The sequence below is a fragment of the Amycolatopsis pretoriensis genome (assembly GCF_900107925.1).
In the GTDB taxonomy this organism is placed as follows: Bacteria; Actinomycetota; Actinomycetes; order Mycobacteriales; family Pseudonocardiaceae; genus Amycolatopsis; species Amycolatopsis pretoriensis.
This window is the reverse complement of sequence record NZ_FNUJ01000003.1, coordinates 1,017,267-1,074,937: the sequence shown is the minus strand read 5'-3', so window position 1 is coordinate 1,074,937 and position 57,671 is coordinate 1,017,267. Positions and strand designations below refer to the sequence as shown.

The following is a 57,671-nucleotide window of genomic DNA, read 5'->3' as shown; positions in this document are numbered from 1 at the left end:
GCGCGAGCCCGAGGAGGAGATCAATGGTGGACAGCTACCGCGGCCTGCGCTTGGAGGTCCTCGGGCCGATACGTGCCTGGAAGGGCAACAATGAACTTGATCTGGGTTCTGTTCATCGGCGTACAGTCGTAGCTGTGCTCGGTATATCCGCCGGTCACACCGTTTCGCGTCAGGTGCTGTCCGACGCCCTGTGGGGCGATGAGCCACCATCGAGCGCGAGCGGCAGCATCTACTCCTACATCTCCGCACTCCGCAAGGTGCTCGAACCTGAGCGCCGTCCACGGTCCGGTGACGGGCTGCTGGCGTCGGTGGGTGCCGGATACTCGCTCCGCATCGGCGAGGACTGTGTCGACGTCAATCGGTTCCACTCCCTCCGTGGGTCGGCGGCGAAACATCGTAGGGCGGGCCGAGATGAGGACGCGCTGCAGGACCTGGATCAGGCGCTCGGCCTGTGGCGAGGCGAGGCGCTGGCCGGCCTGCCAGGCCGGTTCGCCGACATGCAGCGCGCCAAGCTTGGCGAGCTCCGGCTGGCGACTGTGGAGAGCCGCGCAGAGATCTTACTCGGTCTCGGTGATGTGGACGACCTGATCTACGAGCTGACCGCGTTGCGCCGGGAACACGGCCTCCGGGAGCCGGTGGCCGGCCTCCTGATGCAGGCGCTCGCGAAGAACAATCGGGTGGCCGAGGCGATCGCGGTGTTCGAAGATTTGCAAACTCAGCTGCTCGACGCATCGGGGATTGAGCCCGGCCGCCAGTTGCACGAGCTGCACCGCCAACTGCTCGCGGGCAGGACGGCTGCGAGGACGGAGCGGCCGCCGGCCACTGCGGCGGAGACCGCCGAGCGTCCCGGCCGACCGGAGACCTTTGTAGGCCGGGAAGACGAGCTGAAGTCCCTGCGAACGTCGGTATCCGCTCTCCAGGCCGGACGTGGTTGCGTCGTTTGGCTGGAAGGCGAGCCCGGTATTGGCAAGACGGCGTTGCTGGCCGAAGCCTTTTACGGTCCGCCGGGTTCCGAAGCGGTCCTCCGCTGGGTCACCGCGCAGGAGCTGGACAGCGCGACTCCGGCCCAGTTCGTGCGAGACTGTCTCGCCGTCATGGGCGAAGCACCCGCCTCCAGCCTGCTCCGGGACGATGTGGCCCAGGACCTCGACCGGTTGATCGAGGCCCTGGCCGGGCTGGCCGCAAACGGCCCGCTGATCTTCGTCGCCGACGACTTCCAATGGGTGGACGACGCAAGCGCAGGGGCCTGGTGGCGTCTCGCCCGGTTGTGCGACCGGTTACCCCTGCTGCTCATCGCTGTGAGCAGGCCGCGACCCCGCAGCGTGACGGCCGAGCGGGTCAGGGCGCGCGTGGTCAGCTCTGGCCAGGTCATCTCGCTGACGCCGCTGAGCGAGACGGAGATTCTCCACCTTGCCGAGCGACAGGCCGACACGCGAATGAGCGGCGGACTGCGCGCCGCGCTGGACGGCGGGGGTGGGAACCCGCGCTACCTGTTGGAGATCATCGGGAGTTATCTAGCCGCACCGCGACGGATCGCCATCCGCGGTGACGCCCCGGATGTGCCATCGCAGCTAGCCGCTCGGATCGGCAATCACCTGTCCTTCCTGACCGCTCAGACTCGCTCGATGCTGCAGTGGGCCAGCTTGCTCGGTAGGGAGTTCGGCCTTACGCATCTCGCTGCGACCGGTGAGCAGAACTCGGCGGAGCTGACCAGTTCGGTGGAAGAGGCTCTGGCGTCGGGCATTCTCGCAAATGACCGTGAACTGCTGCGATTCCCGCACGAAGTCGTTCGGCAGGCGCTGTACCACCAAGTGCCTGGCTCGGTCCGGTCGTGGCTGCACCGTAACTTCGCCCAAGCTCTGGTGAGCGCCGGGGCGTCGCCGGGATACGTCGCCGAGCAGTTGGCGGCGACGTCGATCGCGATGGACTCCTGGGCCCGGGGTTGGCTGGCAGCTCATATTGGGGACATCGCGGCCGAGAAACCCGGTCTCGCGGTGAAATTGCTCCGCAGGGCCATCGGCTCGGCGCCCAGGGAACAGCACCAGAGCGAGAAGCACTCTGCTGTGCTCGTGCGTCTGCTTTTTTGGATGGGCCGAGACGCGGATGTCGAGGCCCGGTCGATCCTGGCCAGGACCGCGAACCCGGAGCTCGTCGGCGAGATGCGATGGATCCTCGCGTATCTGCAGTTCCGCCGGGGGCAGCTTGACGGGGCGGACCTCGAGTCGAGGCGAACGCTGGCGGATCCACGGGTGGGCTCGCCTTGGCGGGAGCGTCACGAGCGACTGCTGGACGCCCTGGCGGGAGAGCAATCGCGGGGGAACGAGCCGTCACGGGACGTGAACGATCTGACGCTGCTGGACGACGCCAGTCGGGCTGCCGTAGCCGCGGGAACCGCGTCCTGGCAGCTGGCGGTCCGACAGGCGCTGCCCGCGGGGATCCTCGTAGCGCAGGCCGTGGAGCGGTACTGGACCGTGGACGGCGACAACGCCCAGCGGGAACTGGACGCGCTCACCGATGTCGAACCACGGCTTGCCTCCTATGTCCAGCGTCGGCTGGGTGTGCTGATCCACAGCGTGGCCGCGTTGCTCGCGGCGGAGCGGGACGACCAGAAGACAGCCGAGCTGAGGCTGTGCGCGGCTACCGAGTGCGCCGGTGAGGCAGGTGGCGGCGTGCCCGGTTACGAATTCCTGCTCGTGGCGAAGTCGGAATTGGCCGAGTTGCGCGGCAGGCCGGCCGAAGCGATGGAAGCTCTGCTCCGGCTCGCGGAGTCGGGTGTTCCGTTGTCGGCCCGGCGACTGTGGCTGCCTCGCCTGGCGCGGTTCGCCCTGCGGCTGGGGGATGCGCGGCGTCTCGAACAAGTGCAGCGCGCGGCGGAAGCCGAACCGGCGGAACCGCACGGCGAACGGTATCTGCGGCGGTACTGCGAGATCTTCGTCAGCGGTGATGCCGACGCCATGCTCGAATTGGCGCAGCTGATGGCTGACAACGATGTCGTCACTCAGCTCGCTCTCCGCGCGTTCGAGGACGCAGCTTGGCTGTTCGCCCGCGCGAGACGAACAGCCGAGGCGCTCGACGCGTCGCGGGCGGCGATGCAGCGGTACCACCAGGCTGGATCCGTATGGGGGATCCGACGGGTCGACGAGGTGACCCGGTTCCTCAGTCAGTCGCCCCGGCACTTCGTCAACGCGCTTTAAGGACAGGACGGAATGACCGACAGCGGAACTGGGCTGCGGATCCAGGTACTGGGCCCGCTCCGGGTATGGCGTGGAGAGACCGAGCTCAAAGCCGGGCCCACGCGGCAACGGACTGTGCTGGCCGTGCTCGCGTCCCGCGCCGGGCATCCGGTGACGCGGACGGAACTGGTGTCCGCGCTATGGGGCGGGCAGCCCCCGGTAACTGCCGACGGCAGCATCCACACCTACGTCTCGGGCTTGCGCCGGGCTCTCGAACCCGGGCGGGGGAGAGGGGAAGCTAGCGGCGTGCTGAGCAGTGGGCCCGTCGGGTACACACTGCTCGTCGAGCCGACGGCGATCGACGCGCTGACCTTTGAACGGCTGATCGCCCGCGCGCAGAAAGAGCAACCGGATACTGCGATGGCCTCTCTCGACGAGGCGCTCGCCCAATGGCGGGGGGAGCCGTTATCCGGCCTTCCGGGTCCGTTCGCGGAGGACGAACGGACCCGGTTGGACAGGCTGCGGCTCACCGCTCTCGAGCGGCGTGCAGAAGCCATGCTGGCAATGGGCGAGCACACCGAGGTGATCGCGGAGCTGGCGACGCTCACTGCGGAATTCCCACTGCACGAGGGGTTCCGGGAGATGCAAATGATCGCCCTCCACCGCAGCGGCCAGCACCACGAGGCGCTCGCGGTGTTCCGGGAAGTGCGGGCCACGCTGGTCGCGGAGCTCGGCGTCGAACCGGGAGCCGCGCTCCAGCAGCTCCACGCCCGGCTTCTGGCCCGTGACCCCGGGCTCGACTACCGGCCTACCGGGCCCCAGCCGGCTTTGCTCTCGGTGCTGCCCACCCAGTTCGCCCGGCGGTTCGAGACTGGTGCGCACCCCGCCTTCGTCGGCCGGACGGCGGAGCTCGAACGGCTGCGCGAGTTGATCGACCAGGTCTGCGACGGACGTGGGGGCAGTGCGTGGCTCGAAGGGGTCCCAGGCATCGGGAAGACCGAGCTGCTGGCCCGAGCCCTGGCCGATGTAGCCGACCGGGGTTGCCAGATCGGCTGGGCGACTGCGGCGGAACTGTCCAGCCGGATTCCTCTGGAAGTCGTGTTCACCTGCGTCGGGATGGGCGGGAACCCGGGCGGATCCTGGCCTGCCGACCGGTCCGACAACGAGGCACGAACGAGCATCTGGGGCGATCGCGACCCCGCCGCTGCCTCGGTATCCCGCCTGCTGGAACTGGTGGACGAACTGTGCGGGAGAGCTCCTCTGATCTTGGTCATCGATGACGTCCAATGGGCCGACGAAGCCAGCGTGCTGCTGTGGCAACGCCTCACTGCGGCGACGAGGCAGTCGCCGCTGCTGCTCATCGCGGCCGCGCGGCCGGTCCCCAGGCCCCCCCACCTCGCCAGGCTGCGGCGGGCCATCGAGGACCGGAACGGGGAAATCATCAACGTGGGCCTGCTTTCGACCGCCGAAGCCGTCGAACTGCAGGAGAATCTCGTCGGCGCCAAGGTCGGCCCGCGGCTGCGGGAACTGGTGGCCCACGCTGCCGGAAACCCGCTGTACCTCGCTGAGCTCACCGGGACGATGTTGCGTGAGCACGCGGTGACCACCATAGACGGAGTGGCCGACCTGGAGGAGTCGGTGGCCTACAATGCGCCGTACTCCCTGATGGACATGATCGGCAGGCACCTCGGTGCGCTGTCCGCCGAGACGAGTGAAACCCTGCGCTGGGCTTCGGTTCTCGGCACGGAATTCACCGCGACTGACGTGGCGGCCGTGACCGGACGAAGTCCGCGAGATCTGCTCGCGATCTTCGAAGAAGGGTTGGCTGCGAGCCAGATCGTCGATGCGGGCACCCACCTCGCCTTCCAGCACCCGCTGTTCCGCCAGGCCTTCTACGACAGCATCCCGCCGGAGGCCCGGGCGGCTCGTCACCGGTGGGCTGCCGAAGCGATCGCCGGTGCCGGGGCGCCGGTGAGCCGGATCGCCGAGCAGATGGCTGCGACTGACGTCGCCGGCCCGTGGGTCATGGGGTGGCTCGCTGAGAATCACGATGCGCTTTCGAACCGGGCTCCCCTGATCGCGGTGGATCTGCTGCTCCGTGCGTTCGACGTGTGCCCGGCCGAGGATCCACGCCGTGAGGACATCGCTGCCGCCCTGGTCAAGGTCCAGTTCCGACTGGGGCAGCGGCCCGAAGAGCTGGCCCGGCTTCTGTCATCGACGGCAGTCGATCCTGCTCGGGCTGCGGAGATGCGGCAGCTGCTGGCGGCGATGCGCTATCGCCGGGGCGATCTCGCCGGAGCCGTCGAGGCGCTCAGTGCCGCGGTCGACGATCCCCGAGTGCCCGAACTCTGGCGCCGTAGGCACCGGCATCTGCTGGCGAACTTCCGCCGCGGTGACCTCGCCGACCTCGACCACGTCGAAGCCGCCGGTCAGAAGGCCGTGGCCGACGCGGACGGCGACGAGTACCTCACCGCGCACGCGTTGCAGACCCTGTGGCTGACTTCGTCGGTGAAGCGGGATCACGAAGTGGCGCTCGATCACGTCGACAACGCCATCACGGTGCTGAGCGACGTCGATTCACTGGTCGACCTCAAGTTGGATCTGCTCGACAACCGGGTGTTCACGCTGCAGAATCTCGACCGGCTCGCCGAGGCTGGGGGTTCCCTGAACACGGCCCGCCGGATCGCCGATGTCCACGGTCTAACCAATCATCTGCAGGTGTCGGCGGCGGTGCACGGTTACTGGATGGGCAAGTGGGACGACGCGCTTGTCGAAGTGGACCTGGTGGCCGAGGACGGCCCCGCCATCACCTTCTTCGGCCTGCGCGAACCCCCTGCCGCCGCCCTGCTGCTGCACGGAGTCGCCGCTCTGATCTGCGGTCAGCGTGGGGACACCATCCGCGCCGCGGCCGAACTCGAAGCCATCGACGACTACCCGTCGACGACGCAGGCCGAACGCGAGGCCGTCGACTTCCTGCTTTTCGCCCAATCGCTCAGTTTCTTGCAGCACGGAGACACCGGAAGGGCGCTGGAAGTACTCGATCCCATCCTGAACCCCGAGTTTTCCCCGATGATGCTTCGGCACCAGTGGCTGCCGTCGATCGTGCAGCTGGCACTGGAGGCTGGCGACAGCGATCGGGCGATGCGCGCGGTACGAATCTGCGACGAGGAAGCCGCGAAAGAGCGCGTCGCGGCCCGCGCCGCGATGGCGGCCGACTGGTGTCACGGACTGGTCGAGCGTGACCCCGGGCCAGTGCTCTCCGCTGCCACCCATTACCGGCGGGTCGGCCGGCTCGTCGAACTGGGTAAGGCACTCGAAGACGCTTCGATGCTCCTGGCCGGCCTGGACCGCGACGAAGAGGCACGCACGGCATTCGAAGAGATGATCGCCGTGTATACGGAGCTGTCCGCCGACTGGAATTTGCGTCGCGCGGAGGCTCGCTTCTTGGGGTGTGGCGCGACTGAGAGGCTTTCGGCCGATCTGGTAACGCCGAAGAGCAACGGGAAGACGCTGTCCACATTGGAGGTCAAAATCGCACGACTGGTCGCCGAGGGCCACTCGAACGCGACGATCGCGGATCGTGTCGGCCTCTCTCGCCGGCTCGTCCAGGCACACGTCACCCGGGTCCTGGACAAGCTCGGCGCCGTCTCTCGGGACGGCATCCCGAAGGAGCTACAACGACCGTCGTGGTAACAGCTGGTCTATAGCCTGTCGGGCAGTTGCAGTAGCGCGCGCACCTGAGCCAGGCGGGGGTGAGCGCCGTGGTGGCGGGCAAGAGGAAGTCCGCCGAAATCACCCAAAGACGAGAAGGCCCAGATCGACGCGGACCAGGCTGTTTTCCCGCCCGCGCAGTCACTGACGGCTAGTGCCAGTACGACCGCGGTGACGCCGAGTGCGATGCGCGCTGCGTGGATACGAGAGTGGTTCATCGGGCTATCTCCCCGAGTGCGATGCGCGCTGCGTGGATACGAGAGTGGTTCATCATCGGGCTATCTCCCCGGGTGTTTCGTCGCTGCTCGGTGTCAGGCCGCCAGCGCGCCGGTCCTGATCGCGTAGGAGATTGCGTGTGGCCGGTTCACCAGGCCCAACCGCTTGATCGCCCCGTACAGCGTGGTCCGGATGGTTCCTTCGGAGAACTGGAGCTTCGAGGCGATCTCGTCCGTGCGGAAGCCCTCTGCCAGGAGCCGGATGACGTCGAGTTCGCGCATCAGCAGGCCGGAGAGGGTAAGGCCGTGCGGGTGGAGCACTTCATCGCGCAGGGCAGCCGTCTGCCTCAGAAACGCCGCTTGCAGCGGCCGGGGCAGCCTGGCTGAGCCGGCGGCCGCTCCGAGCACCGTCGACAGGAGCTCCGCTCCCGCCGCGTACTTCTTGGGCAACACGCTCACTACACCGCACTGGACAGCGAACATCAGATCGTTTTCGTTGAACCGGCCGGTGACGAGGACGGCCTTGGTCCGGTGCTTCCCGGCCGTGCCCGCACGCAACTGGCGAACCTGATCGAGCTGGGCACCCGCAACGACGTCTTCGGCCAGCACGACGACGTCGGCCTGCGTCCACTCGGCGTCGGCGAGGACCGTCACGTCTCGCGAGGCGGTCAGTAGCGCCGAGACCCCGGCGCGCGTGATCGGATCGGAGCCGCTGACCAAGACCTTGACCGGCTGCACGGCGTTCTCCTCTCGAACGGGAGTGACTTGACCTGATCAAGCTTGCCGCGGCGGTCTTCACGCCGTCTCCATGGCGTGTCCACAGCAGGAGCCGACCCGCGGAGAAGCAGGAGACGTGTTCGTGAGGGATATCCAGAGTCCTATCCCGGAAGCCGCCTGGCCTCGCCTGGCAACGACGCCGATAGGCGAACCTGAGGGGCGCCGAGAGAAGGGCAGGACCATTGTCTTTGCTGGACAGGTGGCGCACTCGTACATCGGCCGCGTCCGAGGTGGCGATCAGCGAGTGCGGGCCGACGCTGGTGTGCCATGCACCGGCCGGAATGACCGCCGAAGCCAGGTTGCTGGCAACGTCTGTGGCGCCCGACGCGGACCACGACCTGGTCGTGGTGGACCTGCCCGAAGGTTCGCCGAGCTCGGCTTGGGCGGCCTTCGCGGCGAAGGTGCCCGATAGCGCGAGAGCCATCCGGCTGGTAGTGACCGGGCCGTTCCGGCAGGCCGGCTGGTCTATCGGCGAGTGGCTATCGGGGCACCTCGGCCGGACGGTGGTCGCTTCCGAAGGGCTCGTCCTGGCCGCAGCCAACGGCGGCCTGTTCGTGCAAGCGCTCCGAAGTGGCGGATGGAGCAGGTTTGCGCCAGGGCGGCCCCCGGTGCGAGAGGGCAGCCGTCATCCGCGCCCGGGCTGGGAGTCACAGGCTGTCGCGCAGGTTGTCCCGATCGGACCGGCCAGCGGCGCCGAGCCGCTGCCTGCCGGGGTCTGGTTGCGGGCCGACGGTGACCCGCGCTGGCTGGCGGTGAGCCGAGCGCGACTGACCCGCACCCTGCCGTATCGCCCGGACGCGCTGACCGTGGTGCTCAACGGGCAGCACATGCCGGAGCTGGACCCCGAAGCGATTCGCCGCTTTTGGACACGGCTGCCTGCGGACGTCCGGGCCCGGGCGTGCTTCGTGCACTACGGTCCGGTACGGCTGTCCGGCGAGACGCCACTTGGCCGCGTGCTGGCCGACCTGCTCGGCGAGCAGGTTCGGCTCTACGCTGGCATGCCCGCCGGACCCTTGGACGCTCATCAAGTCTTCACGATTCGGCCGGACGGATCGCACGGATGGAACACGTTCATCCAGCTCTTCGGCTACCGGCCGGGCCTGTCCGGAGCACCGGACCGGCTCGCTCACCGCGCCCCCATACCCGAGTTGCCGGAGATAGCCCCTGGAATTTACCGGTACGGCCCGGATGTCGTTCTCGAAGTGGTGCCGGCGGGGCTTTGGCTTCGCCCCGCCGAGACGCTCGAAGATCCGGAAGGCATCCGTGGCGTCCGAGCGGACCCGAGGGAGCCGTACCTGTTCTACAGCGCCGGTGGTCCGGCAGTCACGAACGCGAACCGGATGCTTGGCCTGGCCCAGGAGGTACGCGAGCGTCTCGATCACCAGACCCGGCTCGCAATTGAGCTCCGCCCGGCCGGCGAACCGACCGGGCCCAAGGGACTCCCGCAGGATGCCGGCGCGTCACCTGAGCCGGAAGTCGCCGATTACGAATCCGAGGTGACAACGCGGCTTTCCGTGCCGTCGCTGCCGGCTCTAAGCCGCCTGCTCGGCACCGAGGGCTTTGTTTTCCCGGCAAAAGCGATCACACAGGCAGCCGTGCGCGCCGGGATCGCTGAGCCGGCTCCCGTGGACTGGCCGGACGAGCGACCCCAGCCGGTGCCGACCGAGGGGAAGGCCGCCATTCCGGGCACCGATCTGAGTGCCGATCGAGCCTGGTTGCGAGAGGCGTGGCGATCCTCGTTCGACACCGAAGCCGGGCCGGTAGCAGACATCCTGGCCCGGCATCCCCGGCTCGCCGGGAGGTCGCCGGCCGAGGACGCGCTGGCCGATCTGGTGGCGGCACGCCTCTACCTCGCCGGGCGCACCGGGGACCTCGACCGGGCTCTCCGTACCGGTCCAGCCGATGCGGATGTGCGGCTAGGCCGGTGCGTGGCCGCAGGTCTCGGCCGGCTGCCATCGCATCATGGGAGCACCGCGACCACGCTCACTCCGACGATCTGGCAGTGGGACTTCTGCCGAGAACATCCCGTACTCGCCGAATGGGGCTTTTTCAACGTCCTTACCGAGCTTGCCGCAGGCGAGGGCGACACCGATCTGCTCATCTGGTCGGCGACCGGGCGGATAACCGAAGTGCTGGAACCCCGGCAGGGGTCCAGTCGGGTTGTCTTCCTGCCGGGAACCCGGTTCAAGGTCCTTGCCGTCGCCGAGCCCTCGACCGATGCTCGAGGCCGGATCTTCCTGCGAGAGCTGTCAGCGCGGGAGATCGACGCCGAGGGGCGAGCAGTCGCCAACCGGATTTCGGTTGACCGGCTTGCGGAGACCAAGCTCCGGCAGGCAGCGGCCAAAGCCGGCAAGGCGGGTGACCTCGACCAAGGGATCCCGGCCGTCCTGGCCGCCAAACTGGACCTGCTGCCGGGTATGGTGAGGCTCTGATGACCGCGCCGTCAGTGCCGCCGGAGCCCGCTGAGCCAGAGCCGTCTGCTGAAGGGCACGTCCTGCTCTTGCTCGATTCCGCCTGGAATAACACCGAAGACGCGCAGGAAGCGCCGATCGAAGTCGTTCTCGGTGCCCTGGTGATGACCGGCAACAGCGAACCGGAACGGTTCGTCCCGAATCCGGACTACCGGCCGAGCTCGCCGGATTCCCCGCTGGACCCGCTGGACGGGGTGCTGCGGCTGCTGAGGCGGGGAGAAGGCGAGCCCGAGCACCTCGCCGACGCTCTCCGGTACTCCACCCTCAGAATCGCGGTGGACGAGCAGGGGGTCGTGCTCGTCGAACCCGCACCTGACGGGGTGTTCGTCGTACTGGTGGCCAGCTCGCCCGGCCACGAGAGCCACGCGAAGGCCGCCGGCTGGCGCGAGGTGACCTTGGCAGACTTAGCCGCCGCGCTGCCCGCCACCGGGGTGGACGTGCTGGTCAATCCCGCTTCGCCGGTGTCCATGCGGTTCTACGCCGACGCCATCCGGGACTTTGCGAGGCCCAGAGGACAGTGAGCAGATCAGGCCCACCGGCTCAGCTCACCGTTGAGCACGGCCGTGGCCAGCTCGATCCGGGAGCGGTGCCCAGAGCGGGTGAACAGCCGGCTCAGCCGACCTTCGATGCTCTTCTCGCTGACCCTCAAGGCCGTCGCAAGCTGCTTGTTGGTCAGCCCGTCGGCTGCCAGCAGAGCCAGCAGCCGCTCGTTCTCGATGACCGTGTTCGTCCGGCCGCGCACCGCCACGGAATGTTCACGCATGAGATTCCGCAGCCACGCTCGCGCCAGCAGAGCGTCGAGGCCGCCCAGCAGCTCGTACGCCTCGGTCAGTGATTCCGGTTCCGCGGCACCGTGCCGGACGAGCCGTTCCAGCACCACGGCCAGTTCGAGCGGCTGGGCCCGTCGGCGGGCCAGCTCCAGGCACTCCAAGGCGGCGTCTTGGTCTCGGTCGACCGTCGCCCGCACCAGCGACGCGTGGAGCACGACGCGGGCGGTGGGCATGGTGGCAGCGAGTTCGGTGAGAGCGTCGCGCGCCGACCACGCGGCTGTGTAATCCCCCCTTTCTAGTGCGAGGTCCGCCAGCTCCGCCCAGCACAATTCCGCCCCGGCGACCAGGCCGCGCTCAACGATGGCCTGCACCGTCCCCGTCAACCTGGCGACAGCTCGACCGTTGTCGCCGAGCGCCCGGTCGAGCCGGGTCTCGGCGATGTCGACGAGCTGGGTGAAGACGCAGGGCCGTGCTCGGGCCAGGCGAAGCAGCTCGCGGGCGCTGGCCAGCCTGCCCTGCAGGACCAGGAGCGTGATCGTCGCGTGCACCATGCCGGCGTGACCTGGATCATGGCGATGCTGCTCGACCGCCAGGCTGCGCCGGGTCAGGTCGACGGCCTGCCCAGGTCGGCCACGAAGTGCCGCCAGCGCAGATTGGGCGTGCAAGGGCAGGTCGTCCGTGGTGAGATGCTCGGCGGAGAGCAGTTCCTCGGCCCGGTCCGGATCCCCGATGACGAGCAAGGCAGTCACGTGCGAACGAACCTGGTCCAGCCGGTGGCGCGAGGTGCCGCGCAAAAGCCATAGCGCACGCGACGCCAGACTCGCCTCGAAACGGTCGAGGCGGCCGCCCCAGAGATCGGCCAGTGCCGCGAGCAGCTCACCGTGCATAGCCGACGTAGGGTTGCCCGACCGCCATTGCCCGGACCCCGCGGCGAGCAGATCCCGCGCCGTCGCCCATTGATCGAGCAGTGCGGCGGCGGCCGCTCTGGCAACGACGTGGTCCTCGCTGCGGCCGGCCCAGCTCTGCTGAGCCCCGGCCAGCGCGTGCAGGGCGGCCACGTCACCGAGGCAGAACATCGCCTGCGTGGCGATGAGCTGGACTTCCTGGGCAGCGTCCGGGCCGAGATGATCGGCATACTCGTCGAGCAGAGCGCGAGCGCCGCGGAGGCTGCTTTCGTGATCGCCGTACTGGTGACAGCTCGCGGTGTGCAGCAACAGGACCATCGCACGCCGGGAGCGGTCGGTGGAGAGCTCGCTGGCCGCGGCCAGCCAGCGCAGGACCAGCCCGAGGCGCTCCGGCCGTGCCGCAGCGGCCCGGGTGAGCAACTCGCCCAGGGCACGTTCCCGGTCCACCAGTGCGCCGGCGTTCGCGATCTGGTTGGCGAGGTGGTCGTCGTCCGCGCAGCGGGCCGCGCCCGACCACACCGCAGAGACCGCGGCCGCCGCGAGCGATCGGCGTTCCAGCGGGCCGAGGCTCGCCTCGAGCGCGGCGGCCACGAGCGGAATGGAGAACCGCCACGAAGCACCCCGTCGGCCGCGGTGGAGGACGCCGGACGCACTAAGCGAGTCGAGTGCTTCGAGAACGTCCCGGGGTGGCAGGTCAAGAGCCTTCTCCACCAGCCAGGGAACCGCGGAGCCCAGCGGGGCGAACACCGCGACGGCCTTGGCCACCGAATACGTGGTCGGCCCCAGTTCGCGAATCCGGAGCACGAGCCGACCTGCTTCAGGCCCCTCGGTCGGGTGCCCGCCGAGGGTCAGGTACGCCCGCCGGTCGACGACCTGTGCGCGTCCCTCGCGCCGGAGCATTCCGATGGTATCCCGGACCGCAGCAGGCACTCCGCGGCTGACCGAGAACACCTGCTCGATGAGTGCGGACTCGGGCGAAGCCCGGAGCACCGCGGCTACTTCACGGGCTACCTTCTGGCGTGGCCAAGGCGACAGCCGGAACGTCTGGGCGAGGCCTTCCGCCCGGAGGGCCCGCAAGGTTGCGGGGAATTCGGCCGCTGCGGTGCGTGTGGGAATCCGGGCTGTGCAGACGCACCTTGTCCGGGTCCCGGCCAGTCGCCGGACCAAGGCGGCCAGTACTGCCAGCGAATCCAGGTCGATCCACTGGACGTCATCAACGAGGAGAACGGTCTCGCCGCCGCTGCGCAGGAGCGGGGCGGCAACCGCGGCGGCTGCCCGCCGGGCGACGTGGGGATCGTGACCGGCTCCGTCAACTGGGCGGATGGGCGTCCACGGCCACGGCGAACCGTCAGAACCGGGCAGTGCCAGCACCTGGGGCCGCCCGGCGGGAACTACCTGGTCCGTGGTGCCTGAACCGGCAGTGTCGCCAGGGTAGGTCGCAGTCCCGAACTGGGCAGGCACTGGCTCACCACCGGTGGTAAACCGCATGCCCCACACTGTTGCCCCGCGGCGGGCAAAAATATCAGCGAGATCGGTGAGCAGCGCCGTCCGCCCGGTGCCGGCGAAGCCGGTGACCAGAACGAGCGGGGTGGTGGCCGCTCCGATCGCCTCGAGCACAAAACCCCCTCGCGGTAGCGACGTCCGGCCGGGCGCCAGCGAAAACATGAACTGGCCTCCGGTGCATACGTACGAGAACTTCTCCCCCCAGGGCCGAAAAGAACCGTGTGACGAACCGCCATCGGCGAGCCGCTGAGCACGACCGGCCGGAGAGGCGGCCGGCCGGATCGCCGATGCCGACGGCCCGGCCGGTCACCCCGGCGCCGCTCCGGCACTCACAGGAGGGGGGACTCGAGTGACGGAACTTGGTTGACGTTAAGGATTCACACGGCTTCTACCGGTCGGGGCGCCCGTCGAGGAGTCGTTCTTCAGACGGATCTGCCCCAAGAGTCCTCCCATCCGGTGGGGGCAGATACCACACCGGGCGCGTCCGGTCTATCCGGTGTCGGAGTATTTCGTGCACGGTCTGCTGCTGGTTCGTCTTCCGATGCCGCCTTGGCTCGATCCGGTCGTAACGTCGGTACGAAGTGATGGAATCGGGGTGGAGGGAAGTCCGCATGGGACGGCAGCGTGCTGACCTGGCCAGCCGGCGTGCTGTGGTCGACGCCTTGCGATGGAACGGGAAGCGTGCCGAACTCGTCGTCTTGCGCGCCGAGCGCGGTGGGGGCAAGTCCACACTGGCTGCGAAGGTGGCCGGAGAACTGACGCAGGCCGGATTCGGGGTGCTTGAAATCTCCGGTACCGGTCCACGTGAGGGATGGGATCTCTTCGGTGTCCACTCGGTACTGACTGCGGTCCGCAAAAGCTTCGAGCTGATGGACGCCGACCCCCGGCTGGCCGAGGCCATCGAGCTGGTGAGCCGGTTGTGCACGCCCGAAAGCTACGCTTCGCCGGCGCGGAAGACCAGTTTGCTTACGGCGCTGACCACTTTGTTCGGCCGGCTCGGTTCCGGACGGCCGCTCGGGGTGCTGATCGACGACGCCGATCGTATCCCGCGATCGGTCCCCCTGCTCGCGGCCGTCCGACGCGCCGGTCACCACGTCGTCGCGACCGCCACCGGCGACTCCGACGGCAGCGAGAAATGGCGACTCTGCGATTTCGCCGATCGCGTGATCGACCTGTCACCCCTTCCTGCCGAGGAAAGCGAACAGCTGCTCAGACAAATCGGTGCCGTACCTTTGGACGGACGCACCCGCGAGGCGCTGCGGGACGCGCTGCAAAGCTGGTACGGCAATCCGGGAACCTTGGTGACGACAGTGGCCGAACTGCTGCGGCGAGACCGCTTGGCGATCGCGGGCGGCCGGTGGTGCCTACGTGACCCCGGTCGTGCCATCGCCCTGCCTCCCGGCCACGTCCTGACCGCCGCGGTGGCGCGGCACGGCGAGTCCGGGACGAAAATCGTCCTCCTGGCCGCTAGCGAAGCGGGCCTCACAGCCGGAGACGTCCCGGTGCTCGCCGAGGCGATGGGCGGCACGGCAGCGGAATACGGGACGGTGGCGGACCGGCTCGTCGCCGACGGAGTTCTCCGGTACAGCGGGACCGGACGTCTGACCTGCTGCTGTCCCGCGTTGGCAACCTTCGTGGCCGAGCGGGCCGGTTCGGCCGCGGCCGAGAGGATGCACGCGGCGATCGCCGGCCGGAGCGCGGCCACGGACATCAGTGCGGCCGCTCACATCGCAGCGGCCGGGCGGTTCATGCCGGTCCGGCCAGAGCTGGCTGGACCGGTGCGGGAGGCCGCGCTCCGAGTAGCACCGGAGGACCGCAGACGGACGGTCGCCTACCGCTATGCGGCCTGGTGGCACGGCGGCGACGGCGTGGACGGCAGCCGCCTGCGGTCAGAGATGGTCAGCGCGCTCGTCCACACGGGAGACTACGAGCGGCTCGGCGGGTTTGTGGCCGAAGCCGTGCACCGGGCGAACGGTCTCGTGGCCGCCGACGAGCGCGCCGGCCTGGCCGTGGCTGCCGCCCTAGCCGCCGTGCACACCGGCCGGCCGGTCGAGGAGCCGGTGCGGAAGGCCGTGGCGTACGGCGATGCCGCCATCAGCCCGCTCACCCTCGCCGATCGATGGCTCGTTGGAGCGCCGGTCAGCCCGGAGGAGATTGCGGCGGCGTTCGCACCGCGTGCCAGCAACGGTGCCGTGGGCCGGGTACGCCGGGAGCGGCGATCGGGGGCGAATGCGGCGGAAGCGCTTGCGTACCGGGATCCGGTGCCGGCCCTTCGGGCGGCTCTCGGGCCGGAATACCGCGCGCCAACGTCCGGCTTCCTGGCGCACCAGCACCGGGTGGTCGAAGGGTACGCCAGTGGAGACTGGTGCGGTGCGCTCAGCGCTGCCCGCGAATTGGAGTTCACGTACGGCGCCGGCGAGCACGCGCTGGCGTGCTCGCGTCTGCTCGCGGCCGAGATGTGCGGCCGACGAGGGGAAAGCCGCCAGGCGAAGGCCTGGCTCGACGCGGCGGCGCCATCAGTGCTCCCGGCGACGCGTGCGTGGGTCGCGACTGGGCTGCGCTATCTCGACGGCGATGCCGAAAGCGCACTCGCAGAAGGCTGGCGCTGGTACACCTTGCACCCGCAAACCATCGACGAGCCTGGCCTGGCCAGGCTGCTGGTCCGGCTGGCTTCGATCGCGGTGGAAAGCGACCGTCGTCGGTCGGCCGGCCGCGCCTTGGCCGAGATCAACCACCACGCGACCACGCAGCCGGGCCGATTCAGCGAAGCGGCGTTGTTGGTGCGGGGATTGATCAACGACGACGCGACCGCGCTGCGGGCGGCGGAACGACTTGTCCGGAGCAGGGGAGACCGACCCGACCTCGTGGCATTGCGTCGGCACCTGAGCAGGATTGAAGGGCAGCCGTGTCCGGCGACGTTCAGGCGATCCATCACCGAAGTAGAGCGGCCGGACGATGCCACCGGCAGCGAGGCACCACCGAGCGCACACTTCGCCAGGCTGTCGCCGGTCGAGCGCCGGATCCTCGACCTGATCAGGGACGACAAGACGAACCGCCAGATCGCCCTCCACCTCCGGGTCAGTGCCAAGACCGTGGAGAAGCACCTGACGAGGTTGTTCGCGAAGGCGGGCTGCCGGACCCGGCATGGCCTGGCCATGTCCGGACTGGGTGCGGGGCCAGAGTCGATCGGCGCATGAGCGGGTGGTGCGCTGGCGCGGGAATCACCGACGCACCGACACAAGTCGGCTGGGAGGCCAGGAACGTGACTGACAACGTGGTGCTGGTGTCCCAGTCACCCGGCAACCGGTACCGCACCATCGGGCAGGCGCTCGCAGACGCGGCCGAGGGGGTGACGATTCTCGTGGCGCCCGGTCGGTACGCCGAAAACCTGACCCTGACCAGAGCGGTCACGATCGCCGCGGAGAACGGTCCCGGCACGGTTCAAGTCGTGGCCGAGACTGGTGCCGCCGTCGTGTCCAAAGCCGGATCGGCGGCACTGTCAGGCTTGACAGTGCGCACGGCCGACGCCGACAGCCCGGCGGTGCTCGTCGTGCACGGTCAGTTGGAACTCACTGAATGCGACCTGAGCGCCACGAGCTGGGTCACCGTGTTTGTCCGCGACCAAGGCAACGTGCTGATGCGCGAGTGCGAAATCCGCAATGCTGTCGGCGCGGGCGTCGTGACCACCTCCCCGGCCGGCGGAGTGCTGGACGCCTGCCGGCTGACCGAACTCGGCACCTCCGGCATCGTTGTCGCCGACGACGGGGCTCTGCTGGTCCGGTTCTGCACCGTCAGCGACGTGGGTGGTAACGGGATCTGCCTCAACGGCCGCGGCCGGCTTACGGTCGAAGACACCGTCGTCTCCGGTGCGGAAAAGCCGGCGGTGGCGGTGGAACAGCAGGCAACGATGGTTGCTTCGCGGCTGCGTGTCGGCGACGCCGGTGCCATCGGGTTCTACCTCGCGACGACCGAACACGTGGTGCTCGAAGGCTGCTCGGTGGTGAAGGCGGGCGCCGAAGGTGTTTTCGTCGCCGAGGGTTGTGCCCCGGGACTTCGCGACTGCTCCGTGAGCGGCGCGCGATCGAGCGGGTTGCACCTGGCCGGCCGGGCCGGGGGAACAGTATCCGGGTGCACGGTGTCCGATGTGGATGGTGTTGGGGTGGCTGTGACCGATCGCGCTGTCACCGAGTTCGATGGGCTCACGGTGTCCGGGTGCACCACCGGGGTGCGGGTCGACGCGAACGCCGATCCGCTTTTCCGGCGGCTCCGGGTCCTCGGCTCCGACGGGGCAGCCATTGAGATCGACGGTGGTGCGCGCAGTACAGCCGAAAACGTCGAGATTGACGGTGCGGGCGGCCTGGGACTGGCCGTCACTGGTGAAGCACGACCCTCGTTCACCGGGTTGAGCGTGAGCCGGACCGCGGCGGCGGGAGTCAGCGTCGTGGGGGCGGCCCTGATCCTGACCGACGGCGCCATCGATCGGGCCGGGGCGGCCGGAGTGCACGCCGGTGCCGGGGCGGACGTTTCGCTGACGCGGTGCCGGGTGCAGCGCAGCAAGAGCGCAGGGTGTCAATTCGACGAAGGGGCGTCGGGCTCGGTGACCGAGTCCGAGTTCTCCGGCGGGGCCGCCGACGGGATCCGCCTGGACACGGGGGAATCTGTCAAGATCGCGAATTGCACGGTGCGCGACAACCACGGCAGCGGCGTGCGGCAGACCAAGCCGGAGGCTGATATCGTCGTACTCGATCTGATCTCGAATAACAACCTCGTGCCCGATGCTTTCGGGACCGCCGCGAGCGCGCCGTCTCCCGAACCTGCGCCGCCGCAGCCACGGCCATTGCAGGCCTCTGACCCGTTGGTCGAGCTGCAGGGTCTGGTCGGGTTGGCTGGGGTGAAGGGCGAGGTCACTTCGCTGGTCAATCTGAACAAGATGGCCAAGCGGCGGCAGGATGCCGGCTTGTCGGCTCCGCCGATGGCACGGCACCTGGTTTTCGCTGGCGCTCCCGGCACGGGCAAGACCACCGTCGCGCGCCTCTACGGTCAGATCCTGGCGCAGTTGGGCGTACTGCGGAAAGGGCACCTGATCGAGGTGGCCAGGGCGGATCTGGTCGCGCAGATCATCGGCGGCACGGCCATCAAGACCACCGAGGCCTTCACCACCGCGCTTGGCGGGGTGCTGTTCATCGACGAGGCGTACACGCTCAGCAGCGGCGGTGGGGGCAGTGGGCCCGACTTCGGACGGGAAGCGATCGACACGCTGGTCAAGCTGATGGAGGATCATCGCGACGACGTCGTCGTGATCGCCGCAGGTTATTCCGCTGAGATGAGCCGGTTCCTCGAGGCCAACCCCGGAATGGAGTCCCGCTTCAGCCGCACCATCGAGTTCGCCAACTATACGGCGGAGGAACTGGTGACGATCGTGCGCACGCAGTGCGCGCGTCATGACTACCGCCTCGACGAGGACCTGGGTGAGGCGCTGCAGGACTACTTCGAGCGGATCCCGAAGGACGGCACCTTCGGAAACGGGCGGACGGCCCGCCGGGTGTTCGAGAGCATGACGGACTGTCAAGCGTCGAGACTCGCGACGGCTACGACGGTCAGCGCGGCCGACTTGACTCTGCTCACGGTCAACGATCTGCAGCTTAAGGCGTGACGAGCGGGAGCATCGGCGAGCGCGGACGGCAGGAGTGAAGATGAGTGGGGACGCGACAGCGCCGGTCGGTACGTCGCTGGTCGCCGAGCAGGTCGGCGCGCACGTGCTGATCCATGCCCGCGATGAGCCGCAGGAAGGGGACAGTTTCTTGGCGACACTGTCCGATGGCGGCTCGGGTGAGCTGTTCGTGCTGCTCTCCCGAGCTGCCCGCGAGAGCGGCTCGGTCGTAGAGGCGCTGCCCGATTTGCTGCGTCGTTACAGTGACGCTGGTTCGTTCTGGATCGGCCTGCCCGGGCTCGCCGCGGCGCCCGCGCGGGCAGCCTGGCTGGCCGGGATGCTCAGCCGGAACGTGTACGCCCCGGACGGCGGGTTCTCGACCAGGCCGGGAGCGGCCGCGTTTGCCGGGCACGGCATGGGCGGCACCGGCTGGTGGCGGTTCTCTCCGGACGCCCCAGCGATGCTCGCCGGGGTCCGGTTCCCGGTCCTGAGGTGGGAGCACCTCTGTCCCGCTCGACCGATCTCGGCCGGACCGGTGGTGGTCGAGCCGATTCCGGCCGGAGTCCTCGTGCGGCGGGTGGCGGATGCACCAGCGAGCACCGGGCACCCCGCGTCAGCCGTGCCAGCCGACGCGCGGTTTCCCCAGATCGTCGTCGGACCGGGCGAGGCGGCGCCGCCGGACGCCGTGGCCGAGATCCTGAACCGGATGCGGGACGCACGCCCGTCGCTCGTCGTGATGGCTCCGGATGCCGCTGCCCATACCTGGCTAGCCGAGCTGGCCTTGCGCTCACGGCAGGAGTTCAGGTTCCGCCCGGCCGGCCGCTATCAGCCGTTCCAGGCCCTGCTCAGCCAAACCGCCGGTGGTGGGGACCAGCACGTGCTCGAAATCTCCGCGCCACCACCCGGGTGGGTAACAGCGGGGCCGCGCAGCTACCGGCACGGCCACGGAACCGAGGCCGTCTTCGCCGACGTGGTGCCGTCAGGGCTAGTGCTCCGCCGGGAGGACGGCAAGCTCGCGGCCGAGATCGGACCGTTCGACCCGGCGGCCTGGAGCTTGGTCCTCGGAAGCCCCGGAGAAGTTGTCGGCATCCCCTTGCTCGTCGCCGCCGACCACCTCCTCAGCGGGCTCGACCCCCACCGCCGGGCGACGGTGCGAGTTCGGGTGGCTGGTGCACTCGACCCGGAGGCCGCCACGGCACTCGAGCGGCTGGCCACGCAGCGCCCGTCGGCAGCTCGTCGGCCAGTGCGAACCACACCCGCACCGAGCCGTCCGGCGGGGACCGCGGGAAATCCGGTCCGTCCCGCGGCGCCGGCGGCGACGAGTGAGCCCGAGGCGACGGTGAGTGCGTCGCTCGCTCCTCGGGTCGCTGTCGCGGCGACGGATCCATCTTCCTCGTCGGCAAGGCCGACGACCGCCTGGTCCGGAGCACCCGTCGTCACGGTCGCCGAACCCCGGCGGCGACCGGCGGTAGAGGTCTCCGCCGAGCCGCCTGCGGCCGAGCCGGAGTCACTCCGTGAGCCCGCCGCCCCCCCGACGGTTCGGCAGCCTGCGCAACCACAGGAACCGGCCGTGCACGAGCTCGAACCGGCAGTAGCTGGACCGGCTGAGGACGAAGGGCCGGTCGCGCCCGTGGTCTTGAAGGACCGCGCCAGCACGACCGCCGAGCAGAACCGCTTCACTTCCGGGGCGGGTGAAGCGTTCAACCAGGCGCTCGCGACCGTGAACGCCGCGCTGGCCGCGTGGCCGTCGATGCGTCAGCAGGGCGGTACGTCCGGGGCTAAGGCCGACTACGTCGCGGTGTGCCTCTACCTAGGGACAGGAGAGACCGGCGGAGCTGAGCTGAACGATGCTGTCCGAGCCGGGCGGAAGAGCGGGGTGGACGGCCAGATCCCCTGTCTTGTCTCGGGTCTGCGTCGGCTGCCGACCCATCGCCGTGCCGTGCTCAGACAGGGCCGGGTCGACGACTCTCTCGAGTACGGCGCGGCCCCGGGGTCACTGCTGGTCGAACCCGGATTCCTCAGCGCCAGCACGGAACTCGACGTGACTCTGCCGGGTGCCGACCTCGACGTGCTGATCTGGCCCGCCACCGCTCGGCGCACCTCCGAGCTAGTCGTCGGCCGCCCGATCAGCGAAACGGTCTTCGCGGCCGGAGCGCGGTTCAAGGCGCTTGCCGTACGCACCGATGAGGCAGACAGTGAAGACGAAGAGGTGGACCGCGTGATCGCACCCAGGACCGCGGCGTTGTTCCGCGAACTGGCTCCAGACGAGGACGTGACAGCTGAGCTGACCGAACGCGACCTCCACGTGCTCGAGAAGCTTGACCGGGTGCTCGCCCGCCGGCGGAAAGCAGAGCTGCGTGTGGTGGATGACCCCGGGATCGTCTCCCGGCTCACCGGCTCGATGCTGAAGTTCCGGGCCGAGACGGGACAGTCCGCCATGGCGGTGTCCCGATGAAGAGTGCGCGGCGGTCCGGGACGGCGGGCGCCGTGCTGCTGACCGTGCTGCTTGGCGCCCCGCCGGCCTGGGCCCAAGGACCGGTGGCGTCATTGCCGGGCGATCAGACCTCCTGCCTGGGACCACCGCAAGGTACCGAGCCCGGGACCCCCTGGGCGCAGCAGCAGCTCGCACCGGAGCGCGCTTGGCCACTGACCAAGGGCCGCGGGATCACGGTGGCCGTGGTCGATACCGGGGTGGACGGGCACATTCCCCAGCTGGCCGGACGGGTGCAGCCAGGACTCGACATCACGACGAATTTCCGTAGCCGCGCCGACGATGACTGTTATGGGCACGGCACTTTCCTCGCCGGAATCATTGCGGCCTCGAGTGCGCCTGGTACCGGTTTTGCCGGAGTGGCACCGGAGGTGTCGATCCTTCCGATTCGCTGTGCGACCGGCACCGCGAGAGAAGGGGTCGGCGCCCTCACTCCCGCGGCCATGGCACTGGGAATCCGCGAGGCCGTCGATTCCGGAGCACAGGTGATCAACATGTCGGCGAGCACCACGACGGCCGACGCAGCTCTCGCCGCCGCCGTCCAGTACGCGGCCGAGCACGACGTCGTCGTCGTGGCGTCAGCGGCGAACAGCGCCCAGCAGGGCGATCCAGTGACCTTCCCCGCGTCCTACCCGTCGGTCATCGCGGTGGGCGCGGTGGATCAGGCCGGCGTGCGGGCGGACTTCTCCCAGACCGGGCCGTTCCTTTCGTTGGTCGCACCCGGCGTCAACGTGACAAGCGTCGGACCCGGTGGTCCTGGGCACTGGCTCGGCAGCGGAACCAGCTATTCGGCTCCGTTTGTGGCGGGTGTGGCTGCGCTCGTCCGTGCCTATCGGCCCGGGCTGAGTGCGGCACAGGTGAAGCACCGGCTGACCGCCACCGCCCACCATCCGGCCGCCGTGCTGCCCGATCCCGGGCTCGGCTGGGGGATGGTGAACCCGCTGGCCGCGGTCACCACCGTGCTACCGGAGGAAACGGCCAGTGGACAGGGGGCTGTGGTCGCCCCGCCGCCGGCCAGACTGCCCGACGTCAAAGCGCCGGACGAGCAGGGGCCGGTCCTGGCCATCATGGCTGTTTTCCTGGTGGCCGTCCTGATTTTCGCGGTGGTGACGATTTCCCGGTTGACCGCAGCTGCCCGGCGGCGCTCGTGGCGGCCCGCTCGGGTGGCGGAGATTGTTCCCCCGATCACTCACGACAAGTGAGCGGTCACCTCTTCGGAGCCGGTGGTCACCGTCACGGCGGTGACCACCGGCTCCGTCATCACTCGGTGACGGCGTCGGGCGCGGGAACCAAAGGGGTCTGGACCAGGCGCACCGACCGGCGGCGGTTGACGAATTGAGCACGTCCCGGTGGGAGCACCCTCGGTTTGAGATTGCCGAGGAACGCCCCCTCCGACTTCGGACACGACAGCAACATGGCCGGTGTGCCGAGTTCCCACAACCGCCGGATGGCCGGATTCATCATCGACCGGCTCGCCCCCGCGGTGCTGCGAGCGATGATCAGGTGCACCCCGATGTCCGCAGCCTGCGGCAGCAGCGGAAGCAACGGCTGCAGAGGGTCGCCACTGCCCTCCGCGAGCTGGAAGTCGTCGATGACGATGTAGAGCCGGCCGCCCTGCCACCAGTCTCGCTTTTGCAGCCGCGCAGGACTGATCTCCGGACCAGGAATGCGTTTCCCGATCGCTTGTGCGGCCCCGGCGATGGACTTGGCCAGCGCCTCCACGCCAACGGCGTACTCAAGCTGGTGCTCTGGCGGAATGGCATCGTGTAGTTCGCGCTGGAAGTCACCGAACATGATCCGGGCTTCGTCGGGACCGTGGTGGGCGGCGATCGAGCGGGCGATGTGCCGCAGCAGGTTTGTCTTCCCCGTTTCGGCGTCACCGTAGATGAGCAGGTGCGGGGTGGCATCGAAGTCGTGCCACTGTGGACCGAGCTCGACGTCCTCCACTCCTAGCGCCATCCGCATCTCGGACGACGGCGACGGCGCGAACGGCGGGGGCAGATCCCGCACCGTCAGCTGATTCGGGAGCAGACGCACCTTCGGGGCCGCTGGAGCGCCTGGCATCGCGAGGGCCTCGGCCAGCTCCACCGTCGCGTCCGCGAGGTCGTGCGTACCCGGATAGCCGTCGATGCGGGGCAGCGCGGCGAGGAAGTGCAGCTGGTCCGGTGTGATCCCCCGGCCAGGGATCGATGGCACGGTCGCGGCGAACCGGCTGTTCACCTCCGAGTCCACCGGGTCGCCGAGCTTCAGCTCGAACCGGGTGCCCAGCACGTCCCGCAACCACGGGCGCATCTCCGACCACCGGTTGGACGCGATGGCGAGGTGGATGCCGAAGGTCAGGCCCCGGGCCGCCAGCTCGGTGAACCGCTCTTCGACTTCCTCGAAGTCCTGCCGGATCGTGTACCACCCGTCGACGACTAGGAACACGTCGCCGTAGGGGTCGAGATCCAGGTACTTTCCTTGAGCGCGAGCCCGGCGGTAGCTTGCCATCGAGTCGATGTTGTGCTCGGCGAACAACGCTTCTCGCCGCGCCATGAGGGTAGTCACCTCCAGGACCGTCCGGGTCACCCGGTCACGGTCCAGTCGGTTCGCGATGCTGCCCATGTGGGGCAACGCGGCCAGCGCGGTCAACGTGCCGCCGAAGTCCAGGCAGTAGAACTGCACCTCTCCGGCGGTGTGAGTCAGCGCGAGCCCAGCGATGAGCGTGCGTAGCATCGTGCTCTTGCCGCTCTGCGGACCGCCGACCACGGCGACGTTGCCCCGCGCGCCGCCCAGGTCAGCGGTGAGCAGTTCCCGCCGTTGCTGGGCAGGCAGGTCGATCAGCCCGAGCGGGACTGTCAGATTCGCGGTGTGCAGCTCGCCGACCGGTCGCGGGCCTAGCCCTGGGTGGTCCACCAGGGGCGGCAGCAGCTGGTCGAGAGTGGCCGGCTCCCTCAACGGGGGCAGCCACACCTGGTGTGCCCGCGGGCCGACGTCGCGAAGCCGCTCGATGAGTACGTCGAGCATGGTCAGCGTGCTGTCGTTCGGCTCCGGTACCACGGGCTCGGGCTCCGGCTCCACCGCCGCCGTAGGCGGTTCGACGTACCGGGTACCGAACGGCACAACGTGCTGCTCGACCGAAGTGGTCGCGCGCTGACGCCGTTTCGCCCGGTAGGGCGCAGACGAGTAGGCGCCCTTGAACCGCACCAAGGTCTGGGTGTCCGGGCGCAGGTAGCCGTTACCGGGGCTGTTCGGTAGTTCGTAGGCATCCGGCACGCCGATCACGCTGCGGCTCTCCATCGCCGAGAAGGTGCGGAGACCGATGCGGTAGGACAGGTGCGTCTCCACCTTGTGGATACGGCCTTCGTCGAGCCGCTGGGACGCGAGAAGCAGGTGCACGCCGAGGCTGCGGCCCAGCCGGCCAATCATCGCGAAGACGTCGATGAACTCCGGCTTGCTGGAAAGCATCTCGCTGAACTCGTCGACGACGATGAACAGCGCGGGCATCGGCTCCAGCGGAACGCCTTGAGCCCTCGCGGCTTCGTAGTCCCGCCGCGACGCGTAGTTGCCCGCGGCACGCAGATGCTCCTGACGCCGGTTCATCTCCCCGGTGAGGGCGTCCTGCATCCGGTCGACGAGCTCGATCTCGTCGACCAGGTTGGTGATCACCGCGGACGTGTGTGGCAGCTGGTCGAACCCGAGGAAGGCGGCACCGCCTTTGAAGTCGACCAAGACGAAATTGAGGTCCTCCGATGAATGCGTCGTCGCCAGCGCCAGCACCAAGGTGCGCAGCAGCTCGCTCTTGCCGGAACCAGTCGCGCCGACGCACAGGCCGTGCGGCCCCATGCCGTCTTCCGCGGCCTCCTTGATGTCCAGCTCCAGTGGAACCCCGGAACCGGAGATCCCGATCGGCACGCGCAGGCGCCGCTTGCTGCTCATCCGCTCGCGCCGGTACTTCGCCGGCTCGAAGGTCGCTACATCACCGAGGCCGAGCAGCGCGCCGAGATCGTAGTCGGCGGCCATTGGCTCCTGCTCGTCCGAACCGGCCTCGCCCACTCTGTAGCGCGCCATCGTCCTGGCCAGTGCTGCGGCGGAGATCTCGCTGAGTCGATCGGGACGGCACAGCGGTTTCGGCTGCGGCTTACCGAGCCGGTCGAAGGAAACCGTCCGGGCCTGCTGCTCGTCAACCTCCAGGAACAAGGCGCCATTGCGGTGCTGCCAGGGCAGCGAACCGGAGACGTCGAGGACCACGGCGTTGCGGTAACCCTCGTCGGCGGCCCGGTGGTCGGGGGGTACCCGGACGCCGTCGAGCACGAGGATCACAAAGGGTTCCGATCCGGTGATCGGCGTGTCCGCCTCGAAGCGGGGGCGGCCGGTGAAGGCCGGGCCGCCGAGCAGCAGCTCAGCTTCCGCGAGCCCGTTCGTGGCCAGACGGCGGGCGCCGGCCGCGTCGCGGCTGTCCTGGTCCTGGTTGTGAGGTAGCCACTTCAGCCAGTCCCACCGGTCCATGTGCTCGTCGGAAGCGCAGACGACGATGCGTGTGTCGCCCGGTCCGTGCGCGGTAGCGAACTGGCCGAGGATCGCTCGTACCATGCCCAGGACGGAGTCGTCGTCGCCACTGAACTGGATCTGCCCGAAACCGCGCAGGTACACCGCGATGGGTGCGGCCGGCAGTGTGGTGTAAGCGCGGAGGAACCTGCGTAGCGCGTGCGCCGATAATGGTTCGAGGTCTTCGATCGGCTTGGTGTCAGGCGGAGAGAGCTTGAGTGTCGAACGCTGGGTTCCCTGCCCGATCCTGACCTCACCGAAGTCGTCGTGCGCCGGTCGCCGTTCCCAAAGTCGATAACCCAGTGCGATGGACCAAAGCGCATGAGGATCGGGGTGGACCCAGCGTGCCGCACGCTGCTGCGCGGCCAGCGACGAACGGACCCGCTCCCGCAGCTGTGAAAGGTACCGGATGTAGTCACGCCGGTGGCCGTGCAGCTTTTGCTTGTGAGTAACCGAGCTACGCACCAGTTGGGTGATGAGCATCCCGATCGTCGACAGGACCATCATCCCGCCGCCGATGTAGGACATCGGTCCGGAGCCCGGCCGGACGAACATCATGACCATAGCCATGGAGCCGAGCCCCATCGGGGCGTACATAAGGACGGAACTGATGCCGCCACCGGTGTCCTCCGGTACGGCCGGTGGTTCCTGGATCTCTATTTCCGCCGCGGGCGCAGCCGGCTTCGGGCGGCGTGACCGCCGGGCGAACATGATCGTGCTCAAGGTGCTCCTCCGGTGAGTGGACTTCCCCTACTTCGGTACCGGAGCCGCGAAGCCCGGACCGGGTCGGTCTCACTTGTCTAGGTTCAGGCGGGGACCCGGTCCCTCGCCTTGGCAGGAAGGACCCGAACACCTGATGGAAGAGCAAACACAGCATCGCACAACCACCTCGGTAAGGCTACGTTTCGTTCTCGGGAAAAAAGCAACGGACGTGGCACTGCCCGCCGAGGTTCCGCTGGCCGAGCTGTTACCCGCGATCCTGCCCCAGTTCGGTGCCGAGTGGATAGAGCAGGGTGCGGACCACGAAGGATGGGTGGTTCAGCGCATCGGGGAAGAGCCCTTGGCGGAGGACCGCACCCTGGCCGAGCTCAACGTGCTCGATGGTGAGGTCGTTCACTTGCGACCGCGCGCCGATCAGCTGGCCGCGATTGACTATGACGACCTGGTCGACGGCGTCGGGGAACAGATCCGTGAGCATCCGGCAAGCTGGAACGCCGGGCACAGCAGGCGGACGTTCCGCATCGCTGCCGCGGTGGCGCTGGCGGCGGGGGTGGTTGTAGTGCCCGGTGCCGGGCCGGTGCCTGGGCAATCGGTTCTTTCCGCACTCATCGCCCTGATGTTGATCGCCGGTAGCGCGCTGGTCGCCAGGGGCGCGGGCAAGCCCCAGATCGCCACTGTCATGGCCGGGGCCGGCGCCTGCTATGCCGCAGAATGTGGCGCCCTCGTGGTCGAGGTGCTCGATCCCGTCGCGTCGCCGATGGTGCGCCTGTCTGGAGGGGCGGCAGGGGCACTTCTAGCCTTGGCCGCCGGACTCGTCGCCGTCGCTGACGCAGCCCTGCTCTTCACCGGGGCAACGGTGTTCGTGCTGCTGCTGGTCCTGACCGGGCTGGTCGGCTCGGTGACCTCGGCTACGCCGCCGCAGTCGGCCGCCATCGTGCTCGCCGTGTCCCTTGTCATGGGGGTCTTTGCGCCGGTCACGGCGTTCCGGCTGTCAGGGCTTACGCTGCCGATGCTACCGGGCGGCCCGCAGGAACTGGGCGAGGACATCGAGCCGGTGCCCCACCGGATCGTCGTCGAACGTGGTGCGGCGACAATGGCTTATGCGACGGCCCTGCACGTCGGGCTAGGACTCGGGCAGTTGGTCCTGTTGCCGCAGCTCGTCTTCGGCGGGTACGGCTGGTCGATGGTGCTATCTCTGGTCATCGCTTTACTGCTGTGTCTGCGATCCCGGCACCAGGGTGGGGCGGTGCAACGTTGGTCCCTGTTGGTCCCGGCCGCAGTGGTGGTCCTCGTGAACCTCCTGCACGTCGGGCCGGAGCAGACCGGAGTCGGCCGGATCGCCGTCGTACTTGCACCCGTGCTTGTTGCCGCGGCGCTGCTGTTGCTGCTCGGGGAGCGCCTGCCGGGGCGGCGGATGCGGCCTTACTGGGGGCGCGCGATCGAGATCCTCGAGTCGCTGACGGCAATCGCGATCATCCCTCTGCTCCTCCAAGTGCTCCACGTGTACGAGCTGATGCGCGGGCTGGCCGGCTGATGCAGTCACGCAAAGACCAGGTTCAGGCCTACTTCTTCGTTGTCGGACGGCTCGCCGCTGCGGTCACGCACGGCCGGCCGGACGTGTTGCAGCCGCCGAACAAGCGGACCAATTCCGGTGTCGTCCTGGGTTTCATGCTGGCCGCTGTGCTCGCCGGCATCTTCGGGGTCTACGGCCTCTTCGTTCCGGGTGGGGACAACACCTGGCAAAGCCAAGGTGCCATCGTGATGGACGAGTCGACCGGCGCCCGGTACGTCTACCTCGACGGGCAGCTCCGCCCGGTGCTGAACTATTCTTCGGCCAGACTGGCTTCCGGTAACGCCGGAGGTGGAAGCGTCATCTCGGTCTCGCGCAACTCGCTCAAGAACACGCCGATCGGCCAGCCGATCGGTATCCCCGGCGCGCCGGACGCGTTGCCGGACAGCGGGAAGCTCGTCGACCCTGCCTGGACCGAGTGTATCCAGCCCGGCGGCACGGTGACGCTGCTGCTCGGTGAAGTGAGGGACAAACCGGACGTTTCCGCCGCGCATGGCATAGTGGTCGCCACGCCTGACGGCGGCGTCTATCTGCTGTGGCAGGGTAAGCGGTACCGCGTCGGCGAACGCACGGTTCTCGAAACCCTCGGCTACGGTGCTGTGCGGCCCGTCCCGGTCGTCCCCAGCTGGCTCAACCCCATTCCCGCAGGGCCGGATATCACACTTCCGCAGGTACCGGGCGCCGGCACGTCGGGACCGGTGATCGACGGCAGGCCAAGCCGGGTCGGGCAGGTGTACAAGATACACAACGCGGCGCTCGGATTCGACCAGCTTTACCTCGTCGGCTCCGATGCTGTCAGTTCTCTCAGCCGGACAGGCGCGGCACTCGTACTTGCCAGTCCAGCCGCGAAAGCCGCCTATCGTGACGCTGAGGTACGGCCTATCGAGGCGGGGCCGGGTGCACTGTCGGGGATACCGGTTTCCGCCGGCCCCGACTTCGCTGCGGGGTTGCCGGCGGACCCGCCGCAGATCGTCACGCCCAGCCAAACGGACTCACCGTGTGTCAGTTTCATGCCCTCCGAGCACAGCGCGATGAGTGCCGCGGTCGAATTTCGCCCTGCGAGTCAGGTGGCGGCGAGATCAGTACCGGCTGCGGCTCACCGAGCCGGGGAGACGGCCGACCGGGTGGGGGTGCCGGCGGGCGCAGGGGTACTGGCAAAGGAACTTCTTGCGCCCGGGGCCGTGCCGGGAACCCTGTACCTGGTCACTGAGGTCGGCATTCGGTTTCCCCTCGCTGACGCGGGCGTTGCCGGCTCGCTCGGCTATCCGGCATCTTCGGCGGTGTTAGTTCCGCGGGAGCTGCTCGACCTGCTGCCGACCGGGCCGGTGCTGAGCGCGTCGGGCGCGGTGCAGCCGCAATCGCCGCAAATATCGAAGACATCCGGCTCATGAGGGGACCTCCTCGTGTCCCACTACGCGACGGGAACTGGGCCAAAAATTTTCGGCGAAAAATTATCCTATGAGATGTGGTCGACCGGCTGGCTTCTGCCGGGGGACCGTGCAAATGACAGCTCTAGAGCAGGAGACCGCAAGTGGCACATTCTACACAGCTCAACGTCGCGACCATTGAACAGCAGGCGGCCAAGCACGACGAGACCGCGCAGAACATCAGCGCCCAGCTCGACCAGCTCAAGCAGCAGGTCGAGGCCACGTTGGCAGCGAGCACCAGCGGCGCGACGCGGGCACTCAGCATGACCTGTGACAGCTGGATCGAGTCCGTTCGCAAGTCTGTGCTCGCGCACCTGCAGGCCATGGCCGAAAACATCCGTCGCGAAAGCAAGAACCAGGGTGCGACCGACGAGGCCAGCACTCAGGCGCTGCTGAACCTGCCCATGGAACTCGGTAATTTCCTCGTCTCCTGAGCATTCGATCGTTCACTGACAACCTGTTTCGAAGGGATTGCAAACATGGCTGGCGACACCATCACGTATGACTACGGCGTCATCGAAGAGTGTGTTTCGATGATGACCAAGAAGGCCGCGGAGATCGAAGCGCAGACCGACGGTCTCCGCGACGACGTCAAGCGAATCATGACGGATTGGCAGGGCGCGACCGCGGAGCGCTACGACCAGGTCGCCATGGATCTGCACAACGACCTCCAGCATAACAAGTCCAACCTCGACAACCTGAACAAGACGCTGCAGCGCGCGGCCGAAGAAATGCAGATGCAGGACCGTGCCAGTGCCGGACAGGTCGGCTAGTCGCACTGTGTGGGGTGCTTGCCTTGAGAAGCGAGCGAGCACCCCACATGGTTGTGGCGTCCAGCCCAGTTAAGGAGTACACATGTCCACCACCTTTGACGCGAACGGAATCAAGGAATCCGCTAAGAAGATCGGCGCGATCATGGACGACATGGACGCGTTCACCGCGTTGAAGCCGAACTGGCCGAATGCGGGTCACTTCGAGCTTGCCCAGTGGCTGGAGCGGATAGTCGACGACCGACGCAACGCTATCGTCGCGCACGCTGAGCACTTCAAGCTGGCGCTGGGCGAGATGCAAACGGCCTTGACCCAGATCGCGACTGATTTCGAGAACGCCGACGGCGACAACGCGGCCAAGATCAAGAGCAGTGTCGACGACCTCAAGACCCATGTCTCGGATGGCATTACGACGATGGACAAGAACACCGAGGCGCAGCAGCACAACTTCACCGGGGATTCGAAGCCCAATGATGGTGACGGTTACAACGACAATCTGACGACGAACACCTGACAGTCGTTGTCGAAGCTCTGCCCCGTGTTCGACTCCATTTAATGAGGAAATGCAGTCATGCCTGATTCGACTTACGACGGCCGCTTGGTCGGCGAGTACAACTCATCCGCGCCCGCCTTCCTGGCCGGACAGTACAAGTCTTACGGTGATCTTGCCAAGGCTGTCGAGGACCTCATTTATACCGCCGACAAGGGTGGTGGGGTCGAGGCGGGCCTGAGCAGCAACAAAGGCGCTGAAGCCTGGTACGTGCTCGGCATCGCCATCGCGGACGCGACCAAGCGGCTTGGTGAGATCAACACCAAGTTCGCAGCCGAAATCAAGGCGATGAAGGACCACCTCACGGGTGACGCCGGCGACGCGTTCGCCAAGTACGCGTCGGACTTGCTGAAGAGAAGCGAGGAGGTCTTCGCCACGCTCGACGGCAAGGCCTACGGTACGACGGTCGGCAACGTCGGACACGCCATCCAAGCCTACGCGGCCGCCTGGTGGGACCTGGTCCAGAAGTACGACGACCATCGTGCCAGCCAGGAGCAGCGCATCAAAGATCAAGGAATTGCCGGGATCAACTCGCTTGCCGACTTGTCCAACGACCTGTACGCATCCGACATGCAGAACCTTATCGACAAGATCACGAATGCGACCGCTGACGAAATTTCGAAGCTCGACGCAAAGGTCAAAGAGGACCTCCTTCGCGACCTCCAGAATCTGACGACGGGACTGGCGAACCAATACAACGCCCGAGCTCAAGACATGGTCCCGATTCGTATCATCGGTGAGAAACCCAAGGAAAGCTCCGGGGCGGGTAGTGGCAAGTCGGGCGGCGACAGCGGATCCAGTCACGCCAAGGATTCTGGAGACGGTAAGGACTCGGGCGACAGCGCGGATTCCGGCAAGAGCAAGAACTCGAGCGACAGCAAGGACTCCGGAGACGGTAAGGACTCGAGCGACAGCGCGGATTCCGGCAAGAGCAAGAACTCGAGCGACAGCAAAGAATCCGGCGACAGCAAGGACTCGGGAAGTGGATTTGGGGGCGGAAAGGCTGTTGACGTCGGAAACGCGGTCGATAAGGCGCTGGGAAAGATCAAGAGCGGCGACGGTTCCGCTTCGGGGGGGTCTGGCGGCACCGACGCCGAGCCGCGTGAGCAGAAGGAGCCGCAATCGCGAGTCCTGCAGCCAATGACGGAGGCCCAGGAAAAGGCGGGCGAAGCAGCAGCTCAGGCCGGTCGGCAGGCCGCCGACGCCATCAAAGGTCTGAGCGGCGACGCCGCGCCGGACACGGCCGGGGCGCCGGGCAGTACGCCCGGAACAGAGTCCGGCGGGCCTGGCGGGGTCCCGACGGAAACCGGCGGACCACTTCCGTTCGGCGGGAAGGCGCCCAGCGGGCAGGACCCAGCCGCCAAAGACGCCGCCGACAAGGCAAAAAAGGCGCTCGCCGGGATCGCAGGGCTGGGCGACCCCGCAGCCGGGGACGACACGCCGGGCGGGGGCGCAGCCTCTGCTGGTGGGAGCGGCAATTCATTGGACACTCCGGAGGCGAGGAAGGGTCTCACGGACGCCCACGACGCGGCGGGCCGAGCACTTGACGACCTGATCGGCAAGACTGACGATCCCGCCGCCAAGCAGGCACTCGAACGTGCGAAAGACGCAGCCGGACAGGCGATCGACGGGCTGTCTGCCCGGGCACACGGCGACGGGTCACCGGTCAAGGACAGTGCACCTTCGACGATGTCTGACGGGCCCGGCGCAGCAGATGACAAGAAGGTCGCACTGGATCGACAGCCCGCCCTGAACGATGCCCAAAAGCAGAAGGTCCAAGAAGCGCAGGCCGCGGTCGACAAGGTGATCGATGACCTGAGAGGGAAGAGCGACGACCCCAGCCGGCTCAACGCACTAGCGGTCGCGAGAAGCGCTGCCGACGACGCGCTCACAAACCTGGTGGACCCGGCGCGCGCCGAGATGGACCACAAGATGCTGCTGCCCACGTCCGCCCAGGATTTTCTCACTCCGACGAACGTCGGCCCGGCTGATTCCGCAGTCGACGCGAAGAGGCTGGAAGCGCTGACGGCGTCTCCGTCTGGAGGCGGCCCCGGCGGCGGAGCGAGGTTTTCTGGTCTCGACGGCCTGACGGCTGCGGAGACGGGTGGCGGGGGAGCCGGGGCCTCGGCGAGCGTCCCTGCCCAATTCGACACTGACACGTCGACCGCTCTGCAGCGGGGTGGGGGGACCCCGTTCCAGCAAGAGACGACGACGCCGGGGATTCCCGCAACACCGCAAACGGGAGGAATGGGATCCAGCATGCCCATGGGCGGCATGGGCGGCATGGGCGGTATGGGCGGTGTCGGCGGCGAGCAGAATAAGGAGCGTGAACCTCAGGTGTGGCTGCAGGCCGGGAACAGCGCCTGGGACGACGGCGAGTCTGACACGCCACCATCGCAAGTACTGGGCAGGAGTTGATCAGTGATCGAGCCTGATCCCGTCCCGCCCGGCCTCGATCCCGCGCTGGAGGCATTGGATCGTGGGCAGCTAGAACAGCTGATCAGCGAAGTGAGCCCGGAGGTCTTCTACCTCCGGGCCGCTGCCTTCGACAACGCCGTCGCGCGGCTGACGGTCGTCCGGGACGACCTGAGGTACGAGTCGCGGCGGTTGTCCGATCACTGGGACGGCGAGGTGGCGGACGGGTTTCAGGTTGCCGTGCGCAGCCTGGCGGATCGGCTGGACATCGCACTGGACGCAATGTCGGTCCCGGGCTATGGCCAAGCCATGAAGAACGCCGGGGACGCGCTCGCTTTTGCTCAGCAACGGCTCCGGGTCGGCAGGGACTCGCTCGCCAAACCCGGCGCGGTGCCGGTGGATCCGGCCCCTGTGGAACAGAGTGGTCAGCAGGACGCGCTCCAGGTCCTGCGGGACCTGTGCACCGCCTACTACGACATCGGCCGGGGAATTGTCCCGATGCCGGAACCGGGCGCCGGGCGCGGGCCAACCCCAGGCAGCACGGTGGACACCGGGCGGGTTGACCATCCTGGTGCCGGCGCGAATGTCGAGTCCACGAGCCCGACTGTCGTGACGGCCCAGCACCTGGGAGGTTTCTGGGCGCCGCACGTGCTCGGTCCGGGTGTATCCAGCCCCGGCGCGGTCGACGGCGGCGTTCTGGGATTGGCGCGTCCAAGTGAATTTGTCGCCTGTTCCGCCGCAGCCGACGGTGTGACGGCCGAAATGCGCGGGACACACGGGACGGCTTCCGTGGCTCAGCCGGTCTCGGCACCGTCGGACGAGGAGACGAAGGGATTCGCGCCGATGCCGATGTGGGGTTCTTCCGCAGCGCTCGGGAAGCTCGGCGGATCGCCGTCGCGAAGGTTGAAGAAGAACGGCGAGATCGCTTCGGAAGACGCGGCCGAGAACGAGGTCGCCGTGAAATCCGCGGACGCCGACGTAACTGACCCGACTGCGCCGGGCGAGCGCCCTGCGACGGTCTCCGCGCCCTCGGCCGGCACCGCGCAGGTAGCGTCGGCGTCGGCGGCCGGCTCAGTGGCGCACGCTGGCCAGCTGGGCGTTGGCGCGCCGGCCGGAGTCGTACCGCAGGGTATGGCGGGAGGCTCGGCTGCCCCGGTGGCCAGAAGCGTTCACGTTATAACTCCGCAGCCGCAGCCGCAGCCGCAGCCGCAGCCGCAGCCGCAGCCGCAGCCGCAGCCGCAGCCGCAGCCGGCTCGAGCCGCAGCCTCCGCGATCCCGGTGGCGGAGAACATCGCCGCGTCGGCCTCGGCCAAGCAGCAGATCGCGTCAATGTCGCTGGTGCCGGAGGGTGGTTCGGCGGCTTCTTCCGCGCTCCACCACAACCTGGCCGAGGGGGCTCTGAGTTCCGCTGGAGCTGTCCCTCCCGTGAGGCCGCTGGCGGATCTGACCGCCGCCCAGCCCACTGGTGGATCGGCGGCAGGACCGATCGGTGTGGGAACGCCGGCTGACGGAAGCAACGTGAGGCCGGCAACGGGCATGCAGCAGACCGGCCCGATGATGTTCGGCGGGCTGCCCGGGCACCAACACCAAGACGGTGAGCGGGTGCCGGAGGTGTCGGCCGGTCCGGGACCGGACGTCTGGGACTATGGTGAGGGGGTAGTGTCCGTGCTGGGGCGAGCCCCGGCACGGCACGGGGCGCCCGGTGCCGACCCGGGCGGTCCATCGGCGCCGTTGAAGCAGGACGACTTCAAACAACTCTTGGAAGAGGAGATTCTCGGCCGGGTGCGGAAGCGGGAAGCGGCCGATGATTGATCAGCCGGGCACATCGGTGCCGTACGCTCCTGTGCCGGAGCGGATCCAGGTCGGCGGGCTGGATCTCCACCTCGACGGCTACCGGGTCTTCGCCTCCGGCGAGTCGCTGGTGCTATCCCGTAAGGAGTTCGAGATCCTTTACAGTCTCGCCCGAGCCCGGGGCAGGGTGTGCAGCCGCAAGCAGCTGCAGGCGGAGGTGTGGGGGGACGGCACGCACACGGGCAGCCGCAGTTTGGACTTCCACATCCGCTCGCTCCGCGTGAAGCTGGGCGATCCCGGTGCCATCGTCACGGTCCGGTCGATCGGCTACAAGATCGGGGTGGCGGGCTGAGCCGGGCGGCGGTTCTTCATCCGGTGTGAACGGTCGGACACAGGGTTCTGCATGTCGTAGATCCGAGTTGGTTTCCTGGCCGTAGAAGACGCCGATGAAGACGTCGTCGACCAACTCGCCGAAGAGCGCGACGCGGCTGGCGCCAATCCCGGACAACGGATATAAGCGCCGTTGAGGTTGCTTTGGAACGTGAAGTAGACGGGCCATTGGTGGGCCGACCGACCTTGGCGACGCCTGAGCGTACAACGAAGAGCACCGCAAGAGCGCTCTTGACTTGGCCGACCGGGTCGTCGAGCTTTATCCGTGATACCGGTGCAATTTATTCCGGGCAAGTGCCGCCGCGCGTATGCCCGCCCGCGCCGACCTGGCTGCCGTCGGCCGCATGTTAAATGGCGACCGCAATCCGATTCCGAGCCGCTCGGTTCGCCAGGTAACACCATCGGATAGCCGGATGATTGCTGTAATGATTCTTTGGAAAAGAGCCGGCGAGGCCCGGGGTCGTGACTCTGAGCTTCGCGTCGCTGCGACGACAAGCCTCAGTCGACGTTACTCGCAGCCAGGGTGCAGCCAGGACGCTCGCCGGTCTCTCTTTCCGTCAGCGAGCGGCCTTGACCGCGCGGAAGTAGTCGTTCGACGGGTTGACAAAGGACGACACGGCACCGACCACCGCGCTCATCGCGCTGAAGTATCCGAGAATCGTGCTCTGTCCGAACGTGATGGCAAGCAATTGTAGACCGGCCACCACGGTGAGCAACACCCGGGCCCAGTTGCGCCCGCTCCGAAGTTTGGCTGCGAAGAGAATGTACAACAGCGACATGATCACAGAGAACACCAATGCGCCTGCGTTGGTCACAGTGGAGACCTGGTCGACCTGCTGCTGACTGAGATCTGTGCCGTTCTCGACCACGACCGTGCGGACGGCGTCACCGGAGGAGTTTCCAGTAAAGAGCGCGACAACGCCGTTGGTCAGCCCGAGTATCGTAGAAGCGAGAAAAGCCCAGAAGGCGATGGTGATCGTCGTCGGCCGGACGAACGGAACCGCTTTTCCCGACTCTGGTTTAATCTGATTACTGCTCATTGCACGTATTCTGCACACTGTGAGATGTGCTGCAACTTAGAAGTTGAAAGTTTGACTTAAAGGGCAGAAGCTTCCGCATTTTGTCCCAGGTGCTCCGGAGGCGCGGCCGACGAGGGTGAGGGCGGTCTCGCCCGACCCCCGAAATGCCAATCCGTGCAAGAGGAGTCTCAGCTCACGCCACGGTAGGCGACGCCGATTCCGTTGGCGGTTCGAGACGAGGAGTACATGCCCGTCGGGCGTCATCCGGCAACGTGAGCCAGGCGTAACGCTCGACGCAGGGCATCCCTGGCAGGTGCGCAGTTCGTCGACCGCGGCCGACCTGCTGGTTATCCCGTACCGATGCAGCGCGATGAAGTCGACGCGCAGACGGCGGGATGCGACCGGACGTGAACTGGTCCGGCCGGTCGCCTGGTGTGTCCACGTCGGAACCCGACGGCAGGGCTGCTGGCGTGCATCCCGGCGGCCTGCAGTTTCGGCCACGGATGCCTGTCTTCCTGACGTGCCGGCCCGAGTGGGCACGTCCGGCTGGTTGAACCCCAGCAGGGTAGAGCAGGAGCTGCGTGCGGTCGCGAGCTTCGTCGGATTGATGTCTCGTGCGCCCCACGCCATGGGGTCGAACTCGGCATCGTTGGCCGGACCGTCCGGTGATGATTGCCAGTCGTAGGACCAGCTGTCGCTGACGGCAGGAGGAGAGGGGTGTGGAGCCACCTGAGTCAAGCGCCCCAGACTCCGACTCCGGACCCTCATCTGAAGTCGACGCGCTGGTGTCCGCCGCGTTGTCGGTGAACTTGATCGACCGCCAGTGCACCGCGCGTGCCGGTTCGCGTCTGCAAATGCGGAATCCATCGAGTCGAACGCTGCTCGCGGGTTGAGCAGCCGGAGCCGCAAAGCGGCTTGAGATGTCAAGCGACAACAGGAAGCTGTTCTTGCGCGGGGCCGACCGGGCCATTGGCGGCGTTCGCGACGACGTGCTCGAGCACCTCGGCGAGCCGGCTGAGGCCGATCGAGGACGACACCGGTTTCCTGGTGAAAGAGTGTTCATTCAGCCGGGGCAACAGCGGCCTCCGGTACCAGCAGGCGGATCGAGAATTGTCGGATCGGTAGGATCCTCGATCCGCCGGTCGCCACCGGCGGCGCCGAATCCGAGCAAACGAGCTGATCGCGGACTCGTCAGCGCGGCGTGCAGACGGTCGTCGGCCGGGCACGGGCACGGGCATTAGCTGTGCTGGAGTTACGCTGCCAACGGTACGATGTCGCGCTGCTGGGGCGGCCGCCGCGGTGCCGTAGCGGGGGCGTTGCGGAACGCGGGAAGAAGCCCAGGTGGCACTCGGACAGCAGAGTCGCCGGCCCGCAGGCTTCTACTCCGGTGCCAGGATCACGTCGGCGCAGAATCGCCGGATTGGTCGGGTGGTGACACAGTCAGCCGTCCCAGTAGGAGCGCCACGAGGACTCCAAGTACGCATACTCCGGTGGTGACCAGGAAGATCTCTCTATATTCGGTCAGCATCGCCCGCCGGACTTCCTCTACGTACTCCGCCAATGCGTGATCGTAGGATTCCGATGAAGGGAAGAGTGGTCGGATCGGCGTCGCAAGTCCTGAAGTCAGGGACTGGAATCGATGCAAGCCCCAGGCCGACAGCGTCGCGACCCCGATCAGCATTCCTGTCATCCGGGCAACGACAGCGCCGGCGGAAGCGACCCCATGTTGTGAGGCGGGGACAACTCGAAGGACAACAGATGAAGCCGGCGCGATCACGAGCCCAAGGCCGAGTCCGGCGACAACCAGTGCGTCGAGCCGAGGAAAGGAAAAAAGGCCGAGCGGATAGCGCGCATCGAGTACATCGGCCGGCCAATTCGCGATCAGCAGATAACCTCCGGCCGCGATGAGCATTCCGGCGGCGATCACCCGGTGTTCGCCGTATCGATTTGCGATGAATCCTCCGGTTATCGCGCCGATTGGCAGAGCGACCAGAAATCGGAGCAATAATAAAATGCTGCCCGCATCATCCCGGTTAAGCAACGTCTGAGAGAATAGGTCGACGTCGACCAAAGTGACCATCAGTGCCGTTCCCGATGCGAAGTTGATGCTTAGCGTTGCGAAGAATGGCCTTAATGAAACCCCCTTCGTGTCGATCAAACGGGTCTTCGTGCGAAGCTCCCAGGCCACCAGCGCAGCGATTGCAGCCGCGGCACCGATCAGACAACCCGCGCCCCAGGGTGGAAGCAGTTGGCTGCGAGGGTCCGGGTTGTCGAGCCCGGCGACGAGCAATCCGAGTGCCGTCGCGAGAAGCATTCCACCGAGAACATCTATCTTCGGCCGCGTCCCTGGCAGCCTTTTTTTCCGCGGCAGCACCACCGCGACAGCGAACATCGCCGATACCGCAAGGGGCACGTTCACCCAGAAGACCGTTCGCCAGCCGTTCGATGCGGCTAGGGCGACGCCGTACAGTGGACCAAGTAGGCTCCCGAGCTCCTGTGCTGCGCCGATGCCGCCGAGCACGGTTGCACGCCGGCGCTTCGACCACAGGTCCGCCGCCAGAGCCATGGTGACTGGCAGCAAGGCACCGCTGGAGATGCCCTGAACCAGCCGCCCCGATGCCAGGGTGACAACGTCGTCCGACAATGCCGTAAGCACGGATCCGGCTGCGAATCCGGCAAGGCAGAGTTGCAGGACAAGCTTCCGGCCGAACCGGTCGGAAGCTTGCCCGAGAAGTGGCATCGCCGCGACATAACCGAGCAAGTATCCCGTGACGACGGGAGTGAGGCGTTCAAGCCGGTTCACCGGAATCTGAAGATCGCCTACGATATCGCGGAGCATCCCGACAATGACGTAAGTGTCTAGCGCTCCGAGCAGAACCACGATCCCGCTGAAGCCGATCACGGCGTAACGGCTACGCCATGATCGGCCGTCCGTCACCGAGTCGGTCATACTGGCGGGGTCACCGCGAACGGCTTGTCGATGTCGGACAAGCTCATGTCAGCGCTGATGTTACCAGGGAATGTCAGAGAGACTTTCGCCGGGAGATACTTCGTGTCCGGGAGCAGCCAGAAGGTGGCATCTGCGCCGGTGGGAACTCCAGGTAGAAGCGAGGAGAGCTGTTCTTTGGTGACCGTACCCGTGATCTTCGTCGCTTGAGTGCCGTTGACGACTTCGTTGCCGACGGTCTTCGGATCGGCGACCGTCGTCAGTAGGTTGGGCAGCCCCTTGGCCGGGTCGAGGATCACTCGTGGGTCGTAAACACCGTCGGCGGCCGATTGCGGGAGAAGCTGGTACCCGCCAGTCGGGCCTTTGAGGTAGAGCGAACCCTGGAGCAGCACGAACTCGATCTCGGCTATCTGCCCTGAAACGGCGATCTTGCCGGTGCCCTTGGCGTCGCCTGTCCTGGTGAAATCGCCGTCGATAGCTTGCACGTCCAGTCCGGGGATCGTGCCGTTGACCTGAAGAGCGAGGTGTGCGCTGTTGATGGCGCCGACACCGGCAGCGGACTGCGTCAGGAGAGTGCGGGCATCCGGCAACTTCGCCGCCGTGCCGGTTGCGGATGTGCTGGTGCTCGTGCCAGTCGAACAACCCGCCAGCACTGTAAAGAGTGCGACGAAGCCGACGAGTCGTTGTCGAGAGATCATCATAGGGGCATGATGACGACAGTCGGGAGATCTGTTGGCCATCGAACAGCCCCATAGCCAAACAGCGGGAGAACCCTCACCAATCGGACCGGATCGAGTCCACACGGGTGGGAAACCTTGGTTGTCCCCCACCAGGCAGAGCTAGCTACCGGACCTCGGTGATACGCTTCGGCTCACCTCAAGCTGGATCGAGGTGCTGCGCGATCGGCGGAGGCTCTCGGCCACCTCGGCTTCGCTGGGCAGGGCTCATCACCGGGATCGCCCGGCCGGGGCAACCGCGAGCCCGGACTCGGGGCAGCGGAATCTCCGCGGTCCACCCGCGGACCACCCTTCCGTTGAGGCTGGCCACGGTTGGACGCGCAGGCTGCTGCGTCGATGCGGCCTGAAGATCGGGCGGCGCGGAAACGGCAGATGGCCGCTAAGAGCTTGCTTTCGCGCGCACAGACCGACGTGGGCAGGCCCAGGTCAAGGTCGAGCTTGGCGCTGGCTCGGTCAGCCTCACTCCGACCGGCCGACTGCTCAACCACCGTCGCAGGCACACCGCGAGGTCCGCATGTAGCGTTGACGACCTGTCCCTCGGAAGTCGAGAGAACATTGCCAGGAGCACCGCCCTTCATGGCGGCCCGCTTCCGGTCTCGGAAGGGTCTGCCTACAGTTGCCTGTAGTGGTCCACTGCGATCGTTCGGCGCCTGCGTCTATTTGTAGCCGCGTGTGATTCGCGCACGCCTTCACACGGCGGTGACCGGCTTGCGCCACGAGTTCTCGAGCTTGGCCGACGCCGCTCGCGCGCCTCGCACGGACATCGCGACGCTGGCCAATGTGGGATTGCAGCTGAACTGTGCAGGTAGCACGCCATTTCCCGCGACGTAGAGGTTGTCGATGCCCCAAACTCGTGAGGTCGAATCGCAGACCGACGTCCCGTCGTCGCGTGCTCCGGTGCGCGTGGTTCCGAGGTAGTGCAGCGACATGCCGAGGGGCTGGATCCTCGGATGGACGGCGGCATCCGCCCCAAGAGCTTCGGCAGCACGACCGACATCGCGCCTCGCCAGTTCGATCAGCTCGTGATCACGGTCGGTGAGACTGTAGTCGAACTCGATGGCGGGCATGCCGTATCGATCGGCGCCATGGTCGCTGAATCGGACGCGGTCCTCGATGCGGGCGTCTTTCGCCAGCATGCAGCCGAACATGACGACCCCTTTGCCGCGCCCGGTGTCTCGGGGGTAGATCGCGGCCTGGCCCACTTGGACGTGCATGGGGTGGTGGTCGGGATCGAAGGGGATCGTGCCGAGCCCCATGGAAGGAGTACCCGCGGTGTCGTCGAGCGACCTGTTCGCCTCGAAGATCGCGGTGACGTCGTCGTGGCGGTCGAAGTAGTCCGGTGTAATTGCGGCGGACACGATGATGTGATCACCGAGGTAGCGCCCCAGTGCGTCAGGCCGAATGTCCGAAGCCCAAAGCAGCTGCGGTGTGCGGAGCGAGTCCGCGGCGGCGATGACAACGGTGGCTGCGACGGTCCTCACCGATCCGTCAAGGACGGAAGCCAGCGTCGCCGCAGTGATTCGCCCCCGCTCTTCGACCAGGCCGGTGCAGACGGTGTCCGCAGCGATCGCGAAGCTGTCCCGCGGTTCGGTCGCGAGGGTGCCGAGGATGGTGTCCGTCCCCGACCACACGACCGTTCCCCGCGCATCGACTCGGCGCGCGATCGGCATGTCACCGGTCTTCCGGCCGGGCGGGAGCCGACTGTCGAACGCCGCGCCGAGTCGGCGAAGGCACTCCGCCCATTCGCCAGTCGAGGTCATGGGGGCGGAATTCGTGCTTACCAGGGTGCGCGCCGTGGCGAGCAGCTCGCTCCATTCGCCGACGGGAACGCTCTCCGGAAGCTCTGCGGGATGCGGGGTGGGTGTCGCGGCGGCCCAGTGCCTCCCCATCCCGCCGACGTTGGACGAGAGCGCCGCGGCTGGCAGCGTGCCCGCCTCGTTGCGTGCGGCTCGGTCCGGGTCGACGAAGAAAGTGCCCGCCGCGGGCACAATGTGGGGGCCGTTCTGCCGCAGATGAACACCGATGACGGCGGACGCGGTCCGCCTGCCGCCCTCCGAGCCGGCGACGACCTCGGCGCGCTCGACCGGGTCGGCGATGTTGCGAGCATGGACGCCGGGCACCGTGGTCAGCCGAGGACCGGTATCGACCATGAGGATGCGTGCCCGAGGTGCCTGCTCGCTCAGCACGCGGGCGTAAGTGGCCCCGTTCGGTCCTGAGCCCACGATGAGCACATCCACATGGGCGGGAAGATCTCGGGAAGTTCCCGGACCGACGAAGACGGGCCCTTCAGACATCGATCGACTCACTGCCTGTTCCTTCTGTCGCGATGGGCGCCGGCACGGGGCTTGGCTGATGCTGAGAGGGTATGAGGACCACATTTATCCGGTCAACGACAGATAAAGGTACAGCTTCGGATTAAATCGCCGCACCCGCTACGCGCATCATTCGCAGCGCCGCGGGATCGGAGAGCATCCGGTCGGCGGCCAGCCGAGCCGCGCCTGGCAGAGTGCCGTCCTCGTCATCGGTCGCGACTGTCACGTCGACGTGACGGCTGGCGGACGGGAGCGCGCGTTCGAAAACTGCTGTTCGTATGCGCGTGAGCGCGTCGCTGCCCAGGTGCAGGAGCTCGCCGCTGAGCACCAGGCGACCCGGGTTGAGGACATCCACCAGAACGGCCGCCAGGCGGCCGACCGCATCCGCCGCGTCCCGGATGCGCTGCACGGCAGACTCGTCGTGATTGGCGACGGCCTCGCGCAGCACCGCCGGCAGACGCTGGTCGCCCGCCGGTGCGGGAAGGCCGAGGTCACGGCCGATGGAGTGGATCGTCGCCGTTTGGCTGATGCAGCCGCGTTTGCCACACCAACAAACGTGCTTGGAAGAACTTTCGAGGACCAAGTGGGCGACGTCCCCGGCCACGCCACCGACGCCGCGGAACAGTTGCCCGTCGGAGTCGAGGAACCCGGCGCCGAGGCCAATGGAGGCATGAAGACGGACGAGCGGCAGCCGATCGCGGCCGACGCCGACGCCATCGCCGATGGTGAGCAGGTGGACGTCGTTCTCGAGGATCGCGGGTGCTCCCAGCACCCGCGAGAGATAGCTAGCGACCGGGAAATCCTCCCAGCCCAGCGACGGAAACGACACCGGGCCGGAGCGGTTGTTGGAGCGCACCACCGAACCGGTCCGCACGTTCACCGGCGCGCCGATCGACGCGACGACCAGCTCGACCCGGCTTTGCGCCGGCTGTTGCTCTATCATCTCGTCGATCATCAGCGCTGCGGTGTCGACCGCCGTTTCTGGGCCGATCGACAAGGCGTTACGAACGACTCGCCTGGACCGGACGATGCCGTGCAGGTCGGAGATCGCCGCGATTGTCGCGCCCGGGGTGAACGCGACGATCCCGGCCAGCGGTGATCGGGGGCCGAGCGCGAGTTCCCGCGCTGGGCGGCCACGGCTGCCGTCGTGCACGTCCCGCTCGACCAGTACGCCCTGGGCGATCAAGAACTCGACGGTCGACGCCACCGTCGACCGCGCTGTACCGGACCGGCCGGCAATAGCCACCCTGTTGGAGGCGCCATCGACGCAGATCGCCCAAAGTACGGTCCGGATCGTCTCGGCGGCGGGAACGCCCACGCGCGTACTCTACGCAATACACACACGTCCGCGCACCTCAGCTGCGGTGTGCGGGTCTTGCCCCTCGCCGCCCGGTGCTGAGGGCTTGCACGTCTGTGCTTGGCTGAAGGGGCGGAGGAGCCGTTGTCGACCGGCTCACCGGACGTCCAGGAGTGCGAAAGTACCTAATCCGCCTTCGGCACGGACAGCGCATCGTTCGGGAGTTCGCAGCTTTCCGGAAATGGACCGATTTCGTCAGTTTCGTGTGCTGCCGCAGTGCGGGCCTAGCTTGCCCAGAGGTTCTACGGGCCGTGGGCGACGAGTTGCGCCGTCTTAGGCGTCCGCATTGGCAACTCCATCTTCCACTGCGCGACCGGGTCAGTCGGCAGTCGATCTTTCACCCCTACGTCCTGCGGGTTTGAGCAGAGCAATCTCTTCCCGCTCAGCAAGGACCTATCTCTCGTTGTCCCTATGGGCGACGAGCGCCTCGGGTACCTCGACGATCACGCGATTACTCCTTTCGGTCTGCGACGCTGCTGCGTTGGCCGGGGTGGAAGTCGACAATGGGGCTAGTCAAGCTATTGCAACCCCGTTGCCCTTTATTTTATTGATGTCTGCCTCTTAATTCGCGATGGCTTCCCCTGAGCTCTACCTTCAGGAAATATGGCAATTTCACAAGTCAATTATCCCATGCAAAGATAAGGATGGTAACATGTCTCATCTGCATTCTTCGCTGCGATTCGCACGACTAAGTACTTTCATCACCCTCGGTGTTATCACTTCTCTTCTCTCGATTTTGACCCAAACGTACCCGGCCGTCGCGAGCGGTTCAACCGCCGCCCACTCGAACGTCGGGTCATCCGTCCCAGTCTTTGGAAACGCCTCCCATAGCAGTAAATCCTTCGCCTCGGCAACGGGTCCGGTGGATGACAACAACGTCGCCTGGGCGGGTTATCATACTGCCGTGGGTCAGTACACCGCCGCGACGATGTCCTGGCGGGTGCCGACTGCTCGGCCGGTGGCAGAAGGGAATGGGTCGATGTCCTCCATTTGGCCTGGAATCGGAGTTGGAAGTGCTCAAGATCCGCTGATTCAGGCTGGGACACATGCCGACGTCATCTGTCCGGGTGGCCCGTGTACCACTCCGTTCTACTATTTTTGGTGGCAGGTATACCCGTTCAATAACGAACAAAAGGTGCCGCAGGTGCCCGTTGAGGCCGGCGACGATGTCCGCGTCACAGTGAAATACTCTACGGATAAGAAGCGGGCGCAAATCACGCTGGCAAACGTAAGCAAGAATACAGGCACATTCATTGAATTCGACCTGCCTGCCTCCGCTTCGGCTGGAGTGGCTACGCAGGCGCAATGGATCGTTGAACGCCCGCAACTTTGTTTCCCCGAAGGCTGTTCCTGGGCGAAACTGACCAATTTTGGAAGCATTGCGATCACTGCGGCCAGTGCATTCACAGGTCGGGCGAACGCGGGCGGTAGTGGAACATGGAAGACGGTTCGCAATGTGGCCGCTTTCAGGGATCGTTCCTTCTCTTGTGACGGAAAAGTCCTTCTGTCCGAACCTCGGGCACTCTCAGCTGAGGATGCATTTTCTGTTGATTGGAAGGCTTCTGGTGATTGGGAGGCGTGTTAATCAGTGGGTCGATGACGCCATGCTTGGTTCGCGGATTTATCGCTCGATGTCGCCGAGTCACTCGTGGCTCCCTGTCCGCGTGCTCAGACTGGCAGGTACGCGATCCAGCCGAGGAACGACATAGCAGGCACCGACGAAAATCGCGGCAGAGTTCGCCACCGACTGGGACCGGGGTGCAATCCGGTCCCGACCTCACCGAGCTCAAGCGACGAAGAGCTCCGGTTCGTCGTCCCCATCGCAGTGGGACTCTCGGCTGGTTGTTGCGCGTCATGAGGTGGTGACACGGGCGAGAGCCTGAGACGAGGGACGGGTCTCTCGTCGGCAGAGTGAGAAGTGCGACCCACTCATCACGCCGAAGAGAAGACCCGTTCCTCCGCCACCGTAATGCCCGCCCTCCATAGAGGACCGTCGCCGGCTCGTCGCGTGCTGCCAGACCCGCCCGGTCACCCACAGCGCCACCGAGATGGTCAGCTACCGCCAATGCGCATTCAAGTGGGTCGACCGCTACCGCCACCATGGCGAGACCGGCCTGTTCGACCGGGCTAGCGCCCGAGACTGCCGGCCGACCGCCCCTCAGCCGAGGTGCTGCCGGTCCTGACCGTGGATCCAAGTGCTCTACGAGGGGTGCAGCTGCCGTTGGCGTGACGGCGTGAACTGCAGTCGCTGGTATCGGTATCGACCGACAAGCCGATCCGCACCGTGCCCGCAGGATCCGATCGAATTCGGACTCGGTGTCGCGCAGCGCGTCACTCCGCCACTTGACGCACAGTTTGGGCGTATCGCGGCCGGACGTTCGGGTTTCAGGTGACGTACGCTTACGTGCCGGAGACCGGGGGTGTCGCCATTGACATGGCGGACGGCACAGCTGACGAGGACACGCTGACCGGTCTCGCCGATACCGTCCACCGGATGCGGCGCGTCCAGTGGATGTCCACTAGCTGCGGCCAGATCTCCGTCCGGCGTGGCACGGCGGGCCGTGAGCGTGGCCGAGATCTTCAACTCCGTCAAGATGGGAAACGTCGTGTTCTTGGCCCCGCTTCGGTGGCCGAGCGTTACTCGTGAACCACGATCGCATACCTGCCGGACAATGGCCTGCCGGACGCACGCTAGCAGTGGCCTGGCTCCAGGAGGCACGTTTGCCTGCCGTCGCCACCTTCGTGTGCGCCGCCTGCACGGTCTCGGCGGCCGCGCAGGCACCTGATCGAGAGGTGTCGTCGATGAGGTTGAGCGGCTGAGCGGCTGAGGTAACCTCGCCCGCGGCGTGCAAACCTCCGGGCTTCCACCACCCGGCCGCGAGAACGGCGAGCTCTCTTGCAGAATTGAGGATGGCGTGGGCTTGCGACCGGAACAACTGCCCCGCGGGGGTCTTTGGTCGGTACTGCCCATGCTGCAGGCTGCGACGTCGTGCGGGGCGCCGTTCCACGGCGCCGGCTCATGTACCCGGCTGACTGGTGATCACGGAGAGGCACATGAGTCGACGCGCGTGCTCGTCGATGTGCGTGATCAGCCGACGACGGACCGAACTCGGATGACTTCGGCCTCCCGGTCTGTGCCGTTCGGCAGGGCATGCGGATCCTGCCGGGTCACGGCGGGCGTCCAGGTGCCCAGTGCTGCTTCTGCGGTGATCCCTGGCCCGAAGCCGGCGAGCATTCCTTGAGCACCCGCGGGCAGGCCTTCGTCGAAGAAGTGACGCAGAACGGCCAGCACCACGGCCGAAGCGATGTTGCCGTACTCGGAAAGCACTGCCCGGCTGTGTCGGAAGGCGTGGGCGGGCACCGCCAGGTGTTGGGCGAGGTCGTCGAGGATCCGGGGGCCACCGGCGTGGATGACGTAGAAACCGAGGTTTGACGCATCCCAGCCGTTGCTCGCAGTCAACTGCTTGAGCGCCGGTGTGATCATGGACATCGTGCCGGGTACTCGCCGGTCCAGCCGGAAGTGGTACCCGGTGTCCTTGATCTCGTAAGAGATCCAGGACTCGGTCTCGGGTACAACGTAGGAGGAGTTGACGCTCAGGGTCATGCCGGCTCCGCCGGCCCCCCGGACGACCGCTGCGGCGATTGCGTCACCGAAGAGGCCGTTGGACAGCAAGGTACCGACGTCCGAATCTGTCGGCTGGTAGCACAGCGAGCAGAATTCACACGTCACGACCAGTACGTTGGCCCCGGGATAGGCTCGGCAGAAGTCATGCGCTCGGTTGACCGCCGCGCCGCCGGCCGCGCACCCCAGCTGGGCCATCGGGATCTGACGCACGTCCTGGCGGAAACCCAGCTCGTTGATCATCCAAGTTGTCATCGGCGGCATAGTGAAGCCGGTGCAGGAAACGAAGACGATCGCGTCGATGTCGTCGGCCTGAACGTCGGCGGACTGCAATGCTTCTTCGACGACGGCAGGTAAGTTTTGCCGAACTTCGCGCTGATAGATCTTGGCACGCGCCGTGACGCCGGGGTGGTCCAGCGTAGCGGTGATCGGCTGGATCAGATGGCGTTTCTGCACGCCGGTGTTTTCGATCATCCGGAGCACGGTGCGCAGCTTCTGGTGACCGCTGTGAATCCGGCGGCACATCGCCAAGGTTTCGTCCAGGGTGATCACGTTATCCGGCACCCACACCGCAGGACGGCACAAGGTGGGACTCAGATCGCCGATGTCGAATACCACGTCATGCATGTCTGACCTCCAGTGGTTCCGCCTGCCGGGATGATGGGTTGCCGTCACGAAGACCTGACAGCGACCGTCCACCCTGGACTGTGCCTGCGGGCTGTCGACCTGGCCGCCTTGACTGGCGAAATCGACAGCGAGGTATGACCAATGGGGCAGCCTTGATCCGTCGTTACGGCGGCGGTCTGGCGAGCTCGGGCAGCCTCGGCTATACCTGCCCTGAAGACCGCAGACTGCAGACGGTGGCCGAAGCGGGAGCATGGAACTATGACCGAAACAGCCGCACACAGCGTACGGGTAGTCATCTCGATCGCGCAGGCGGACTTGGGTGAATCCACGAGAGCTGTCGAGCTGGCTCGTGCGATCGAGGCGAGCTGTCCGGGCGGTTGGCGAGCTGAAATCATCTTCCTAACCCATGGCGGCCCCTTCGCCAAGACGGTTGACGAAGCCGGATTTAGCAGTTGGGAATGCCGACCTCGGATCGCCGGTGTGAGCTTCCGCGAAGATCTCCAGTCGAAAGAGCCCGAGTTCATCGGCGATCCGCTGATCGCGGAAAGCATGATCAAGGGAGAATCGGCGGCGTTATCGGCGCTCCGGCCGGACGTGGTACTCCACGGGTTCTGGCCGCCGGCGAGCATCGCGAGCCGGATGCTGGGCATCCCCACCATCTGTTTCCTGTCCCTCCCAATGCATCCCGACACTCTTATGTCCCGCAACTTCCTCCGGGACATACCCGACCCGGCGAAGCTGTTGACCTATCTACCGCGGCCGGTCCGGCGCAGGCTGGCCGCGCTGATCCCACGGCGTGCGATCGCGGCCGTTCCAATGTTCGCCCAGCGCAACATCCGGGTCGGTGCGGAACGGGCGGGCTGGGAAGGCGTCCCGTTGCAGCATATCTGGGACATGCTCAGTGCCGATTTGACGATCGTCAACGACCTTCCCGACTTCTATGAGGACGTGCGGCTGCCTTTGGGCTTTCGGTTGACCGGTCCGCTGTTCGCCTCGGCCGCCGGGGACGAGGAGATCGAGCTTGGGATCGCTGCGCTGTTCGGCCCCCGAGAGCGTCGGCCGAAGGTGCTCTGCACGATGGGGAGTTCGGCGAAGCCGGAGCAGCTGTTGGCCGCGGTGGCCGCACTGACCGGCGGCGTGGCCCGGGATTGGAACTCTGTCATCGTGGTTCCGCCGGCCATCTGCCCACTGGAGTTGGTCCGGCGGCATGTCGGCGACGCCGAGCATGTTTATCTGACCGACCGGTTCGTGCCTGCGCCCCTGGTCAACGAACTGGCCGATGTCGTGGTCTCCCACGGCGGACAGGGCACGGTGCAGACCGCGGTCAGTACGGGCACCCCGGTCGTCGGGTTTGGCGTCCAAACCGAACAACAGCTCAACCTCGATCGAGTCGTAGAAGCAGGAGCGGGAATCAGGCTGCCGATTCACCGCTGGAAGCCGGCTGCGATCCGCCGTGCCGTGAACAAGGTGCTGACGGAGCCCGCTTACGAGGAACGTGCGCGTTTGCTACAGCGCCGGTTCGCGGCCGTCGATGGGCGTACCGCCGCCGGCCGGGAGATCTGGCACTGGCTCGTCGATGAGGACCGGACGGCTTCCCGACACGTTCGCCAAGCCATGCACAAAGGGGCAGGGACAAGTAAACCAAAAGGCAGTCTGGGTGCCGTGCTCGACGGTACGTGATAAGTATCTCCGCGAATGAGCGGGTCTGATTCCTGCAGAAATGGGCACAACCATGACGATTTACCCGAAGACTTCGACGGAACATCCGAACGTCGACATCTTGAAGGCGGTTTACGCCGATCTGACGCGCTTGGGCGAGTTCGCTGCGGACGATATCGTCATGCACACCGCAGAGCGCGAAGTGAGCCTCGAGAACGCGAAGGCCCGTGGACGGGCTGAGGTCGTCGCGAAAGAACGCGAACTGATCGAGCTCACCGGAGGAACACTCGTCATGGACGTCGAAGATGTTGTGGCGAACGACTTCTTCGGAGCAGTGACGGGGTTCTTGCGGGCGCATCGCGGTGACGATGTTCTTGCGGTTCCATTTTGTGGAGTCTGGCGATTCGTCGACGGCAAGATCGTAGAACACTGGGAGAATGCCTACGACTTGCCGGCGTTTTCAAAATTCGTTTCTGGTCGTGCGTGAAGCGCGCCGAATGATCAGTCTTAAGGGTAGGAACCACATGAGTGTTCGGAACGGGCAGAATTCAGCGAAGCTCACGATCGGTGGCGACTTGGTCGTCAGCCGGCTCGGATACGGTGCGATGCACCTGACAGGGCACGGTATGTGGGGTCCGCCCGAGGACGAAGACGGTGCCGTGCGCGTGCTACGCCGTGCAGTAGAACTCGGCGTCAACTTCATCGACACCGCGGACTCGTACGGTCCGGGCGACAACGAGCGCATCATTCGGAAAGCATTGCACCCGTATGCCGACGACGTCGTCATCTGCACTAAGGGCGGCATGCTGCGCACCGGGCCGAAGGACTGGCTGCGAGAAGAGGGTGAGCCATACATCATGCCGCTTGGCCGGCCCGCGTACCTGCGCCAGCAGGTGGAGCTGAGCCTGCGGAATCTCGGCCTGGAACGGATCGACATCTACGAACTGCACAGCATCGACCCACTGGTGCCGCTGGAAGACCAGATCGGTGAACTCCGACGGATGCAAGACGAGGGCAAGATCCGGCACATCGGAATCTCCGGCCAGCCCGGCGTCACGATCGCGCAGCTCGAGGCAGCCCGGCAGGTCGCCGACATCGTCCTGGTCGAGAACCTGTTCAACATCGCCGACCAGTCCGGTGCTGCGGTGCTGGACTACTGCGAGCAGCGCGGAATCGCCTTTGCGCCGTGGTTCCCGATGGGGCACGGAGAACTCGCCGACCCCGCAGGCGCCTTCGCCGCCACGGCTGCGCGCTACGACCTGTCGCCGTCTCAACTGGCGTTGGCGTGGCTCCTGCACCGCTCTTCGGTGATGGTGCCCATCCCGGGGACGCGTTCGGTCGAGCACCTCGAGCAGAACCTGGTCGCGCGCACGGTGAACTTGACCGAAGCCGATTGGGCCGAGGTCGAGAAAGACTGCGAGAACCTGGCCGTCTGGACGCCGGGAGCCTGATCGGCTGTCGTGCCGGAACGACGCCGAGTCGCCTCGGATCGAGAGCGCGCCGGTGATTGCGGAGCGTTTCATGGCAAGAGGAGAGGATGACCGAGGTGAAGAGCGAGAGGTCCGTACCGTCTGCCCGAGGGGCCGCCCCCCTGCTGGGCCACGCACGAAGGCTGGCGCGTGATCCGTTCGGCTTTCTCAAGTCGCTGTCCGCGGGGTCCGGCTTGGTCAGTATGAAGCTCGGACCGCATCCGGTCGTAGTGGTGAGTGATCCGACTTTGACGGACCAGCTTCTCCGGGACGACCGGACCTTTGACAAGGGAGGTCCGTTGATGGACCTCGTCGCACCGGCGGTCGGACGCGGTTTGGCGACCTGCCCACGTAGCGAGCACCGTGCGCCTCGGCGGCTGCTCCAGCCGCTGTTCCATCCGAAGCGTCTCGAGGGCTACGTCGACGGCATGGTCTCGGCGGTCCGGACGGTATTGGACGACTGGCGGGACGGCGACGTCTTGGACGTGCCTTTGGAGATGCGTAAGCTTTCGCTGCGCATCGCAGTCAGCGCCTTCTTCTCCAACCAGCTGCCGCCGGCGGTCCGGGACCAAACAGCCGACGACATGACTGCGATATTGGTCGGATTCGCGCAGCGGCTGGCGAGGCCACCACTGTTCGATCTCCTACCCACCCCGGCCAACCGGCGCTATAAGGCAGCGCTCCGGCGCCTCCGACGGATGGCAGCGGACACTGTCGCCACCCGGCGTGCGAACGCCCAGGACCCGGGTGACGACTTCTTGGCCCTGCTCATCGACGGCAAGGATGCAAGGGGTGTGCCGGTTCACAGCGAGCGCGGCGAGATCGATCAGCTGCTCACGTTCCTCGTCGCACCGACTGCTACCGCCGGAAGCGTCCTGAGCTGGGCGCTGCAGGAGCTGGCGACGAAGCCCGGTCTGCAGGAGCGACTGCGGGAGGAAGCCCAGACGGTACTCGTAGGGAGTCCCGCAGCAGCTGAGCACCTGGGCAAGCTCGAATTCACCAAGCAGGTCGTCACCGAGACACTGCGAATGTACCCTTCGCTCTGGTTCGCGCCTCTGCGCATCGTGACAGCCGATACGCAACTGGGCGGGTACGACCTACCGGCCGGCACCGTCGTCGCCTTCAGTCCCTACCTCGTTCAGCGAAGCGCGGAATTCTACGTCGATCCGGACCGTTTCGATCCCGACCGGTGGGACAGCGCATCGCTACCGGCACCCTCACGCCAAGCATTCATCCCGTTCGGCACCGGCGCCCGGCAGTGCATCGCGCAAGACTTCGCGTTCAACGAGTTGGTTTTGGCTCTCGCCACCCTCGCCGCGCAATGGCGCTTTGAGCCGGTCGCTGGTCGGCCGCTTCCCACTCGTGCGTCGGTTAACTTGACACCGCGAGCTCTCTACCTCCGCGTATTCTCCAGGGAAAACACGGAGGGCGGGACAGCAACCGGTGTGCCGTCTTCGCAGTCGGCAGGAGCGCGTCCGGGAAACCGTCGGCCGACTTCGAGTCCGGCTTGGCAGATCTGACGCGGTGACGCGCGTGCCCCGCGGGCAGCTCGTGAAGCCTGTCGATCAAGGAAGGTGCCCTGTCCGCGGGATGGAGCAAACCATGCCTCGGTCCTCGGTCCGGTAACTGCCACGCGGGTGACCTCAACCCAGGCTGACGCTGAATACACAGCCTGTGCTGCTCGGCTGCCGCGACCTGGCTGGCGGTGGATGTCGACGTCCGGCAGCCGGCCGGCCGCTCGGGAGGTTCGGCAGTGGCGGTGGCGTATAGGCGGCTCTGAGCGCGCCATTCAGGACGCCAACAAGTGCAGCTCCACGGCTGCAGTGACGGGCTTAGAGAACGTCGACGTCAGCTGCTTGTCCTGGTCCGGACGAGCCGACCGGCGCCAGCCCGGTGCGATGCGATCGTCGTCTCCGCGTCGAAAGTATGTGTACCGCCAGAGCCCTTTGTCCCTCGCGTCGACCATCGTCGAAGGACGCTGTCGAACGTCCGCGTCGGCCAGACGATGCCGACTGCCGGTTGGCTCCAGAACAGGCCGGTGGTGGCGGCGTTGTAGTGGAGGTACACCCAGTCCGCGCCAGCGGGAACACGGATCGACGGTCGCCAACGCGGTGGTCGGGTCAGCGTTGAAACGGTGGTACGCACTGCTAAGGCACCTGCCAGGCGAGCACCTTTCTTGCGTCAGGTTTGGCTGGATTTGATCGGTCGGTGTCGCTTAAGCCGCTCACGGCCGCGCGCCTCGCCGCGCAGACTGGCCGTACCCGAGCCACCGAGGAGCGTCATGGCAAGCACCGACGAGATTGCCGCGGAGTCCGCTACCGACTGGGATCTGGTGCGCTCCGGCCCCGAGTTCACCGAGCTCAGGCGCCGGATGCGTCGGTTCGTAGTCCCGGTCACAGCGGTGTTTTCTTCCTGGTACGTGGGTTACGTGCTCCTAGCGGACTTCGCCCACGGCTTCATGGCGACGAAGCTCCTCGGCAATCTGAACGTCGGGCTGGTGCTGGGCATCCTGCAGTTCGCCTCGACCTTCCTGATCACCGGCCTCTACCTGCGTTACGCGGCCAAAAAGCTCGACCCCCTCGCCGAGCGGATCCGTGCCGAACACGAAGGGGCCGGCGATGAGTGACCCGATGCTCAACGTAGGCATCTTCGCAGTCTTTGTCGTCGTTACGCTGCTGATCGTTGTCCGGACCCGGCGCCGCGGCGCCACGGCGGCGGACTTCTACACTGCGGGCCAGGTGTTCACCGGTCGGCAGAACGGAACCGCGATCGCGGGCGACTACCTTTCCGCCGCCGCGTTCCTCGGGATCAGCGGTGCTGTAGCCACCTACGGCTACGACGGCTTCCTCTATTCGATCGGGTTCCTCGTCGCGTGGCTGATCGCGCTGCTGCTCGTCGCGGAACTTCTGCGCAACACCGGCCAGTTCACCATGGCCGACATGCTGAGTTTCCGGCTCAAGCCGGGGCCGGTCCGCACCGCGGCCGCCCTGTCCACGCTCATGGTGAGCTTCTTTTACCTCCTCGCGCAGATGAACGGCGCGGGTGGGCTCGTTGCCCTTCTTCTCGGCGTCACTGGGCGCGTCGGCCAGGCTGTCGTGGTCACTGTGGTCGGCGCGCTCATGGTGCTCTACGTGCTGATCGGTGGCATGAAGGGAACCACCTGGGTGCAGATCATCAAGGCCGTTCTCTTGCTCGTCGGAGCGTTCGGCATGACGGTCTGGGTGCTGGCGCGGTACGGTTTCGACTTCTCGGCCATTCTGCGCGCAGCGGTGGAACGCGGCGGTGCCGGAGGTGAGGCCCTTTTGGGACCAGGCAAACAGTACGGTGCGAGTGGTCTCTCCCGGGTGGACTTCCTGTCCCTGGGGATCACGCTAGTTCTCGGAACGGCGGGGCTGCCGCACGTGCTGATGCGCTTCTATACCGTCCCCAATTCGGGCGCGGCCCGGCGTTCGGTCGCGTGGGCGATTGGGCTGATCGGCGTGTTCCTGCTCTTAACCCTGGTCCTCGGCTACGGCGCCGGCGCGCTTGTCGGACCGGAGAAGATCGCGAATTCCCCTGGCAAGGCGAACTCAGCGATCCCGCTGCTGGCCCAGACACTCGGCGGACCCGTCCTGCTCGGGCTCATCGCGGCGGTCGCCTTCGCGACTATCCTCGCCGTCGTCGCCGGGCTCACCATCACGGCGTCCGCCTCGTTCGCCCACGACCTCTACGCGGGGGTGCTGCGGCGCAAGAACCCGCCGGACGCTAAGTCGGAGGTCCGGGTCGCGCGCTGGGCTGCGGTGGCTATCGGGCTGGTCGCGATCGCCGGCGGCATCGTCACCAACGGCCAGAACGTGGCGTTCCTGGTCTCGCTTGCCTTCGCGGTCGCCGCTTCCGCCAACCTGCCCGCGATCCTGTACTCCCTGTTCTGGAAGCGGTTCACAACTCAGGGTGCGTTGTGGAGCATCTACGGCGGGCTCACCGTGACAGTGGGGCTGATCATCTTCTCGCCGGTGGTATCTGGCACGCCCACGTCGATTTTCCCCGCCGCGCACTTCGCCTGGTTTCCGCTGGCCAACCCGGGGCTGGTCGCGATCCCGCTTTCGTTCTTGCTCGGCTACCTCGGCACCGTCCTGTCGGCACGCCCGTCGGATCTGCACAAGTACAGCGAGTTGGAAGTGCGAGCTCTGACCGGGATCGGCACCTCACCAGGAAGGTACTCATGAATCTGACCCGCACTGTTGCACCGGACCCGTACCTCCTGCTGCCCGAGTGTGGCTCGTTCACGCTCGAGTCCCCGGATGTGGAGGACGGCCGACAGACAGCTCAAGTGCACGTGCTCGACGGGGGCAACCGCTCTCCCCAGCTCGACTGGGCCGACTTCCCGGACGAGACGAAGGGGTTCGCTGTCACGTGTTTCGACCCGGACGCGCCGACGCCGTCGGGTTTCTGGCACTGGCTGGTGCTCGACCTCCCTGCGTCGGTCACCGGCCTGGAGCAGGGCGCCGGCGCGCCGGGCGGTTCACTCCCAGCGGGCGCCTTCCAGCTTCGAAACGACTTCGGCTCGGTCGGTTACGGCGGTGCGGCACCGCCACCGGGGGATCGGCCCCACCGCTACTACTTCGCCGTTCACGCTCTCGACGTCGACCGGGTCGGCGTCGACAGGGACACGAGCCCGGCGGCGGCCTCGTTTTCCCTCGTCTTCCACACACTGGCCAGGGCCCTGGTTGTGCCCGTCTACTCGCGATGACTGCGTTCATCCGTGAAAGGAACACCGCTGCCATGATCGACCCCGGACATCACTTGCAGATCGGGTCCCTGTTGTTCGAAGGCCTCGACCAGATCGACCTGACCGGTCCGTTCGAAGTGCTCTCCCGCATCCCCAACTCGACTTACGGCATTTTCGGGAAGACGATGGACCCGGTCCGCGACATCAAGGGCTTGCGGCTGACCCCTGACGCGACCCTCGGCGAGGCACCCCAGCTGGACGTCTTGCACGTCCCCGGCGGGTTCGGCCAGGAGGACCTGATGGCCGACGAGGAGGTACTCGGCTGGCTGCGCGCTCAGGCCGCCGACGCCACCTGCGTGTTTTCGGTCTGCACCGGCGCGCTGCTCTTGGGAGCGGCCGGCCTGCTGCGCGGGCGCCGTGCAACGACGCACTGGTCCGCCTTCGAGACGCTGCCCTACTTCGGGGCGGAGGCGGTGGACGAGCGGGTCGTCGTCGACGGCGACTGGGTGTTCGCCGCAGGGGTGACCGCCGGCATCGACGGCGCTCTGCGCGTCGCCGCGGAATTGCGCGGCGACGAGGCTGCGCAGACGATCCAGCTGCACATGGTCTACGCCCCCGAGCCGCCGTTCGACAGCGGCACCCCGCAGACTGCACCGCCGGAGGTCGTGTCGAAGGCGCGCAAAGCCGTCGAGGGCATCACGGCTCGGCGCACGGAAACCGCCAAGCGGATCGGCAAGGAGCTCGACGTCGACCTGACGACATTCAGCTGACCGGTGTGCGGAAGGCGCGCCGATAATCCGAAGGGGACAGGTGGACCAGATCGCGGAACCGACGGCGGAAGGCCACCGTGGATTCGAACCCGCACCGTCGGGCGATCTGGTCGATCGGGAGGTCGGATGTCTCGAGCAGCTGCTGGGCCCGGGTGATGCGTCGCCGGGCCAGCCACCTCCAGGGCGAAGTCCCGATTTGCGCCTGGAAGTGGCGGCCGAACGAACGGGGGCTGTAGCCGATGTGGGCGGCCATGTCGGCGACGGTGAGCGATTGCTCCAGCCGTTCGTCCAGCCAAATGAGCAGATCGGCCATGTCGATGTTGGTCGCAGCCGGGTCGTCGTGCTCGATGAACTGCGCCTGGTCGCCAGAGCGGTGCGGAGCGATTACACTGCGCCGGGCGATCTTGTTCGCGAACGCGGCGCCGAAGTCCTCCCGGACGATGTCGAGGCAGAGGTCGATCCCGGCCGCGACGCCGCCCGAGGACAGCAGGTTGCCGTCGCGCACGTAGAGGACGTTGGGCAGGACAGTCGCGTCGGGGAAGAGGCGGGTCAGCTCGTCGGTGACGGCCCAGTGGGTCGTCACCTCGCGCCCGTCGAGCAGCCCGGCGTGCCCGAGAG

General features: G+C 66.9%; 36 protein-coding genes (1 of these 36 only partly in view). 25 read left to right on the top strand and 11 right to left on the bottom strand.

Going from position 1 to position 57,671, the window contains the following annotated elements:
- The first annotated feature begins 23 nt into the window (after positions 1–23).
- Both BLV96_RS17450 and BLV96_RS17445 read left to right on the top strand, forming a co-directional pair.
- The gene (locus tag BLV96_RS17450; RefSeq protein ID WP_086671905.1) at positions 24–3,194 is read left to right on the top strand and encodes an ATP-binding protein; all 3,171 of its coding nucleotides are present in this window, start codon (positions 24–26) and stop codon (positions 3,192–3,194) included.
- A 12-nt stretch (positions 3,195–3,206) separates the two neighbouring features.
- Positions 3,207–6,866, top strand: a complete 3,660-nt coding sequence (locus BLV96_RS17445; RefSeq protein ID WP_244180270.1) for an ATP-binding protein — start codon at positions 3,207–3,209, stop codon at positions 6,864–6,866.
- A 329-nt stretch (positions 6,867–7,195) separates the two neighbouring features.
- On the opposite strand, the gene BLV96_RS17440 is transcribed toward BLV96_RS17445, so the two are convergent.
- Positions 7,196–7,837: a helix-turn-helix transcriptional regulator gene (locus tag BLV96_RS17440; protein ID WP_086671903.1), complete on the bottom strand. Its 642-nt coding sequence runs from the start codon at positions 7,835–7,837 to the stop codon at positions 7,196–7,198.
- A 320-nt stretch (positions 7,838–8,157) separates the two neighbouring features.
- Between BLV96_RS17440 and BLV96_RS17435 the strand changes: the two genes are divergently transcribed.
- Together BLV96_RS17435 and BLV96_RS17430 are read left to right on the top strand one after the other, a co-directional pair.
- Entirely contained in the window at positions 8,158–10,308 is a 2,151-nt protein-coding gene (locus BLV96_RS17435) for a hypothetical protein (RefSeq protein ID WP_086671901.1), read from the top strand.
- Complete coding sequence (locus BLV96_RS17430) at positions 10,308–10,868, top strand: type VII secretion system-associated protein (protein ID WP_086671899.1); 561 nt, start codon at positions 10,308–10,310, stop codon at positions 10,866–10,868. Before BLV96_RS17435 ends, BLV96_RS17430 begins: the two co-directional genes overlap by 1 nt.
- A gap of 5 nt (positions 10,869–10,873) precedes the next feature.
- On the opposite strand, the gene BLV96_RS17425 is transcribed toward BLV96_RS17430, so the two are convergent.
- Positions 10,874–13,639, bottom strand: coding sequence for an AAA family ATPase (locus BLV96_RS17425; RefSeq protein WP_158104059.1), 2,766 nt, complete (start codon positions 13,637–13,639; stop codon positions 10,874–10,876).
- A gap of 497 nt (positions 13,640–14,136) precedes the next feature.
- On the opposite strand from BLV96_RS17425, the gene BLV96_RS17420 reads away from it, so the two are divergent.
- The 4 genes from BLV96_RS17420 to mycP all read left to right on the top strand — a co-directional run bounded on the left by BLV96_RS17420 (position 14,137) and on the right by mycP (position 22,868).
- A complete protein-coding gene (locus tag BLV96_RS17420) occupies positions 14,137–16,722 on the top strand; it encodes a helix-turn-helix transcriptional regulator (protein WP_158104058.1) in 2,586 nt (861 codons plus the stop codon).
- Between the two features lie 65 nt (positions 16,723–16,787).
- Positions 16,788–19,178 (top strand): right-handed parallel beta-helix repeat-containing protein, encoded by a 2,391-nt coding sequence (locus tag BLV96_RS17415; RefSeq protein WP_086671893.1) that lies wholly within the window; start codon positions 16,788–16,790, stop codon positions 19,176–19,178.
- A gap of 40 nt (positions 19,179–19,218) precedes the next feature.
- Positions 19,219–21,630, top strand: coding sequence for a hypothetical protein (locus tag BLV96_RS17410; protein ID WP_086671891.1), 2,412 nt, complete (start codon positions 19,219–19,221; stop codon positions 21,628–21,630).
- A gap of 32 nt (positions 21,631–21,662) precedes the next feature.
- The gene (gene mycP, locus BLV96_RS17405; protein WP_244180269.1) at positions 21,663–22,868 is read left to right on the top strand and encodes a type VII secretion-associated serine protease mycosin; all 1,206 of its coding nucleotides are present in this window, start codon (positions 21,663–21,665) and stop codon (positions 22,866–22,868) included.
- Between the two features lie 58 nt (positions 22,869–22,926).
- Here the strand turns inward: mycP and eccCa are convergent, their stop codons facing one another.
- The gene (gene eccCa, locus BLV96_RS17400; protein ID WP_086671887.1) at positions 22,927–26,916 is read right to left on the bottom strand and encodes a type VII secretion protein EccCa; all 3,990 of its coding nucleotides are present in this window, start codon (positions 26,914–26,916) and stop codon (positions 22,927–22,929) included.
- A gap of 133 nt (positions 26,917–27,049) precedes the next feature.
- Between eccCa and eccD the strand changes: the two genes are divergently transcribed.
- From eccD to BLV96_RS17360, 8 genes are all read left to right on the top strand, one after another.
- Complete coding sequence (eccD, locus tag BLV96_RS17395; protein WP_086671885.1) at positions 27,050–28,447, top strand: type VII secretion integral membrane protein EccD; 1,398 nt, start codon at positions 27,050–27,052, stop codon at positions 28,445–28,447.
- Positions 28,447–29,874 (top strand): type VII secretion protein EccB, encoded by a 1,428-nt coding sequence (eccB, locus tag BLV96_RS17390; protein WP_086671883.1) that lies wholly within the window; start codon positions 28,447–28,449, stop codon positions 29,872–29,874. The genes eccD and eccB overlap by 1 nt, the downstream gene beginning before the upstream one ends.
- A gap of 140 nt (positions 29,875–30,014) precedes the next feature.
- A complete protein-coding gene (locus BLV96_RS17385) occupies positions 30,015–30,344 on the top strand; it encodes a hypothetical protein (protein ID WP_086671880.1) in 330 nt (109 codons plus the stop codon).
- Between the two features lie 45 nt (positions 30,345–30,389).
- Positions 30,390–30,683, top strand: a complete 294-nt coding sequence (locus BLV96_RS17380; protein ID WP_086671878.1) for a WXG100 family type VII secretion target — start codon at positions 30,390–30,392, stop codon at positions 30,681–30,683.
- Positions 30,684–30,765: 82 nt separating this feature from the next.
- Positions 30,766–31,194 (top strand): hypothetical protein, encoded by a 429-nt coding sequence (locus BLV96_RS17375; protein ID WP_086671876.1) that lies wholly within the window; start codon positions 30,766–30,768, stop codon positions 31,192–31,194.
- Between the two features lie 57 nt (positions 31,195–31,251).
- Positions 31,252–33,648 carry an ICP22 family protein gene (locus tag BLV96_RS17370; protein WP_086671874.1) on the top strand — a complete coding sequence of 799 codons (2,397 nt, stop codon included), beginning with the start codon at positions 31,252–31,254 and terminating at the stop codon, positions 33,646–33,648.
- A gap of 3 nt (positions 33,649–33,651) precedes the next feature.
- The gene (locus tag BLV96_RS17365) at positions 33,652–35,457 is read left to right on the top strand and encodes a WXG100 family type VII secretion target (protein ID WP_091389249.1); all 1,806 of its coding nucleotides are present in this window, start codon (positions 33,652–33,654) and stop codon (positions 35,455–35,457) included.
- Positions 35,450–35,788: a winged helix-turn-helix domain-containing protein gene (locus BLV96_RS17360; RefSeq protein WP_086673275.1), complete on the top strand. Its 339-nt coding sequence runs from the start codon at positions 35,450–35,452 to the stop codon at positions 35,786–35,788. Before BLV96_RS17365 ends, BLV96_RS17360 begins: the two co-directional genes overlap by 8 nt.
- Positions 35,789–36,383: 595 nt before the next feature.
- Here BLV96_RS17360 and BLV96_RS49210 read toward each other — a convergent pair.
- From BLV96_RS49210 to BLV96_RS17330, 6 genes are all read right to left on the bottom strand, one after another.
- Positions 36,384–36,866 (bottom strand): hypothetical protein, encoded by a 483-nt coding sequence (locus BLV96_RS49210; protein ID WP_143050986.1) that lies wholly within the window; start codon positions 36,864–36,866, stop codon positions 36,384–36,386.
- A 36-nt stretch (positions 36,867–36,902) separates the two neighbouring features.
- Positions 36,903–37,613, bottom strand: a complete 711-nt coding sequence (locus tag BLV96_RS51550) for a glycosyl hydrolase (protein WP_425266181.1) — start codon at positions 37,611–37,613, stop codon at positions 36,903–36,905.
- Between the two features lie 628 nt (positions 37,614–38,241).
- Positions 38,242–39,747, bottom strand: coding sequence for an MFS transporter (locus tag BLV96_RS17345; protein WP_341866090.1), 1,506 nt, complete (start codon positions 39,745–39,747; stop codon positions 38,242–38,244).
- Positions 39,748–39,791: 44 nt separating this feature from the next.
- A complete protein-coding gene (locus BLV96_RS17340; protein WP_244180267.1) occupies positions 39,792–40,493 on the bottom strand; it encodes an LppX_LprAFG lipoprotein in 702 nt (233 codons plus the stop codon).
- Positions 40,494–41,218: 725 nt separating this feature from the next.
- Entirely contained in the window at positions 41,219–42,766 is a 1,548-nt protein-coding gene (locus BLV96_RS17335) for a GMC oxidoreductase (RefSeq protein WP_208608239.1), read from the bottom strand.
- A 178-nt stretch (positions 42,767–42,944) separates the two neighbouring features.
- Positions 42,945–44,159 carry an ROK family protein gene (locus tag BLV96_RS17330; protein WP_086673284.1) on the bottom strand — a complete coding sequence of 405 codons (1,215 nt, stop codon included), beginning with the start codon at positions 44,157–44,159 and terminating at the stop codon, positions 42,945–42,947.
- 610 nt (positions 44,160–44,769) lie between these two features.
- Here BLV96_RS17330 and BLV96_RS17325 point away from each other — a divergent pair.
- The gene (locus BLV96_RS17325) at positions 44,770–45,783 is read left to right on the top strand and encodes a G1 family glutamic endopeptidase (RefSeq protein WP_086673286.1); all 1,014 of its coding nucleotides are present in this window, start codon (positions 44,770–44,772) and stop codon (positions 45,781–45,783) included.
- Between the two features lie 1,503 nt (positions 45,784–47,286).
- On the opposite strand, the gene BLV96_RS17315 is transcribed toward BLV96_RS17325, so the two are convergent.
- Positions 47,287–48,447, bottom strand: coding sequence for a type III polyketide synthase (locus BLV96_RS17315; protein ID WP_086673290.1), 1,161 nt, complete (start codon positions 48,445–48,447; stop codon positions 47,287–47,289).
- A 258-nt stretch (positions 48,448–48,705) separates the two neighbouring features.
- Here BLV96_RS17315 and BLV96_RS17310 point away from each other — a divergent pair, with 258 nt between their 5' ends.
- From BLV96_RS17310 to BLV96_RS17275, 8 genes are all read left to right on the top strand, one after another.
- Positions 48,706–50,127 carry a nucleotide disphospho-sugar-binding domain-containing protein gene (locus BLV96_RS17310; RefSeq protein WP_143050985.1) on the top strand — a complete coding sequence of 474 codons (1,422 nt, stop codon included), beginning with the start codon at positions 48,706–48,708 and terminating at the stop codon, positions 50,125–50,127.
- Positions 50,128–50,179: 52 nt separating this feature from the next.
- On the top strand, positions 50,180–50,593 hold the full coding sequence (locus BLV96_RS17305) for a nuclear transport factor 2 family protein (protein WP_086673313.1): 414 nt from the start codon (positions 50,180–50,182) through the stop codon (positions 50,591–50,593).
- Between the two features lie 37 nt (positions 50,594–50,630).
- The gene (locus tag BLV96_RS17300; protein ID WP_086673294.1) at positions 50,631–51,557 is read left to right on the top strand and encodes an aldo/keto reductase; all 927 of its coding nucleotides are present in this window, start codon (positions 50,631–50,633) and stop codon (positions 51,555–51,557) included.
- An 86-nt stretch (positions 51,558–51,643) separates the two neighbouring features.
- On the top strand, positions 51,644–53,095 hold the full coding sequence (locus BLV96_RS17295) for a cytochrome P450 (RefSeq protein WP_086673297.1): 1,452 nt from the start codon (positions 51,644–51,646) through the stop codon (positions 53,093–53,095).
- 761 nt (positions 53,096–53,856) lie between these two features.
- On the top strand, positions 53,857–54,201 hold the full coding sequence (locus BLV96_RS17290; protein ID WP_086673299.1) for a DUF485 domain-containing protein: 345 nt from the start codon (positions 53,857–53,859) through the stop codon (positions 54,199–54,201).
- A complete protein-coding gene (locus BLV96_RS17285) occupies positions 54,194–55,780 on the top strand; it encodes a solute symporter family protein (RefSeq protein ID WP_086673300.1) in 1,587 nt (528 codons plus the stop codon). Before BLV96_RS17290 ends, BLV96_RS17285 begins: the two co-directional genes overlap by 8 nt.
- Positions 55,777–56,304 carry a YbhB/YbcL family Raf kinase inhibitor-like protein gene (locus BLV96_RS17280; RefSeq protein WP_086673302.1) on the top strand — a complete coding sequence of 176 codons (528 nt, stop codon included), beginning with the start codon at positions 55,777–55,779 and terminating at the stop codon, positions 56,302–56,304. The genes BLV96_RS17285 and BLV96_RS17280 overlap by 4 nt, the downstream gene beginning before the upstream one ends.
- A 32-nt stretch (positions 56,305–56,336) precedes the next feature.
- Positions 56,337–57,053, top strand: a complete 717-nt coding sequence (locus BLV96_RS17275) for a DJ-1/PfpI family protein (protein ID WP_086673304.1) — start codon at positions 56,337–56,339, stop codon at positions 57,051–57,053.
- Here BLV96_RS17275 and BLV96_RS17270 read toward each other — a convergent pair.
- A protein-coding gene (locus BLV96_RS17270; protein ID WP_086673306.1) for a GlxA family transcriptional regulator crosses the window boundary here: on the bottom strand, positions 57,046–57,671 show its 3' portion. 328 nt of this gene lie beyond the right edge of the window; 626 of the gene's 954 nt are visible here — the last part of the coding sequence; its start codon lies beyond the right edge, outside the window; the stop codon is at positions 57,046–57,048. The two genes, BLV96_RS17275 and BLV96_RS17270, sit on opposite strands and share 8 nt — an antisense overlap.

Coding starts and splice junctions, on each gene's coding strand:
- BLV96_RS17445 (WP_244180270.1), top strand. CDS start 3,207: ATGACCGACAGCGGAACTGGGCTGCGGATCCAGGTACTGGGCCCGCTC.
- eccD (WP_086671885.1), top strand. CDS start 27,050: ATGGAAGAGCAAACACAGCATCGCACAACCACCTCGGTAAGGCTACGT.
- BLV96_RS17450 (WP_086671905.1), top strand. CDS start 24: ATGGTGGACAGCTACCGCGGCCTGCGCTTGGAGGTCCTCGGGCCGATA.
- BLV96_RS17280 (WP_086673302.1), top strand. CDS start 55,777: ATGAATCTGACCCGCACTGTTGCACCGGACCCGTACCTCCTGCTGCCC.
- BLV96_RS17300 (WP_086673294.1), top strand. CDS start 50,631: ATGAGTGTTCGGAACGGGCAGAATTCAGCGAAGCTCACGATCGGTGGC.
- BLV96_RS17285 (WP_086673300.1), top strand. CDS start 54,194: ATGAGTGACCCGATGCTCAACGTAGGCATCTTCGCAGTCTTTGTCGTC.
- BLV96_RS17370 (WP_086671874.1), top strand. CDS start 31,252: ATGCCTGATTCGACTTACGACGGCCGCTTGGTCGGCGAGTACAACTCA.
- BLV96_RS17360 (WP_086673275.1), top strand. CDS start 35,450: ATGATTGATCAGCCGGGCACATCGGTGCCGTACGCTCCTGTGCCGGAG.
- BLV96_RS17290 (WP_086673299.1), top strand. CDS start 53,857: ATGGCAAGCACCGACGAGATTGCCGCGGAGTCCGCTACCGACTGGGAT.
- BLV96_RS17430 (WP_086671899.1), top strand. CDS start 10,308: ATGACCGCGCCGTCAGTGCCGCCGGAGCCCGCTGAGCCAGAGCCGTCT.
- BLV96_RS17310 (WP_143050985.1), top strand. CDS start 48,706: ATGACCGAAACAGCCGCACACAGCGTACGGGTAGTCATCTCGATCGCG.
- BLV96_RS17420 (WP_158104058.1), top strand. CDS start 14,137: ATGGGACGGCAGCGTGCTGACCTGGCCAGCCGGCGTGCTGTGGTCGAC.
- BLV96_RS49210 (WP_143050986.1), bottom strand. CDS start 36,866: ATGAGCAGTAATCAGATTAAACCAGAGTCGGGAAAAGCGGTTCCGTTC.
- BLV96_RS17340 (WP_244180267.1), bottom strand. CDS start 40,493: ATGATGATCTCTCGACAACGACTCGTCGGCTTCGTCGCACTCTTTACA.
- BLV96_RS17410 (WP_086671891.1), top strand. CDS start 19,219: ATGAGTGGGGACGCGACAGCGCCGGTCGGTACGTCGCTGGTCGCCGAG.
- eccB (WP_086671883.1), top strand. CDS start 28,447: ATGCAGTCACGCAAAGACCAGGTTCAGGCCTACTTCTTCGTTGTCGGA.
- BLV96_RS17315 (WP_086673290.1), bottom strand. CDS start 48,447: ATGCATGACGTGGTATTCGACATCGGCGATCTGAGTCCCACCTTGTGC.
- BLV96_RS51550 (WP_425266181.1), bottom strand. CDS start 37,613: ATGAGGGTCCGGAGTCGGAGTCTGGGGCGCTTGACTCAGGTGGCTCCA.
- BLV96_RS17305 (WP_086673313.1), top strand. CDS start 50,180: ATGACGATTTACCCGAAGACTTCGACGGAACATCCGAACGTCGACATC.
- BLV96_RS17325 (WP_086673286.1), top strand. CDS start 44,770: ATGGCTTCCCCTGAGCTCTACCTTCAGGAAATATGGCAATTTCACAAG.
- BLV96_RS17380 (WP_086671878.1), top strand. CDS start 30,390: ATGGCTGGCGACACCATCACGTATGACTACGGCGTCATCGAAGAGTGT.
- BLV96_RS17295 (WP_086673297.1), top strand. CDS start 51,644: ATGACCGAGGTGAAGAGCGAGAGGTCCGTACCGTCTGCCCGAGGGGCC.
- BLV96_RS17435 (WP_086671901.1), top strand. CDS start 8,158: ATGACCGCCGAAGCCAGGTTGCTGGCAACGTCTGTGGCGCCCGACGCG.
- BLV96_RS17275 (WP_086673304.1), top strand. CDS start 56,337: ATGATCGACCCCGGACATCACTTGCAGATCGGGTCCCTGTTGTTCGAA.
- BLV96_RS17375 (WP_086671876.1), top strand. CDS start 30,766: ATGTCCACCACCTTTGACGCGAACGGAATCAAGGAATCCGCTAAGAAG.